Source organism: Nakamurella leprariae, from assembly GCF_016918035.1.
Lineage (GTDB): Bacteria > Actinomycetota > Actinomycetes > Mycobacteriales > Nakamurellaceae > Nakamurella > Nakamurella leprariae.
The window spans coordinates 171,273-228,943 of sequence record NZ_JAERWK010000015.1 but is presented as its reverse complement, the minus strand read 5'-3'; the positions used below and the strand labels follow the sequence as shown (position 1 = coordinate 228,943).

Genomic DNA, 57,671 nt, shown 5'->3' with positions numbered 1-57,671 from the left:
TCCCGGCGGGCCCGCCGGCGGTCCGGCCGGCCGGGCCGGTTGCTGGGCCGGTTGCTGGTCCTCCGGCGCCGGCGGGCGTCCCTGACGGGGCTGGGACGGACCTTCGGGACGATCCGGCCGTTCGGCGGCGGGTCGCTCCGGAGCCCCGCGGCGATCCGCGGCATCCGCATCCCGCGCCGGGGCCGCCGGCCGCTCCGGGGCCGCGGAGGGGCGTCCGGCCGGCGGATCGAGCGAGGACAACGTGGGCGGGGCGGGCAGGCCCAGGTCCGGCGCGGCGGTACGGGCGGCCGGCCGACGGGCCGGCCCGGACGGCCCCCGATCGGGGGTCCCGGGACCAGCCTGTGCCTGGTGGTGGTCGGTCGGAGCGCCGCCGCCGGGCCGGCTGCCATCCTCGTCCCGCCCGCCGGTGTCCGACCGAGGCGCACGGTCGTCGCCGCGTCGCGGGGCGTCCGGGTCGGCGGTCCGCGCGGCGACCGTCGGCTCGACCGCGGGCCGGACCGGCCGCACCCCGGTGCTGGGCGCCGCGGCCGTGCCGACCTGGGCGGCTCCCGGTCCGGCCGGGTCGCCGACGATGGCCATCCGCCGTTCCATCCGCTCCAGGCGCTGCAGGACGGCGACGTCGGCAGCGGACACCTCGGGCAGCAGCATCCGGGCGCACATCAGCTCCAGCGCCAGCCGCGGCGCGGTCGTCCCGCGCATCTCCGCCAGCCCGGTGTGCAGCACCTCGGCCATCCGGCTGAGCGTGGCCGGGCCGAGCCGATCGGCCTGGGCCGCCATCGCGTCCGCCTCGTGACCGGAGGCGGCGACGATGCCGCGGGCCACGGCGTCCGGCACCGCCTGCACCACCATCAGGTCGCGGAACCGCTGCAGCAGGTCGGCGGCGAACCGGCGCGGATCGTGCCCGGCCTCGGCCAGCCGGTCGACGGCCCCGAACACCGAGGCGCCGTCCTGGGCGGCCAGCGCGTCGACCATCTCGTCGAGCAGCGCTGCGTCGGTCACGCCCAGCAGCGCGACGGCCGCGGGGTAGGTCACGCCGTCCGCACCGGCCCCGGCCAGCAGCTGGTCCAGCACCGAGAGGGTGTCCCGCGCGGAGCCGCCTCCGGCCTGCAGCACCAGCGGAAACACCGCCGGCTCGACCTGCACACCCTCCTGGGCGCACAGCCGCTCCAGCAGCGACCGCAGCACGGCCGGCGGAATGAGCCGGAACGGGTAGTGGTGGGTCCGGGACCGGATGGTCGGCAGCACCTTCTCCGGCTCGGTGGTGGCGAACACGAAGACCAGGTGCTCGGGCGGTTCCTCGACGATCTTGAGCAGCGCGTTGAAGCCCTGGGTGGTGACCATGTGGGCCTCGTCGATGATGAACACCCGGTACCGCGACGAGGACGGCATGTAGAACGCGCGGTCCCGCAGCTCCCGGGTGTCGTCGACGCCACCGTGGCTGGCCGCGTCGAGCTCGACGACGTCCAGCGAGCCCGGCCCCTCCGGCGCCAGGGCGACGCAGGAGGCGCACACGCCGCAGGGGTCGGGGGTGGGGCCCTGCTCGCAATTCAGCGACCGGGCCAGGATGCGGGCGCTGGAGGTCTTGCCGCAGCCGCGCGGCCCGGAGAACAGGTACGCGTGGTTGACCCGGCCCGCGGCCAGCGCGGTCCGCAACGGATCGGTGACGTGCTCCTGCCCGACGACCTCGGCGAACGACGCCGGACGGTACTTGCGGTACAGAGCCAGGGACACGGGCAGCAGCGTACGTGCCGGCACCGACAGGACGCCCGGGCCGCCGGACGCGCGCGGTGGCGGCCGCCGGCACGCCCGCCGACCCGGTACGCTGGTCCCCGGACCCCCGCGGCGTCCATCTCATCAACCCCCCCAGGGCCGGAAGGCAGCAAGGGTCCGTGAGCTCTGACGGGTGCGGGGGTCCCCTTCTGTCTTCCAGGTCGATCGGGCTCCTGGCCGGGGTCGGTCGGCTTCCGTCCGGGGCCGCTCGCGAGCGGTCGGCGGAGCCCCGTCGGCCCGCTACACTCTGCCGCGGAGGATTCGCCTAGAGGCCTATGGCGCACGCTTGGAAAGCGTGTTGGGTTCACGCCCTCACGGGTTCAAATCCCGTATCCTCCGCCAGCTGGAGAGCACAGGCTCCCGGATCGCGTGCCACCGCACGCGGCCGGGAGCCTGTGTCGTACCCGGGCGGCGACCGTGTCCGTCCCCGCGTGGCCCGCCGTCCGGTCGGCATGGTCGGTGTGCTCGGTGTGCGGCTGGCACTCGCGCCGTCTTGTGTGCCAGTTCGGTCGACGCAGATGATCGTCGGGGTCCGGCCGTCCGATCCGGGAGGGTGACCGAAGTGCACGATGCCTGCTCCGTCGAGATCTCCGCGTTCGAGTCCGCCGGGTCGCTGCGCGGCTTCCTGGTGTCCGGTCGCTGGCCGGACACCACCATCGAGTGGACCAAGGTGCTGACCCTGGCCGTCCGGATGGCCAGCGTCCCGGGCCTGCTGCCCACCACCACGGTGTTCCGGGTGCGCGAGGAGCTGCCCGACGATCCCGCCCCCGGCACGGTCGGCCTGGTGCTGGCCGAGGGCCCGCTGACCGGCGCCGGGGCGCTGGAACCGGGGATGTTCGCCGACCCGCAGCCGCCCGGCCTGCTGGTGCTGCACCCACCGTCGGAGACCCGGCCCAGCCTGCCCGAGTGCGAGGGCGTCGCCTCCGGGTGCGTGCTGCTGCCCGGGCTGCCCCACCTCGGACTGGACCACCGAGCGGCCTGGGTCCAGGCCCACCACAGCGGCACCGTGACGAGCCTGGTCACCCGGTCCGGCGTCGACCCGAACGCCGATCCGGACACCGCCGTGCTGGCCATGCTGCTGGCCGCCTGACCCGGCTCGCACCGGCATCGGCCTCGGCGTGCGGCATGCTCGCAGCATGGCCGACGACGACGTCCCATTCCCGGAGCGGCCGGTCGGGGCGCACTCCGACCGGCCGGAGACCTACGTCCGCAACGAGACCGAGGCCGTCCGGCTGGACCGCAACTACAACGAGTTGCTGCAGGAACTGCGGGTGGCGCAGACCGGGGTGCAGATCCTGTTCGCGTTCCTGCTGACGCTGCCGTTCCAGGCCCGGTTCAGCGAGCTGGACCCGTTCCAGCGCACCACCTACCTACTGACGCTGTTGACCGCGGCCACCTCGGTCGTCTTCTTCATCGCCCCGGTCACCGCCCACCGGCGCATGTTCCGCCGGAACATCAAGGACGAGCTGGTCAAGCTGACCGCCCGGGCCGCGTCGATCGGCCTGTGCACGCTGGCGCTCAGCATCCTGGGCGCGGCGCTGCTCATCATCGACCTGGTGGTGGGGCGCAGCTGGGCGATCGGGCTGGTCAGCGCCGGGCTGGTGGCCATCGTCACGGTCTGGGTGCTGTGGCCGAACGAGGTGACGCGTCGGGCCCGGTGAACGGTTCGGTGAGCGGCCCGGACGGCACCGGATCAGCGGCGCACTCCTGCGACACCAGGTGCAGGCCGCGGCCGGCCGCCTTGGCCCGGTACAGCGCGTCGTCGGCCGCGGCCAGCAGCTCGGCCACGCCGCAGCGCCCGTCCCACTGACTGATCCCGGCGGAGAACGACTGGCCGCCGGGAGTGACCTGTTGCATCGCCCGCAGGACGGCCTGCACCCGCTCGGCGCCGAACCCCGGGGCGACCAGGGTGAATTCTTCGCCGCCGTACCGGGCGAGCATCGGCGACCAGCGGCGATCGCCGGGCACTTCCGCCGTCCGCAGCACGTCGGACCACGCGGTCGCGCAGCCGCGGAGCAACTGGTCCCCGGCGCCGTGCCCGAAGGTGTCGTTGTACTGCTTGAACCGGTCCAGATCGATCATGGCGACGGTCAGCGTCGCGCGCGCGTCGGCATCCTCGTCGGTCCCGTCCGGATCGGACCAGTCGGCGAGCATCCGGTGCAGCGAACGATCCAGCGTGCGGCGGTTGACCAGGCCGGTCAGGCCGTCCCGGCGGGCCTCCTGCCGCGACCGGTCCCGTTCGTCTTCGATGGCCCGGATGAGCACGACGAGTCGCATCAGCACGATGGCGACCAGCAGCACGGCGGCGATGGCCAGCGGCACGGTGCGATCGGCGCCGGCGATCAGGTGGGACAGCACGGCAGCGACCGGGACCGTGATGCAGGCGGCCGCCATCACCACCACGGCGTGCCGGGTCAGGTGGATCGGCCGCGGGCGCTGCGGCGCGGTGACCGTCGGCGCCGACGGATCGACGACGGCGGCCGCTGCGAGCGCGTAGCCCAGGAACCACAGCCCGTCGATCGCCGCCGGTCCCGTCCATGACCACCCGTCCAGCAGGACCACCCCGTCCTGCAGGGTGTCGGCGACCAGCGTCACCGCCAGCGACAGCATGATCAGCACCAGCGCAGGACTGCGCCGGTCCGGCCCCCGTAGCACCGTGCAGGCCAGCGCCAGCAGGGCGAGGTCGACGACCACGTACCCGGCGGCCACGATCTGCTCGGCCGGCTGGTCGAACTGGCTCCAGGGCGGGGTCACGGTCAGCAGCAGCAGCGCGCTGCCGGCGGCCACCGTGATCAGCGCGGAGTCCAGCAGCGCCGGCACGTCCCGCTCCCGGCCGCGCCGGTGCACGAGCAGCGCCAGCCCGATCCCGGTGAGCAGCGACGCCGCGAAGAACATCCCGTCGAGCCAGAGGGCGGTGCCGGTGGTGCGGTCCGGCGGCGCGGTGACCGCGGACGCCACCGTGCCGGACAGGTTGACCAGCAGTGCACTCAGCAGCAGCGCCCAGACGGGATCCCGCCAGATCGGCGGCCGGCCCGTCCGGTGGGCTCGTCGGCGACCACTCACCGCGATGATGGCGACCACGGCGATCGCGCCGGTCACCAGGATGCCGGACCGGACCGGGGTGCTGATCGGGACGAGCGCCAGGACCAGCGCGACGACCAGTCCGATCGCGAGCAGCACCCGACCGGGGCGGGCACCGACCGTCGTCATCTGCCCCCGCACCCGTGGTCGCCGTCGGCGCCCTCGCGGCGCGTCTCTTCACTCATTGTGATCATCGTTGTTCGGGACGACAAGGCCCTCACCCCGGAGTCACCCGCACTCCACTCGCTGCGACCAGCCGCCGAACGCTCGCACTGACGCCCGGGCACTGGACTCGGGCGGGTAAGGTGACCCTAAGAATCTGGAGGATGCATGCGTCTGTTGCCCGACCGTTCCGCCGGCCGCCGCGAGCGACCGGCCCGACCGGCCCGACCGGCCGTGGTGCTGCGCCGCGAGCGGATCACCCCGTCGATGGTCCGCGTGGTACTGGGCGGACCAGGGCTGGCCGACTTCCCCGGCGCGGAGCACGCCGACGCCTACGTCAAGCTGGTCATCCCCAGACCCGGGGTCGAGCTGCCGCGGCCGCTGGACCTGCAGGAGTTCCGGCGCACCCGGCCGACCGAGGACCTGCCCACCGTCCGGACATACACGATCCGGGCCTGGGACGCCGGTCGGCAGGAGCTGACGATCGACTTCGTGGTCCACGGCACCGACGGGATCGCCGGACCCTGGGCGGCGGCCGCCGAACCCGGCGACGAGGTGTTCCTGCAGGGGCCCGGCGGCGGGTACCAGCCCGACGCCGCGGCCGGGTGGCACCTGCTGGCCGGTGACGACAGCGCCCTGCCGGCCATCGCGGTCGCGCTGGAGCGGATGCCCGCCGACGCGGTCGGCCGGGCCGTGGTGGAGGTCCCGGATGCGGCGACCGAGTACCCGCTGCGCGCGCTGCCCGGCCTGCCCGTGCAATGGGTGCACCGCGGTGACGCACCGGCCGGCAGCCGGCTGACCGCGGCCGTGCTCGACGTGCCCTTCCCGCCGAACACCGACGTCCAGGCCTTCGTGCACGGCGAGGCGGGCTTCGTGAAGGAGGTCCGCCGCTGGCTGCGCGTCGAGCAGCGCGTCGATCCGGCCCGGTTGTCGATCTCCGGGTACTGGCGGATCGGCGACGCCGACGAGGCGTGGCGGGCCGGCAAGGCGGCCTGGAACGCCGAGGCCGAGGAGGTCGAGCGGCAGGCCGGCGTGGCCTGAGCGCTCGTTTCCCGGCCGGGGCAGCCGGGTACCGGTCGGAGCGTCGAAGCGCAGGACGACCGAGACTCCAGGAGCTGATCGCATGCGAGCACTCACCTACCAGGGCCGACGCGACGTCCAGGTGATCGATGTGCCGGACCCTGAGCTGCAGCACGCCACCGACGCCATCATCAAGGTGACCTCGACCGCCATCTGCGGTTCGGACCTGCACCTGTACGAGGTGCTCGGCCCGTACCTGGACGCCGGCGACGTGCTCGGGCACGAGCCGATGGGCATCGTGCAGGAGGTCGGCCCGGAGGTGACTGACCTCAAGCCCGGGGACCGGGTCGTGATCCCGTTCAACATCTCCTGCGGCCACTGCTGGATGTGCTCCCAGGGTCTGCAGACCCAGTGTGAGACCACCCAGGTCCGCGAGTACGGCAAGGGCGCGGCGCTGTTCGGCTACACCAAGCTGTACGGCCAGGTGCCCGGCGGCCAGGCCGAGTACCTGCGGGTGCCGCAGGCCCAGTACGGCCCGATCGTGGTGCCGTCCGACGGCCCGGACGAGCGGTACCTGTTCCTGTCCGACATCCTGCCCACCGCCTGGCAGGGCGTGGACTACGCGGCCGTGCCCGAGGGCGGCACGCTGGCCGTGCTCGGGCTGGGCCCGGTCGGGCAGTTCGCCGCCCGCATCGGCAAGCACCTGGGCCACCGGGTCATCGCGGTCGAGCCGCAGCCCGAGCGGCGGGCCCTGGCCGCCAAGTACGGCGTGGAGGTCATCGACCCGGAGGCCGTGGGCGACGGTGTGACGGGAGTCGGCGACGCCCTGCGGGACATGACCGGCGGCCGCGGACCGGACTCGGTGGTGGACGCCGTCGGGATGGAGGCGCACGGCGGCATCGGCGCAAGGGCAGCCCAGGCTGCTCAAACAGTGGCCGGGTTCCTGCCGGACACTGTCGGACAGAAGCTCATGGAGACCGTGGGCGTCGACCGGCTCAGCGCCCTGCACACCGCCATCGACGCGGTCCGCCGGGGCGGCACGGTGTCGCTCTCCGGTGTGTACGGCGGCTCGGCCGACCCGATGCCGATGATGGACATGTTCGACAAGCAGATCCAGTTCCGGATGGGCCAGTGCAACGTCAAGCGCTGGATCGACACGCTCATGCCGCTGGTGCAGGAGTCCGCCGATCCGCTGGGCGTGCTCGACCTCACCACGCACAGCGTGCCGCTGGAGCAGGCGCCGGAGCTGTACCGCACCTTCCAGAAGAAGGAGGACGGCTGCATCAAGGTCGTCCTCAAGCCCTGACACTCGGTCCTCTGCACCACGTCTCGCGCCGCCCGGGTCCGCCGCGACCCGGGCGGCGTGGGCCTCAGCCGGCCAGGATCCGGTCCACGATGTGACCGACCGGGTCCCCGGCGACCGACAGCACCACGGTGTGCCGGGCGCCCGGTTCGCCGTCCGTGGCGGCGACGGTGCGGCCCCGTTCCTCGCCCTCGGTGACCACCGTGACCTGGGTCGTCAGCACCCGGTCCGCGTCGGCTCCCCCGACCGCGAGCGCGGCGGCCAGCGGGTCGTGCACCGGCGTGCGCCACGTCCCGGTGGTCTCCCGGTAGAACCCGAAGTAGCACTCCAGCATCCGGCCCAGCGCCGCGGCGACCGGGCGGTCGGCGGTGAGCAGCCGCTGCCGCGTCTCCTCCTCCAAGTGCTGGGTCATGGTCACGTCCAGCCCGACTACGGTGATGTCCCAGTCCGCGGCGAAGACCTCGGCGGCCGCGGCCGCGTCATTGCCGATGTTGGCCTCGGCGTACGGGGTGATGTTGCCGCCCACCGTCACCGCGCCGCCCATAATGGTGATGCGCGGGACCAGCCGGGCGAGTTCCGGTTCCGCCCGCAGGGCGGCGGCCACGTTGGTGAGCGGGCCGATGGCCAGCAGGTGCAGCCGGCCGGGATGACGGCGGGCCTGGTCGACGAGCAGCTCCGGCCCGGTCGCGGGATGCACCGGCGCGGTCGAGTCGGTCAGCTGCACCTCACCGATGCCGTTGCGGCCGTGCACCTGCGGCGCCCCGCCGTCGAACCGGCCGCCCTGCGGATGCTCCGCGCCGACCGCCACCGGGACGTCCGGCCGGCCGGCCAGGGCGAGCAGGGCGAGGGTGTTGCGCGCGGCCTGGCGGGCGTCGGTGTTGCCGCTGACGGTCGACACGCCCACCAGCTCGACCTCGGGTGAGGCCAGCAGGTAGGCGATGGCCACGCTGTCGTCGATGCCGGTGTCGCAGTCCAGGAACAGCGGCACCGGACCGTCGACCCCGGCCGGCTCAGCGGCACGGTCGGGCTGCGCGGCCCAGTCCGCCCAGGGGATGTCGCGCGGCACGAACACCGGGGCCCGGAACGGCCAGTCGCGAGCCACCCAGGCCGGGACGAACTCGTCCAGCGCGGCCTCGACGTCGGTGCCCACCAGAGCGTCGACCACCCACCACGAGATCTCGGCGTCCACCGCCGCTTTCCGGCTGGGGTCCAGGTAGACGCAGCCCAGTAACGCGGTCTCACCCTCGTCGAACAGCGCGTAGTTGAACGACAGGTGCGCGGCGATCTCCTCCTCGTGGTGCCGGAGGTCCTCCTCGTCCTGCTCCCGGGTCATGGTGGCCGGCGGCCAGCCCCACGCCGGTCCGTAGATCGAGAACAGTCGCGGCTGCGAGCCCAGCACCGCGGGCAGGTCGAGGTCGACGTCGGACGCACGGATGGGCCGCAGGTGGTGCCCGGTCGGCAGGTCGACCCGCTCCGGGTGGACGAAGTCGTCGGGCAGCCAAGCCATGTCGGGATCCTCCGGTCGATCGGAACGATGCAGAAGGGTCAGTCGCGGGTGGTCGTGTCGGGCACCGGCCACAGCTGCCAGAAGTGGTGCACTGGGCCGTGTCCCAGCCGCCCCTGGTCATCGGGCGAGCCGATCCGCAGGTCGTCCGCGGCCCGCAGCGCCGCGGTCAGGTACTCCTTCGCCCGGTCGATCGCGGCGGGCCAGTCCGGCGACGTCGGGCGCAGCGCGGCCATGGCCGAGGACAGGGTGCAGCCGGTGCCGTGCGTGTTGCGGGTGCCCAGACGAGGCGCCGAGAAGCGGTGCAGGTCCCCGCCGCGCTCGGCGAACACGTCGGTGGCGGTGTCGCCGGTGAGGTGGCCGCCCTTGAGCAGCACCCCCCGCGCGCCGAGGTCGAGCAGCGCGTCGACCTGCTGCACCGCCTGCTCGACACTCTCCGCCGGCTCGGTGCCCAGCAACGCCGCCGCCTCCAGCGCGTTCGGCGTGATCACATCGGCCAGCGCGAGCAGCCGGCCGCGGACGACCTGCTCGGCGGACGACGCCAGCAACCGGTCCCCCGAGGTGGCCACCATGACGGGGTCCAGCACCACGTGCGGCGGTCGCTGGTCGACGAGGAAATCGGCCACCGCGTCGGCGATCCCGGCGTCGGCGATCATGCCGATCTTCACGGCGTCCAGGGCGATGTCCTCGACCAGGGTGGCCAGTTGCTCGGCCACGAAGGCCGGCGGTACCGCGTGCACCCCGGTCACCCCGCGGGTGTTCTGCGCGGTCAGCGCGGTGAGCACCGCACAGCCGTACGCGCCGAGCGCACCGAACGTCTTGAGGTCGGCCTGGATCCCGGCGCCGCCACCGGGATCCGATCCGGCGATGGTCAGCACCACGGGAGGGTGCCCGGCCGGCCGACCGCCCGGCCTCACCGAGCGGACCCCGTCGCGTCGGGAACGGCCGCGGCCCACCCCCGGCTCAGCGCCCGGGCGGCCGCCGTCGGGTCGGGTCGGCCGCAGATGGCCGAGATGACCGCCGCGCCCACGGCTCCCGCCGCCCGGACGGCGGCCAGGTCGTCGCCCTTGATGCCGCCGATGGCGACGCACGGCACCGGGCTGCGCCGGCAGATCGCGGCCAGACCGTCGAAGCCGACCGCCGGTGCCGCGTCGGTCTTGGACGGGGTGTCCCGGACCGGCCCCACCCCGAGCAGATCGACGGTGCCGGCCGGCAGCCCCAGCGCCTCGGTCAGCTCCCGCTCGTCGGAGATCGACAGCCCGATGTGCACGTCCGGGCCGAACAACGCCCGAGCGGTCACCGGGTCCAGGTCCCGCTGACCGAGATGCACCCCGTCGGCGCCGACAGCCAGGGCCACGTCGACCCGGTCGTTGATGATCAGCGGGACGCCGGTCCCGGCCAGCGCCTCGCGCACGGCGGTGGCCAGGGCCACCAGTTCGCGGGTGGTGGCGTGCGGGTCGCGCACCTGCACCGCGTCCACCCCGCCGTCGGCGGCCTGCCGGGCGGTCTCCACCACTCCGGCCGGGCCGCCGCACTGGCCGGTGTCGGTCACCAGGTAGATGCCCCGAACCTCCGGTCGCGCCCCGGTCGCACCCGACCGGCGGGCACCGGCCGCGCTCACGCGGCGGACCCGGACGGCACCGGCCGGCGCAGCACCTGGGCGATCTCGTCCGCGGGGGTCAGGGTCAGCGCGTCCAGGAACCGCACCGCGAAGGTGCCGGTGCCGACCTCCCCATCGGTCGAGCCGTCCCCGGCGGCCGTCTCGCCGGCCAGACAGACCATCGCGGTCGCGGCGATGGCCGCGGTCAGCGGATCGGTGACCGCGGCGAGCGCGCCCATGACCGAGCCGAGCGCGCAGCCGACTCCGGTCACCCGGGTCAGCAGCGGGTGTCCGGCGGTGACCCGGACGGTGCGGGTGCCGTCCGTGATGAGGTCGACGGTGCCGCTCATCGCCACCACCGAACCGAGGGAGCGGGCCACGTTCTCGGCGACCTCGGCGACCTCGTCGGGGCTGGCGGTCGAGTCGACGCCGCGCCCGCCGGTGCCACCGGCCAGCGCGCCGATCTCGGATGCGTTGCCGCGGATGATGGCCGGGCCCTGACGGGCGAACTCGGCGGCCAGCCCGGTGCGCAGCGGCAGGGCCCCGATGGCGACCGGATCCAGCACCCACGGCACCGTCGGTGACGCGGCGTTCACCGCGGCGATGGCCGCCCGCATGCCGGCCGCCTGCGCCCGGGTGACGGTGCCCAGGTTGACCAGCAGCGCGCCGGCCACCCCGGCCAGCACCTCGGCGTCCTCCGGGTCGTCGACCATGGCCGGCGCCGCCCCGGCGGCCAGCAGCACGTTGGCGGTGAAGTTGGCGACCACCCGGTTGGTGATGCAGTGCACCAGGGGCGAGGACGACCGCATGGCGTCGATGGCCGTGGCGACCGCGGTCGCCACGCTCTCGACACCGGGGTCGGTGCTGGTCACGGTCTCGTCGGCAGAGGGCTGCGAAGTCACGCGCACCACCGTAGACCCGACATGCGGACACCCGGATGTTCACCCTGAGCGGACCCGGCGCAGGGCTGGGAACAACCGCGGACCTCATCGCATTGAGCCAGTCACGCTCAACCTGCGCACGCTTGCTGACGACGAAGGATTCCTCATGAGTGATCTGCCGTCCCGGTCCGCCGGGTCCGATCCCACTGGCACCCCAGCAGTGCGGGCGCTGCCCGTGCTGAGCCTGTCCGACACCGTGGTGCTCCCCGGCATGGTGGTGCCCATCCAGCTCGACGACGCCGCCACTGCGGCCCTGGACGCCGCCCGCGCGGCCGCCGATCAGGCCGACGGGACGGCTGACGGAGCGGCCAAGCCGACCGTGCTGCTGACGCCGCGCTTGGGCGACCGCTACGCGACCTTCGGCGTCATCGCAACCGTCGAGCAGCAGGGCCGCACCCCGGCCGGGGAACCCGCGGCGGTGCTGCGCGCCGGCGACCGGGCCCGCATCGGCACCGGGGTCAGTGGCCCCGGTGCCGCCCTGTGGGTGCAGGCCGAACCGGTGCCCACCCCGCCGGTGACCGACCGGGCCCGCGAGCTGGCCGCCGACTACAAGGCGCTGGTCGTGGCCACCCTGCAGAAGCGGGACGCCTGGCAGGTCATCGACACGGTCGAACGCATCAACGACCCCGGCACGCTGGCCGACATGGCCGGTTGGGCGCCGTACCTGGACGCCGAGCAGAAGCGCTCGCTGCTGGAGACGACCGATCCCGCCGACCGGCTGGAGACGCTGATCGAGTGGACCCGGCACCACCTGGCCGAGCTGGAGGTCTCCGAGAAGATCTCGGCCGACGTCCGGGAGGGCATGGAGCGCAAGCAGCGCGAGTTCCTGCTGCGCCAGCAGCTCGACGCCATCCGCAAGGAGCTCGGTGAGATCTCCGACGACGAGCCCGACGGCGTCACCGGGTCCCCGGAGCACTACCGGCACCGCATCGAGCAGGCCGGGCTGCCCGAGAAGGTGCTCCAGGCGGCGACCAAGGAGGTCGACCGGCTGGAGCGCACCAACGAGCAGAGCCCGGAGGGCGGCTGGATCCGCACCTGGCTGGACACGGTCCTGGAGCTGCCCTGGTCCACCCGGACCGACGATCTCGCGGACATCCCGGCGGCCCGGGCCGTGCTGGACGCCGACCACCACGGGCTGGGCGACGTCAAGGACCGGATCGTGGAGTACCTGGCCGTCCGCAACCGGCGGGCCGGCCGCGGACTGCACCTCGTCGGTGGGCGCGGGTCGGGCGCGGTGCTGCTGCTCGCCGGCCCGCCCGGCGTCGGCAAGACCTCGCTCGGTGAGAGCGTGGCCCGGGCCCTGGACCGGAAGTTCGTCCGGGTCGCCCTGGGCGGGGTACGGGACGAGGCGGAGATCCGCGGGCACCGGCGCACCTACGTCGGTGCGCTGCCGGGCCGCATCGCACGGGCCATCGGTGAGGCCGGGTCGATGAACCCGGTCGTGCTGCTCGACGAGATCGACAAGGTGGGCAGCGACTACCGCGGCGATCCCGCGGCCGCGCTGCTCGAGGTGCTCGACCCGGCGCAGAACCACACCTTCCGGGACCACTACCTGGATCTCGACCTGGACCTGTCCGACGTACTGTTCGTGGCCACCGCGAACGTGGTGGAGAACATCCCGGCCGCCCTGCTCGACCGGCTCGAGCTGATCACCATGGACGGCTACACCGAGGACGACAAGGTCGCCATCGCCCGCACCCACTTGCTGCCCCGGCAGTTGGAGCGCGCGGCGCTGGCCGCCGACGAGGTGCAGGTGACCGACGCGGCGGTGCTGCGGATGGCCGCCGACCACACCCGGGAGGCGGGCGTGCGGCAGCTGGAACGGCTGCTGGCCAAGATCCTGCGCAAGGTGGCCACCCGGCTGGAGACCCAGGACCGAGCCGACCTGCCGGTGGTGGTCGACGAGGCCGACCTGCGTGCGCTGATCGGCCGACCCCGGTTCCTGCCGGAGACCGCCGAGCGGACCGCGGTGCCGGGCGTGGCGACCGGACTGGCCGTCACCGGTCTGGGCGGTGACGTGCTGTTCATCGAGGCCAACACCGCCCCGGCGACCGGGGAGACCGGTGGTGGCGGTGGTGGTGGTGGTCTGACCCTGACCGGGCAGCTGGGCGACGTGATGAAGGAGTCGGCGCAGATCGCGCTGTCCTACGTGCGCGCCCACGCCGACGAGCTGGGGCTGGACGCGACCGCGGTGGACCGGCTGTCCCGCCGGGTGCACCTGCACGTGCCGGCCGGCGCCGTACCCAAGGACGGTCCGTCCGCGGGCGTCACGATGGTGACCGCGCTGACCTCGCTGGCCACCGGCCGGGCGGTGCGCTCGGACGTGGCCATGACCGGCGAGGTCACCCTCAACGGTCGCGTACTGCCCATCGGCGGGGTCAAGCAGAAGCTGCTCGCCGCCCAGCGGGCCGGGGTGACCACCGTGTTCATCCCGCAGCGCAACGAGCCGGACCTGGACGACGTTCCGGTCGAGGTGCTCGAGGCGCTGACCGTGCACCCGGTGGCCGACGTCCGCGACATCCTGGCGCTGGCGCTGGAACCGGCGGTCCCGAGCGGGAACGACGCCCACAGCACCGCCGCCTGATCCACCGCCGCCTGATCCACCGCCGCCTGATCCACCGCCGCCTGATCCACCGCCGCCTGATCCACCGCCGCCTGATCCACCGCCGCCTGATCCACCGCCGCCTGATCCGCAGACACCGACGCGGCGGTGGGCCCACCCCCGTGGGCCCCACCGCCGCGTCCTGAGTGTTCGCGACCTGATCGCCGGATCGGTGATCAGCGACCGTCGATCAGGGGACGTCGATCAGTAGAAGCTGACGTGGATGTGGTCGTAGTGGCATCCCGTCACGTTGGCCGGGTTCGGGCAGCCGTAGACCGACGACTGGTAGTCCGTCCAGGCCTTGGGGGCGTACGCGCCCCAGAACCGACCCTGCCAGATCAGGTAGTACACGCCCAGCTTCGCCTGGTTGGCGACGAACCAGTTGGCCGCCCGCCAGCCCGCGGCGCGCCCCTCGGACGTCTTGTAGGCGAAGAACAGGTCGCAGCCCTTGCCCAGCGGGTGGTCCGAGGTCGGGTTCCAGGCGTGCTCGTCCCAGCAGGTCGAGTTGGCCAGGTTGATCACCCCCGCGGCCGCCGCGGCCCGGATCCCGACGTCGGTCCGGGCGGTGATCTTGGCCCGGCTGTCGTTGATGTTGCGGGTGAAGTCGGTCAGCGACGCCGTCTCCTTGTCCCACGTCCGGTCGGTGACCAGGTTGCTCGGGACCACCTCGGGCGTCCCCGGCCCCGGCGCGACCAGCCCGGTCGGCAACTTGGCGTCGCTCCCCGGCCCCGAGGTACCGGCCGCGGCCGTCCCGGCGACGCCGGTCAGGCTCACGACGGCCAGCAGCACCGCCGTGATCGTCGTCCGGATCAGCCGCGCCGGGCCCCTGCCGAACGGGGCGTGCGCGCCACGGGGCCGGACGCCCCGCCCTCGGTGATGGCCCTGCATGGTGATGACCTGCCCCCTGGATCGTCCGGCCGTACTGATCGACATGCTGATCGAGTTGCTGATCCCGGCGCCCACCCGCCGGGCTCCTGCTGTCGGTGCTGTCACCCCTGTCCTGCCCACATCCCGCCCGTTCAGCGCCGCACGTCGCGGCAGCCGATGAGCGTGTTGTTGTTCGGGACCTTGCCGATGCCGAACACGCAGACGTTGTTGTTCCCGGCGGACAGCGGAACGGTGATCGAGAAGCCGTGTCGCCCGGAGATCCCGAAGACCGCGTTCACGTCGGCCCGGGCCTGATCGGCGCGGAACCCGTAGCCGCTGCCGTTGACGTACACGTGCGTCTCGATCGAGTCGCCCGACGCCATCGGATCGAACGTCCAGCCGCTGACCACGGCATTGTTGCCACTGCGGGTCACGGCGTCGATCGCGCCACGCGGCGGAACGACGCCCTGCACGGTCCGGCAACCGATCAGCGTGTTGTTGCCCGCGGACCGGCCGATGCCGAACACGCAGACCTCGTTGGGCCCCATCGACAGCGGCACCCGGACCGAGAAGCCGTGCCGACCCGAGATCCCGAACACCGCGTTCACATCGTTCCGGGCCTGGTCGGCCCGGAAGCCGTAGCCCTTGCCGTTGACGTACACGTGGGTCTCGATCGAGTCACCGGAAGCCGACGGATCGAACGTCCATCCGGACAGCGACGCCGTCAGCCCGTCCACCGCGGCCCCGTCCCAGGACCCGCGGGGCGGCACCACCGGCGCGACACCCTGCAGGGTCCGGCAGCCGATCAGGAGGTTGTTGCCCGCGGACCGCCCGATGGCGAACACGCAGACCTCGTTGGCCCCACCCGACAGCGGCACCGACACCGAGAAGCCGTGCCGGCCCGGGATCCCGAAGACCGCGTTGACGTCGGCCCGCGCCTGATCGGCCCGGAACGCGTACCCCTTGCCGTTGACGTAGACGTGCGTCTCGATCGACTCGCCCGAGGCCGACGGATCGAAGGCCCACCCGCTCAGCGAGGCTCGCTGGCCGTCGACCGCCGCCCCGTCCCAGGACCCGCGGGGCGGGACCACGGCGACGACGTCCCGGCAGGACAGCAGCGTGTTGTTGTCCCGCACCGTGCCGATCGCGTAGACGCACACCGTGTTCTTGCCGGCCGTCAGCGTGACGTCGACCGAGTACCCGTGGCGACCGGTGATGCCGAAGACGGCGTTGACATCGCTGCGGTCCCGGTCCGTCGGCACCGCCTGCGCGCGGCCGTTGACGTAGACGTGCACGTCGATCGAGCGGTCCGCGACGTCCGGGTCGTACGCCCATCCGGACACCGTCGCCGACAGTTCGGAGACGGCCACCGCGTCGACCGAGCCGCGCGGCGGGGTCGGGAGCGCGGGCGGCGGCGGCGCCACCGTGCTCGTCCCCAGCCCGAGGATGCTCGCGCACGTCCAGGGCGACCAGCCGCGCTGCTGCCAGAGCTTGAGCGCCAGCGCGTCCTGCGTGGCCCGGCTGGCCTGGTGCGGGTACCCGGTGCCGCCCACGCTGCGCCAGGTGGACAGGTCGAACTGGTAGGCGCCGTAGTAGCCGTTGCCGGTGTTGATCGTGTAGTTGTCGCCGGACTCGCACTGCCGCAGCCGTTGCCACTCCGACGCGGTCGGATCCGCCGACGCCGTGCCGCCGCCCACGACCAGGGCGCCCACGGCCAGTACCACCGTCGTGACCAGGGTGAGGACCCGCCGCACCGGGCCCGGCCGTCGCGGCCGGCCCGATCGGCGGTTGGAGCTCGTTCGCCGGCCGCCTGCTGGGGCGGGGTGTCGTGTTGCGACGCGCACAGCTGTTCGCTCCCGGTTCGAGGGGTGGATGGAACGACGGCGACGACACTCGACAGCGCATGCTCATCACAGCGCGTCGACCTCTCGTCACTATGCGTTCCTCACCCAGGACAACATCGTCAGCGCGGCAAGGCGAAACAGTTCACCCGGCTGCGTCAGGTCGGACACGGAATTCCCCCCGTACGGAGGAGAATCGAAATGTACCGCTACCGAGCGTGAGAACTACAAATCACACACCTGCAATTCACCCGCCCATGGAACGGGCCACCCGACCGGGTATTTGACAGTGATTGTGCTGAATGTCCGGTTCGCCACCGCTCGCCGATCACGCCCCGGACACGGGTCGCACACGCCCTCATCACGGCACGTGGATGCACCTGGGACATCGTCGAGGACGCCGGCGCCGACGGCTCAGGCATCGGTGACCAGCGGTGACGGCCACGCGCGGTTCCGAACGGGGCACGAATCACACCCGGAAATGCCGGCCCGAATTACTCAGCGCATCCACAGGAATCTTTGGAGCGCGAATGCGATTGGTGTGGGCCCGACGGCCGGACCGGAGCCCGCGACGGCCGCGGACATCGCCTTCACAGGTCGAAGAAACTCATCAGGGTGATGACGGCCCCGGCGCCGACCGCCACAGCCGCGACCACGGCGAGCACCAGCGTCCCGGTGGAGACGCCGCTCGCCGGCGGCAGGTGCACCGGGTCCAGCCGCGCCCGCGTCGGGCGTTCCGGGTCGTACCAGACCTGCACCAGCGAGCCGGGTCCGGGCGTGGCGACCCCGCCGACCCGGGACGGGAAGGTGATCTCGGTCCCGGGCGCCATGGCGGGGCGGGGACCCGCCGGGTCCTGATCGCCGCGGCCGCGGACCGTGAAGGTGACCACCGGCTGGCGCACCACGACGCCGGCGCGGCCCGGCCCGTGCCGGATCTCGTCCACCACCACTGCGTCGGTGCGCACCCAGCCGGCCGGGATGGTGGTGTTGCGCCGGTAGTTCCAGTCCCGACGAACCCCGAGCATCGCGCTGCCACCGATCGCTGCCACCAGCAGCAGTGGCACCGCCACCACGAGCACCGCGATGAGGTCCGGCACCCGATCATTGTCCCCCGGTCCCGCCGGTCGGCACCCGTTCCGTCGGCGTCCGCCGTCCCGGGCTGGGTGTCGGCGTCCGCCGGTCCCGGGCCGGTGTCGGTGTCCGTTGTTAGCGTGGCGCCGCCTCGCCCGGACGACGACCGGCGAGGGCCCGGATCCGCGAGGGGCGCCGGGCCGGCGGTGATGGGCACCGCCGGGAACGGCCGGGAAGGACACACATGCTCGAGGCAGACGGTTCCCTCCTGCTGGAGGCCGTCGACCTCACCCGCCTGCGGGCGTGCGAGTACTCGGTGCGGCGGCGCGTCGACGTCCTGCTCGGCCGGGCGTCGGCCACCTCGCCGTGCGGTCCGGTCGATCCGCTGGCCGCGGCCCGCGACCCGTTCGACGAGCAGACCGAACACCGGGTGCTCGCGCTGATCGCGGACGGCGCCGGTCCGACCGGCCGGCCGCTCCGGGTGCTGGACCTGCACGGACCAGCCCACGCCGGGCAACCGGGTGGACCGAGCGACCGTTCGAGCGACAGTCCGGGCAGCGGTTCCAGCACCAACCCGGACGTGGTCCGCGGGGCCGAGCTGCGCTCCGGCCGCTGGTCGGCCCGCGCCGACCTGCTGCTGCCGGAGCCGGCCGACCCCACCACCTTCGCCGTCGTGCAGGTGCGCGGCACCGCCCGCCGGGCCGACGCCACCACCGCGCTGCTGCAGGGTGCGCTGTTCGCCGGGCTGGCCGACGAGCTCGCCGACGCCGGCACCGCGCCGTGGTGGGCCGGTGGCCGCCGGCCCGGGCCGCGGCTGCACCTGGTCGAGCCCACGTCGGCGGTGCGGGTGCACGACCGGGCGGTGTTCACCGCACTGGTCCGCCACCAGCAGCAGCGGCTCATCGCCGTGGTCGACGACCAGCGGGCGTCCGCCCCGGTCTCCTGGACCGATGCTGACGTCCCGCGCTGTTTGTGGTGCAACGACTGTCGCCGCGCCGAGACCGAACACCGCGACGTCCAGCTGGTGGCCGGGATGCGGTCCACCGTGCGGACGGCGCTGCTGACCGCCGGACACCGGACCGTCGACGAACTCGCCGCGTCCGACGGACCGGTGCCGGACGTCCCTCCGGCCACCCTGGACCCGCTGCGCGCGCAGGCCCGGTTGCAGCTCACCGCGGGCATCCCGCCCCGTCCGGACGCACCGCTGCGGTACGAGATCGCCGATCCGACCGCGCTGGACGCGCTGCCCGGAGCGGACCGCGGGGACCTGTTCTTCGACTTCGAGTCCGACCCGATGTACGTCGAGGACGGGTGGCCGGACCAGGGCCTGGACTACCTGTTCGGCCTGCTCGGGCACGACCTGCCGGTCCCGGCGGACCACGACGGGTCCGACGACAGCGATGACAACAGCGATGACGACAGGGACGGCGGCGCCGCGCATCTCGCGCTCTGGTCGCGGGACCGGGCCGAGGAACGGGCCGCGCTGCAGTCCTTCCTCGACCTGGTCGACGAGCGCCGGCGCCGGTGGCCCGGACTGCACATCTACCACTACGCCAGCTACGAGACGGACACCCTGCGCCGGTTGACCCGTCGGCACCGGCTGGGCGAGGACCGACTGGCCGCGCTGCTGCGGGACGGGGTGTTCGTCGACCTGTACCGGACGGTCCGTCGCGCGCTGCGGATCTCCGAGTCGTCCTACTCGCTCAAGCGGCTGGAGCCGCTCCATCTGGGACCCGCGACCCGTTCCGGGCCGGTGACCACGGCGGCCGGCTCGGTGCTGCGGTTCCACCAGCAGCGGGCGGCGCGGGCAGCCGGGGACGCCGCCGCGGCCGACGGGATGCTGGCCGAGCTGGGGACCTACAACGCCGACGACTGCCGCTCCACCCGCGCGCTGCGCGACTGGCTGCTGGCCCGCCGGGGGGCGCAGCCGGACCCCGCTCCCCGGGAGCTGCCCGGCGACCGGACCGAGCCCCGCCCGGTCGATCCCGAGCCGGACCGGGCGGTCGCCGCCCTCGACCGGTTCGCCGGCACCGGCCCGCCGCTGCGACGCAGCGCGGACCAGGAGGCGGCGCTGGTGCTCGCCGACCTGGCCCGGCCGCGGTCGCCCCGGGCGCTGCGCGGCGCTCCCGCCACCGCCTGGGTGGCAGGCCCGGACCCGGCTCCGGGCGCCGGCACGCTGCTGGACGCGGCCCTCGTCGGTGTGGACGCCGACTGGGCCCGCCCGGCGGGCGGCGGGCCGGTGCGACGGTTGCTGCGCTGGCGCCTGCCGGGGCGCTCCGGGACGGACACGCCCGACGCCACCGGAACCAGCAGCGACGGCAGCAACGACGGCAGCAACGACGGCGGCCCTGACACCGGCACGACCGGCCGCCACCCCGGTCCGGTCGTGCACTGCCTGTACGACCCACCCCGGCCGGTCCCCGGCGGGACGCCGGCACCACTCGGCCGGGTCCTGGACGGCGGCGACGGCGATGCGCTCGTCCTGGTCGTGGCCGAGACGCTGCCCAGCGGGGTCGACCCGTACGAGGACCTCCCGGACCGGCTGGCCGTGGGGCGGGCGCCCCGTTCCCCGGCGATGACCGCGGTGCGCGCGCTGGCCACCACGGTGGCCGACGCCCTGCCCGACCTGCCCGCATCGGCGGCGACCGCGCTGCTGCGGCGAGCCGGATCGGTGGCTCCCGGATTGGATCCGGAGCGGGTGCTCGATCGGCTGACCGGATCCGACCGGTCCTTCCTGGCCGTGCCGACCAGGCCGTCCCTGCCGAACCTGCCGACCGTCGCGTCGCTGGTGGCGGTGCTGCGCGCCGCCGTCGAACGGTCCTGGCGGGTCGGGGTGAGCTGGGACGGGCCCCGGCGGCGGGAGCTGGCCGACGGGCTGGCCGAGGCCGGGCTGGCCGTGACGCTCAATCCGGCGCAGGTCCCGGTGGCGGGGCTGACGGCCGGGCTGGTGGTCGCCGACTCCCGGTGCCTCACCGATCCCGGCCGGGCACCCGGCGAGTGCTTCGACCTGCTGGTGGTGGTCGACGCGGACCGGTTGCCGCTGGGCGACGCGGTGGCCGCCGCCCGGACCACCCGGCGACTGCTGCTGCTCGGGGATCCCTCCCGCGCCCTGGCCGGTCCGGCGCCCGCGCGACCACACCCGGCGGACCGCTCGGTGATGTCCTGGGTGCTGCGGCCCCACCCGCCGACCGACGTGCACGCCCTGCTGGCGCCGCCCGGGCCGCCGCCGCGAGCGGTGGTCGCTGCGCCGCTCGCCCGGCCGCCGGGCCTGACGGTCGTGGCCCGCTCGGTCCGCCACGACGGCTGCGGCGCAGTCTCGGAGCCGGAGGCCGCGGCGGTGGTGGCGGAGGTGGCGGCGCTGCTGGACCCGGCCGGACCGGCGCCGGTGCCGGACGTGCTGGTGGCCACGCCGTTCCACCAGCAGGCGACGCTGCTGCGGCGGCGGCTGGCCGATGCCGGCCGATCCGGGGTCGAGGTGGTCACCACCGACCGGCTGACCGACCGCCAGGCCGGGACCGTGGTGCTGTCGCTGGCTGCGTCCCGCTTCTCGATGACGCCCCGCGGAGCGGCCGTGCTGTGCTCGCCCGGCCGGTGGTCGTCGGCCCTGGACGCCGCCCGCCGGTCCCTGGTCGTCGTCCACGGTTCCCTGCTGTTCGACGAGTGCCCTGACGATCCCCGGACGGCCGCCGAGGTGGGCGCCGTCCTGCACCTGCTCGGACCGGACCTGCCCGACTCCGCCGGGTGACCGCGGAGCCGCGAGTGCGCGGCGATCAGGCCGGTTCCCGGTCCTGCGTGCGCCCGTCGGCGACCGGCTCCCCGACCCCGTCGGGCCGTGCGTCGGCGGCGACCGCACCACCGGTGGCCGCGGCGGCGTTCCCCCGGTCGTCGGCCGGCCGCGGGGTCCCGTCCCGGCCGGCCAGCCCGCGCAGGTATGCGGCCATCCCGCCGTCGGTCCGCCCGTCCAGGCGGGTGCTGGTGTGCACCGGCGCGGCCGCGACGGCGGCCACCCGAGCGCCCGTCGCAGCCACCGCCCGGGCCAGCAGCACGTCCTCGTGCACGGCCACGTCGGCGAAACCGCCCGCTTCCAGGTAGGTGTCACCCCGGATGCCCAGGTTGGCGCCGAACACGTGCTCGTGGCCGTCGACCAGTCGGTGCCGCTGCTGCCACAGCTGGTGGGCCCGCCGGGACAGCACCCCGGTCGAGCCGGGCGGGCCGCCGGGGTCCGGCCGGCTCGGTCCGCCCAGCGTCACCGCACCGAGCACCAGCTCGGCACCCGTCTCGGCCTGCTGCAGGTGCACCTCCAACCAGTCGGCCGGCACCCAGGAATCGGCGTCCGTGCTGATCAGCCACACCCGCTCGGGCGGGACACCGGTCGCCGCCGCGGTGGTCAGCACGTGCGCCGCCCCGGCCGCGCGGGCCGCACCGACCCGGCCGACCTCGGTGCGCACCAACTCGACGTGCGGCCGGGCCAGCGCCACCTGGTCGGTGCCGTCGGAGCACCGGTCGGCCACCACCACGATCCGGACGGCCAGGCCCGGACGGGTGGCCGCCACCGCCCGCCGGGCCCGGTCGACTGCGGCCAGGCATCCGGGCAGCGCGACCTCTTCGTCCCGCGCCGGGATGACCACCGCCACCATCCCGATCGGGATCGCGATCGTGGCCGCGACCGGAGGTTCGGCGCGGCCGCCCGGGCGCGGGTCGCGCGGTGGCCCGACGGTCGTCACCGGTCGAGTTCCGGGCCGACGGTGCCGCCGGCCGCCGCCGGCCGCACGAAGACCTCGAGCCGGAAGTCGGCCTCGAGGTGCCGCACCAGCGGCTGCAGACCGCTGGTGGCACGCAGGATCTCGTGGACCCGGTCACCGTCGAGCGGGTAGTCGGCCACCGGGTGCCGCCAGTGGCAGGCGACGAGCACGCCGTCCGGGTCGAGCGCGCCGGCGGCCCGGCCGGCCAACTCGGTGAGCTGCGCCTCGGTGCAGTAGTAGCCGATCTCCGACAGCACGATCAGGTCGAACCGCCCGTACGGCCAGTCGTGCGGCAGCCGGCGGCGTTCGATCCGCACACCGGGCAGGTCGGCGGTCCGGGTCCGCGCGGCGGCCAGCGGCGTCTCGGAGATGTCCGCGGCCAGCACCGTGTCGCACCGCAGGCCCAGCTCCCGGGTCAGCACCCCGATCGAGCAGCCCGGCTCGAACGCGGCCCGGAACCGGGGGCGGGGCAGCGCGGCGAGCAACACCGCCCGCTTGCGCTGCTCGTACCATCGCTCGGTGAAGCCCCACGGGTCCGCGTCGGCGGCGTACATCGCATCGAAGTAGTCGGCACCGAGGCCGGTACCGCCGACCGGGTCGGCCGGGACGCGGTCACCGGCACCCGACGCCGGCTGGGTACCAGCGCCGTCACCGGGGTCGGCAGCGTCGACGATGAACAGCTCCCGGTCCCCGGTGAAGTGCTCGCGGAACCCGGGTGGGACGACGGGCTCGTCGCCGGGAGCGGGTGACAGGGGCAGCACCTGACTGCGGTACTCGTCCAGGGCGCGGCGCTTCGCCGCCCGGGCCGCCTCCGGCAGCGGCACGGCGACGAGCTGCGTCTCGGGGAACGGCGCGGCCGCCGGGTCGCCCCAGTGCCAGGCCCAGATCGGATACTCGAGCAGGCGGCACCCGGTCCGGTGGGCGACCTCGGCGGCGGCCAGGCCGACGGCCCGGTGATCCGGGTGTCCGTCCTCCCGCCACGGCGCCACCAACCAGACGCCGCCGCCCCGTGGGCCGACCCGGCGCTCGACGGCCCCGGTGATCACCGCGACCAGGTCGGCCAGTCCCCCGTCGGGCAGGTGCAGCACGGCCAGGGCGGCGGTCGGCGCGAGCTCGCCCACCGCGGCGCGTGCCTCGGCCACCCGCAGCGCGGCCAACCGGTCCGGGGTGAGCGTCGGCGAACCGGGATGGGAGCCCTCCCCGGCGGTGGCGATGAGCACGGTGACCTCGACCCCGCGGGCCGCGGCCGCGGCGATCAGTCCACCGGCGCCGAGGGTCTCGTCGTCGGGGTGCGCGGCCACCACGACCAGGCGCTCGAGGTCGGTGTCGTCCGGCACCGCGGGCCACCGCCGGCCGGCGGCCGCGGCGGCGTCCACCCCGCTGCCCAGCCAGGACGACCACGCGGCCGGGGCGGTGCCCGGGTCCAGGTGGGAGAACGACGGTGCTGCGGCCCCGACCGGCGGCCCGGTGGTCGCCCCGGTCGCCGGGCCGTCGTCCTGTCGCACCGTCACGCGCGCTCCTCCGTTCCACCCGGCTCGCCGTCGGGTCCGGCCTCCCGCAGCACCGCGTCGCCGAGCGCGGCCAGGTCCCGCTCGGCGTGCTGCTGCCGGACGTAGACGCCGAGATCGGCGACCCGTCGCGAGTAGTGCTCGTCCTGGGTCAGTGGTCGCGGGCCGAGATCGTGGCCACACCGCCGGACCACGTCCTCGACGACGGCCGCGACCACGGCTCGCACCCGCAGGGCGAGCGCGGCGCCGGCATCCCCGGCGGCGCCGCCCGCGTCGACCGTGGCGGCCGCGTCGGACAGCACCGCCCGGGCCGCGTGCAGCCCCGCGTCCACTCCACCGAGGTGCATGCGGGCCACCTGGTCGAGGGAGCGACCGCCGGCGAGCCGACGACGGTCGGTGAGCGCCCCAGCCAGGCCGACCGCCCCGCCGTACCAGCAGGCCGCCACCCCGATGCCGCCCCAGGCGAAGCCCGGTCGCCGCAGGTACCAGCCGGCGGGTCCGATCGGCATCGCCGCGGCGCCGGTGAACTCCAACGGCCCGGACGGCACCTCGGCGAGCCCGCGGGAGACCCAGCCCTGGGGCAGCACCTCGACCGTGCCGGACGACCGACCGTTCGTCAGCGACACCGCGAACAGCCGCCGGCCGGCCGGGGTGTGCGCGGTGACCAGCGCCGCGTCGACCCGGTCGCCCAGCGAGCACCACGGTTTCACCCCGTCCAGTCGCCACCGCCCGTCGTCGGCCGGACTCGCGGTCAGCCGGACCCCGGCGCCCTCGGCGGCGAACACCCCCCAGGTGGCGTCGCTGGGCTCGGGTAGCGGCATCCCGCCACCGACCGGCCCGGACCCGGACCCGGACCCGGACCCGGACCCGGACCCGGACCCGGACCCGGACCCGGACTCGGACTCGGACTCGGACTCGGACTCGGACTCGGCCAGGATGGCCAGTGCGTCCAGGTGCGCCTCGACCACCCGGGCCACGGTCAGGTCGGCCGCCGCCAGCGCCGCCAGCACCGACCAGCGCAGGCCGGTGGCGCCGGTCCCGGGAGCCGGCAGGGTCGGTCCCAGTTCGACGGCCAGCTCCAGCCCGAGTGGCACCCGGCCCGTGCCCGCGTCGAGGTCCGTGTGGACGCGGGCGATCAGCTCGGGCACCCGCGCCCGGGACGGTCCGGGCCGCTGGTCCAGGTCGAGCGCGCGCAGCCGGCCGCCGGCCGGGAGCGGTGCTGCGTCCACGGTGTCGTCCCCTCCTGCGGGGTCCCGGCCGCCGGCGGGCGTGCGCCGGGGACCCGATCGGCGGTTGGCGTCGACCCGACGATCTGATCATCTGGCCGATCGGGGGTTCCCGCTCCGGCGGTGGTCAAGCACCTCCGGGGGCGGCAATCGGAGGACCGAGGGTGGAACGAGAGCATTCAACTACATCGGGTGACCGGGGTCTGACGAAGCGTGACCCTTCGGGGGACGCGCCCGCAGGCGCCGTGTGCCAGAGTCAGCAGGACCGTGCTCGGCCGTCCGAACCGAGTGCACCGGGCACGGAGCGGCGCCCCGTCACCACCGGTGCGGGGGATCCGTCGCAGGACGTCGGAGCAGGGGGACTCGCCCCACGGGGGAAGGGGTCGCACATGACCACGCAGATCCGGGCCTTGGTCGTGGACGACGATCCGGACGTCCTGGACTACCTGGGCGTCGTGCTGAACCAGCGCGGATCGATGCGCGTCACCACCGCGATGGACGCGCGCACCGCTCTGGAGCACTTCCGCCGGCAGGAGTTCGACGTCGTCCTGGCCGACATCGAACTGCCGGACATGAACGGCCTGGAACTGGCCGCCATCATCCGCGAGCACATCCCGCGCCAGCCCGTCCTGGTCATGACCGCCCACGCGTCCGTGGACTACGCGATGACCGCGATGCGGCACCAGGTGGACGAGTTCCTGTTCAAGCCGATCCGCCCCGCCCAGCTCATCGCGTCCGTCACCGAGGCGGCCATGAACGGCCGACGGCGGCGGGCCACCACCAGCGGGCAGGTCGTGCTGGCCATCGGCGCACACCCCGACGACATCGAGATCGGTATCGGCGGGCTGCTCGCCGCGCACCGCGCGGCCGGCGACGCGGTGGTGCTGCTCACCGCCTCGCACGGCCCGCGGGACCGGGCCGACGAGGCCACCCGCCGCGCCCTGGCCTCGGCCGAACTGCTCGGCGCCCGGCTGTACCTCAACGACCTGCCCGACACCGCGGTCAGCCCCGCCGACCCCACCGTGGCGGTGATCGGCAAGGTGGTCGAGGAGGTGTCGCCCACCATCGTCTACACGCACTCGCTGCACGACCGGCACCAGGACCACCGCGCCGTGCACCACGCCACGCTGAACGCGGCGTCGGACATCCGGACCATCGCCTGCTACCAGAGCCCCTCGGCCACCGTGGACTTCCGGCCCACCCGGTTCATCTCGGTGGACGGCTTCACCGACACGAAGCTGGCCCTGCTGGCCTGCTACGCGGATCCGGTCAGCCCGGGCCTGGCGGCCGGGGCGAGCACCGGCATCGTGCCGCCGCCGCCGGAGTACCTGGATCCCGAGTACGTGCTGACCACGGCGCGGTACTGGGCCCGGTTCGGCGACGGCCGGACCTGCGAGCCGCTCGAGGTGCTGCGCGACCAGACGGGGCTGCTGGGTACCACCGGACCGGTGCACGAGACCTTCACCCCCGAGGACCGTCACGACCCGCAGTGGGTGGCGTGATCTCCTTCCCCGCCCCGAAGTCCCTGATCAACACCGGCACCGACACCGACATCGGCACCGGGACCGGCACCGGCACCGGCATCAGCCCCGGCGCCCCGACGAGCACGGAGGGAGCACCGCTGGACGTGAGCACCTCCCTGCCGTCGTCGTCCGGGGACCCGTCCGGCACGGTCGTGGTGGCCGACGACGACCCGGACATCCGCGCCCTGGTCGTGATGGCCGTGCGCCGCGCGGGTGGCACGGTGAGCGCCGCGGTCGAGGACGGTCAGGCGGCGCTGAACGAGATCCGGTCCGCCCCGCCGGCCCTGGCCATCCTCGACGTCACCATGCCGAAACTCACCGGGCTGCAGGTGTGCCAGGCGCTGCGGGCCGACCCGCAGACTGCGGGGGTGCCCGTGATGCTGCTGACCGCCGCCGCCCACCCGGAAGCCCTCGAGGCCGGCCGGGCGGTGGGCGCCGACGAGTACGCCACCAAGCCGTTCAGCCCCCGCGCGCTGGCCGACGAGATCCGCCGGATGCTGGCCCGGGTCGGTCGGGACGGCCGGTCGTGAGCAGCCGGGTGGCCGGCCTGGGTGGTGCTCCCCCGACCGGCGCGGACTCCCGCTGGACCCGCACCGTCCACCCCGTCCACTGGATCCGGCAGATGGCCCAGGACCCGACCTCGGTGGCCGGCCGCCAGGTCATGCTGTTCGCGGTCTACGCGGTCTCGCAGCTGATGTTCCTGGTCCCCGGGGTGACCGCCGACGACCTCATCACCGTCCTGGTGGCCGGCGCGCTGATGGTGCTGACCACGGCGGCCGCCCTGCTGGTGGACTGGGAGGCCAGGTCGCCCCGGGCCGCCATCGTCATCCCGGTGGCCAGCATGGTCGCGGTCGGCCTGCTGCGCACCGGCACCGGCGGGGCCACCTCGTTGTTCTCCATCCTGCTGCTGCTCGCCGCGGTGTCCCTCGGCGCGGAGCCGGGCCGGGCACCGGTGGTCATCGGGGTCCCGCTGCTGGTCGTCATCTACTTGCTGCCCGCCGCATCGGATCCCGGCGCCCTGGCCAACGGCCAATGGGTCCGGGTCATCTTCACGCCACTGGCCGTCGGGCTGGCCATCCTGCTGGTGAACGAGTGGACCAGCCGGTTGCGGGCCCGGCTGCGCATCGTCGAGCACCTGCAGCAACGGCAGGCCGAGCTCCTCACCCGGGCCCAGGAGCGGTCGGCCGCCGCCCAGGAGGCCACCGAGCGACTGCGCACCTCCCAGGAGCGGCTGCGCGAGTCGGACGACCAGATGCGCAGCATCATCGATGCGGTCACCGAGCAGTCGATCATCGGGACCGACCTGACCGGCCGGATCGACGTGTTCAACGCCGGCGCCGAGAAGCTGCTCGGCTACACGGCCGCGGAGATGCTCGGCCGGGGCTACATCACCGACCTGCACATCCGTGAGGAGCTGCGCCAGGCCCGTATCGACGAGCAGGCCAAGCCTCCTGCGGAGGAAGCATCCGCCCGCATGGACCGCGGACTCCCGGCCGACCTCGAGACACTGGTGGCCAACGCCCGGCGCGGTGAAGCGCTGGTCCGGGAGTGGCGCAAGATCCGCGCCGACGGCAGCACCGTCCCTGTGTTGGTCGCGGCGACCCCACGGTACGGACCGGAGCACCGGATCGAAGGCTTCCTGTTCGTGGCCACCGACATGACCCACGCGCACGAACAGGCCGCGCTCAAGGACCAGTTCGTCAACCTCATCTCGCACGAACTGCGCACGCCGCTGAGCTCGATCGTCGGCTACCTCGAACTGATCGGCGATGATCCGGACGCGCCGCTGTCGGCCACCCAGCAACGGCACCTGGCCACCGTGGAACGCAACGCCGATCGGCTGCTGCGCCTGGTGGGTGACCTGCTGTTCGCCGCCCAGGTGCAATCCGGTCGCTTCCACCTGGACCGGCGGACCGTCGAGATCGGCGCCGTGGTGCGGGCCGCGCTGGACACCGCGGCGCCCGGTGCGGCGGCCAAGTCGCTCGAGCTGACCAGTTCGTGCGATCCGTGCGTCATCCGGCTCACCGCGGATCCGGTGCGGCTCGGCCAGGCCGTCGACAACCTGCTGTCCAACGCGGTGAAGTTCAGCCGGGTCGGCGGACAGGTGCTGGTCCGGGTCACCGTCGAGACGCCGCGGCGGGAACTGCCGAGGGTCCGCGTCTCGATCACCGACGCCGGCGTGGGCATCCCGGCCGACGAGCTGCCCAACCTGTTCTCGCACTTCTTCCGGTCCTCGACGGCGACCCGCAAGGCCATCCCCGGGGTCGGTCTGGGGCTGAGCATCACCAAGGCCATCGCCATCGCGCACGGCGGTGACGTCGAGGTGTCCAGCGTCGCGGGCGAGGGCACCACCTTCAGCGTGTGGCTGCCGGCCGAGGACCTGGCGACGGAGGACGTGCTCCCGGAGCCGGTCGATCCCGACGCCGAGACTGCGGTGGACCGTCCCGCCCGGGCCTGATCCCGTTACGCTGACCGCCGTGTCGCAGGAGTCGCCCACCGCCCTTGCTCCGGACTCCGCGCCGGCGGGCGCCGCGCCCATCGATCTGCCCACCGGCCCGCCCGCGGGTGCCGGGTTCCAGCCGGACGTCCTGGGCGAGGGCTACGAGTCGCTGACCGTGCCGCTCGGCGAGGACGACGAGGGACCGGTCGTGGTCACCGTGGTGCGGCGCCGGGCCGGGTCGACCGGGGAGTCGGCCGCTGGGCCGACTGCCGCGCCGAATCGCGATGGCCGGCGGGCTGTGCTGTACGTGCACGGGCTGAACGACTACTTCTTCCAGACCGAGCTGGCCGAGCAGCTCACCGCCCGGACCGACCGACCCACCGACTTCTACGCCGTCGACCTGCGCAAGTGCGGCCGGTCCTGGCGCCCCGGTCAGACACCGCACTGGACCGAGGATCTGGGCGTCTACGCCGAGGACCTGGACGCGGCGCTCGCGGTGATCCAGGCCGACGGCCACGACCGGGTCACCGTGCTGGCGCACTCCACCGGGGCGCTGTCGAGCGCGCTGTGGCTGGCGGGACGCAGGAGTCGCGCGAGCGAGGAACGAGCGAGCGCGGGCTCCGACCATGCGGCACCCGAGCGGACCGGCCGTGGTGCGGCCCCGGTGACCTCGCTGGTGCTCAACTCCCCGCTGCTCGAGCTGAACGCCCACTGGGCGGTGCGCGCCGGGGCCGCCCCGTCGGTCACCGCGCTGGCCCGGGTGCGGCCACGGGCGGTGCTGCCGGTCGGGGTGTCGGAGTTGTACGGCCGCAGCCTGCACACCCAGTTCGACGGCGAGTGGACCTACGACCTGACCATGAAGACGCTGGCCGGGTTGCCCGTCCGCGCCGGCTGGCTGGCCGCGGTGCTGGCCGGGCTGCGGCAGGCTCACCGCGGGCTCGAGCTGCCGGTGCCGATCCTGGTCATGTGCTCCAGCCGCACCGTGGTGCCCAAGGTGCGGGGGCAGGAGCTGTTCACCGGGGACGCCGTGCTGAACGCCGAGGCCATCGCCCGCCGGGCCACCGCGCTCGGGCCGCGCGTCACCTGCCTGCGCATCGCCGACGGCATGCACGACCTGGTGCTGTCCCGCCCGCCGGTGCGCGCCGCCGTCTACGGCGAGCTGCACCGCTGGCTCGACGCCTACGGCGACGGCTGACCGGAGGGGTCGCCGGAGCGAGGCACGAGCGGACGGCGAGCTCCGACCATCAACCCGGCCGCCGGGTCGCTCAGCCGACCACGGTCACGGTGGCCCGGGCGATGGCCAGCTCCTCGTTCGTCGGCACCACCATGACGGTGACCGGGGTGTCCGGCGGCGAGATGATCCGCGCGTCGCGGCTGCGGACGGCGTTGCGGTCCGCATCCACCACGATGCCGAGCCCCTCCAGACCGGCCAGCACCTGGGCCCGCACCGCTGGGGCGTTCTCCCCCACCCCGGCGGTGAAGGTGATGACGTCGACCCGCCCGAGCACGGCCAGGTAGGCCCCGATGTACTTGCGCACCCGGTGGCAGAACACGTCGAAGGCCAGCCGGGCCGCGGCCGCCCGGTCGGCATCCGGCCCGTCCATCATCGCCTGCAGGTCGCGGAAGTCGTTGGTGCCGGCCAGACCCAGCAGCCCGGACCGGCGGTTGAGCAGCGTGTCGAGCCCAGCCGGGTCGAGACCGCCCGGCCCGGCCAGGTGCAGCAGCACGCCCGGGTCGAGGTCGCCGCTGCGGGTGCCCATCACCAGGCCCTCGAGCGGCGTCATCCCCATGGACGTCTCCACCGCGACCCCGCCGCGCACGGCCGAGGCGGAGGCACCGTTGCCCAGGTGCAGCACGATCTGGTCCAGGTCCGCGAGCGGCCGGCCCAGCACGGTGGCCACCTGTCCACTCACGTACTGGTGGGACGTGCCGTGGAAGCCGTACCGGCGGACGGCGTGCCGGGCGGCCAGGTCGGCGTCGATCGCGTAGGTCGCGGCCGCGGCCGGCAGCGTCCGGAAGAAGGCCGTGTCGAACACGGCGACCTGCGGGATGCCGGGGAACGCCCGGGCCGCCTGCTCGATGCCGGTGAGGTTGGCCGGGTTGTGCAGCGGCGCGAGTCCGGACACCGCGCGGATCTGGCGCAGCACGGCGTCGTCGATCAGCACCGGGTCGGCGAACACGTCGCCGCCGTGCACCACCCGGTGCCCGATCCCGACCAGCCGCTCACCGCGCAGCGGCCGGCCGGAGTCGACGAACAGCTGCCGCATCACCTCGAGCGCGGCCGCGTGGTCCGGGATCGGCCCGGAGAAGGTGGTGTCGTTGCCGGCGAACGAGTGTCGGGCGCGACCGGCGGCGCCGGGCTCCCCGATGCGTTCCACCACCCCGGACGCGACGGCCACACCGGCGTCCGGATCGACCAGCTGGTACTTCATCGACGACGAGCCGGAGTTGACGACCAGCACGGGTCGGTCCGTCATCGGTCCTCCGCCCCGGCCGGGACCGCCTGCATCGCATCAGGTGTCGATCGTGGTCCGGCCTGGGCCTGGACGGCGGTGATGGCCACGGTGTTCACGATGTCCGCGACGAGGGCACCGCGGGACAGGTCGTTCACCGGCCGGTTCAGCCCTTGCAGCACCGGTCCGATGGCCAGCGCCCCGGCGCTGCGCTGCACCGCCTTGTAGGTGTTGTTGCCGGTGTTGAGGTCCGGGAAGATCAGCACCGTGGCGCGTCCGGCCACCGGCGAGTCCGGCAGCTTGGCCGCCGCGACGGTCGGATCGACGGCGGCGTCGTACTGGATCGGCCCCTCCACCAGCAGGTCGGGCCGGCGGGCGCGGACGAGTTCGGTCGCCTGCCGCACCTTGTCGACATCCGCGCCCGCGCCGGACGTCCCGGTCGAGTAGGACAGCATGGCGATCCGCGGGTCGATGCCGAACTGGGCCGCGGTGTCCGCCGAGGAGATGGCGATCTCGGCCAGCTGCCCGGCGTCCGGGTCGGGGTTCACCGCGCAGTCGCCGTAGGCGAGTACCCGGTCGGCCAGGCACATCAGGAACACGCTGGAGACGATGGTGGTGCCCGGCGTGGTCCGGATGATCTCGAACGCCGGGCGGATGGTGTGCGCGGTGGTGTGCGCCGCGCCGGAGACCATGGCGTCGGCCAGCCCCAGGTGCACCATCATCGTGCCGAAGTACGAGACGTCCTGGACGACGTCGCGGGCCCGGCCCGGGGTCACGCCTTTGTGGGCGCGCAGCCGGACGTACTCGGCGGCGAACCGGTCGACCAGCGCCTCGTCGTGCGGGGACAGGATCCGGACCCCGCCGAGGTCCAGGCCCAGTCCGGCGGCCCTGCCGAGCACCGCCGCCGGGTCCCCGAGCAGGGTCAGGTCGGCGACGCCGAGCCGGGACAGCGTGGCCGCCGCCCGCAGGATCCGCTCGTCCTCGCCCTCGGGCAGCACCACGTGGCGACGGTCGCCGCGGGCCCGCTCCAGCAGCTGGTGCTGGAACATGACCGGCGTGGTGATCTCCGGCTGGGCGACGTCCAGTGCGTCGAGCAGCCCGGTGCCGTCGACCGTCTCGGCGAAGACCCGCAGTGCGGTCTCGATCTTGGCCCGGGACGTCGCGGTCATCCGGCCGCGCACCCCGGACAGTGCGGACGCCGTCTCGAAGGTGCCCTGGTCGGAGACGATGAACGGCAGGTCGACCGGCACCCCGTCGAGCAACTGGGCCACCGGCTCGGGCGGCCGGTAGCCGCCCGTGAGCACCACCGCGGACAGCCGCGGGAAGGTGCCCGACTGGTGGGCCATGACCAGGCCGGGCAGCAGGTCGGAGCGGTCACCGGGAGCGATGACGGTGACGTCGTCGTGCAGCCGGGTCAGCACGTTGGGCAGGCTCATGGCCGCGACCACGAAGCCGAGCGACTCCCGCTCCAGTCCCTGCTCGTCACCGCGGACCAGGGTGCCGCCGCAGGCCTCCCGCAACTGCTCCACCGTCGGCGCGACCAGCAACGGCACCTCAGGGACCACCCCGGCCAGCGGCACGGGACCGTCCGCGAGCACCCGCCGGACCGGTTCGGAGTCCTCCGGCCGGACCCGCATGGCGATGACCGCGGTCGGGTGCACCTGGGCCGACGCCAGTTCCTGCTGGGCCAGCTCGACGGCCACCTTCGTCTGCCGCGGCGTCCGGTCGACGCCCGGCACCACCAGCACCACCGGCGCGCCCAGGTTCACCGCCACCCGCGCGTTCGCGGCCAGCTCACTGCCGGTGGCGATGTCGGTCCAGTCGCTGCCCTGGACGACGACGAAGTCGTAACGGGCGGCGACCCGGTGGAAGCGCTCGACGATCTCGGCCAGCGCGGCGCTCTCGTCGGCGTGCCACTGCTGGTAAGTGACGCCCAGGGCGTCGTCGTAGGGCTGGTCGACGGCCGGGTGCGCGAGCAGCATCTCCAGCACGGTGTCCCGGGCGTCCGGGGCCGAGTCGGCGTCGGCCGACTCCGGGGCCGCGCTGACCGGCCGGAACACCCCCACCCGTCCCACCCGCCGGGACAGCAGGTCGACCAGCCCCAACGCCACCATCGACTTGCCGGCACTGCCCTCGGACGACGTGATGTAGACGCTGCGCGACATGGCCGCAGGGTAGCCAGCGCGGGTGCCCGGACAGCCGCACCAGGGCGAACAGCCGGCGACCGGCGGGCGACCCGGGACGGGCGGCCGCGCCGTGACCCGTCCCCCGATCGGTCATCGATCTCCTCCGATGCTGCCGGTGGCGGCCCTCGATGTGTGATCCTGGAGCCGGCGTCCGGGGCCGGACCACCGACCCGCGGAGGTGCGGGCAGCGGGCGCCGCCGCCTGGAGGGGGTGTGCGGCCGCGATGTCGGACCTGACCGTGCCGTCCGCCGCCGCCTCGCCCGTCGAGCCGGAGCCCGACGCCCGGCCCGACCCGGGGAGCGAGCACCCGGCCGGCGTCAGGAAGGTGGCCGACCGGTTCCGCTGGCTGTTCCGCTCCCGGCTGCTGGTCGCCGTGGTGCTGGCCGTCGCGGTGGTGCTGGTGCTGCACGACAGCCTGCCGTCACCCACCGAGGTGTGGTCGGCGGTCACCCGGGCCAACTGGTGGTGGGTCGCCGCGGCCGCACTGTCCCAGATCTGCTCGGTGATCATGATGGCGTTCCAGCAGCGCCGGCTGCTGCAGGCGTTCGGGGTGCCCGCCACCTTCGGCCGGATCAACGCGATCACCTGGTCGGGCAACGCCCTGTCGATGAGTCTGCCGGCGGGCGGCGCGGTCAGCGCGGGCTACACGTTCCAGCAGTTCCGCCGCACCGGGGCGTCCACGCCGATCGCGGCCAGCGTGCTGGTGCTGTCCGGCGTCATGTCGACCATCGGTCTGGTGCTGCTCTACCTGGCCGGGATCGGGGTGTCGGCGTTCCGGCCGCTGTGGGAGTTCGGCGAGGACCACCCGGTGGTGGCCCTGCTGGTGGCGGTCGGCATCATCGCCGCGGTCGAACTCGGCATCCGCTGGGTGTCCCGGCGACTACCGCAGCACGAGGCGTCCACCCGGGCCACGCCCCGGCTGGACCGCTGGCAGGACCGGCACGCCAAGCTCGGCGCCGGCGCCAGGCACGCGCTGGACACTTTGCGCCAGGCCCGGGTGGTCCGACTGCAGGACTGGAACATCGTGCTGCAGACCTCGTTGGCCAACTGGGCGCTCGACCTGGCCTGTCTGTACCTGAGCGCCCTGGCCGTGGGCGTCGACGTGCATCCGGCGGCGTTGGCCGCGCTGTACCTCGGCGTCCAGGTGGTGCGGCAGATCCCGCTCACCCCGGGCGGCATCGGCGTCGTCGAGGCCGCCCTGCTGGCCGGGCTGATCAGCATCGGGGCCGCACAGGGACCCGCCGCGGCGGCCGTGGTCATCTACCGGCTGCTGTCGGCCTGGCTGCTCATCCCCATCGGCTACCTGGTGCTCGGCTGGATGCGCCGTCGCGTCCCCGGGTCGCAGACGCCGATCGACGAGCCGGCGGCCGATGACGACGCCACTGCCGACCACCCCGCCTCCGACCACCCCGCCTCCGACCTCCCCGTCTCCGACCTCCCCGTCTCCGAGCACGCCACTCCGGACCGCACCGCGCCCGATCGACCCGGGCGCTGACCGCCACGCCGGAGCGGACCTTCGCCGCCCGTTGGCCGGATGGACGCCTGCGCGCCCTAAGGTGCGCCCCCATGAGCGCAGCATCGACGGGCGGCCCGTCCTCCTCCGGGTCCGACCTGCCCCCGCCGCCGGCCTCGGACGGCACGTCGATCCCGATCCGCCAGATCCTGTCCTGGGGGCTGTGGGACTGGGGGTCGGCCGCGTTCAACGCGGTCATCGTCACCTTCGTCTTCTCCGTGTACCTCACCGACGAGGTCGGCGCGGAGCTGCCCGGGTCGATCAGCGCGAACACCTGGCTGGGCTGGGCCCTCGGCCTGGCCGGCTTCGTCATCGCGGTGCTGGCTCCGGTGACCGGGCAACGGGCCGACGCGGGCGGACGGCGCCGGGCGTCGCTGGGCGTGTGGACGTCGCTCACCGTCGCCGCCATGGTCGGCCTCTTCTTCGTCGAGAACGACTACCACTTCCTGTGGCTCGGTCTGCTGCTGATGGGCCTGGGCTCGATCTTCTTCGAGTTCGCCGAGGTCTCCTACAACGCGATGCTGCGGCAGATCTCGACGCCGCCGACCATCGGCCGGGTCTCCGCGTTCGGCTGGGCCATGGGCTACGTCGGCGGCATCGTGCTGCTGCTCATCTGCTACTTCGGCTTCATCTCGCCGGACGTCGGGCTGTTCGGGGTGACCTTCGAGGACGCCGGCCTCAGCATCCGCGTCGTGGCGCTGGTCGCCGCGGCCTGGTTCGCGCTCTTCGCCATCCCGGTGCTGCTCACCGTCCCGGAGATCCCGCCCGGTCCCAAGGCCGACCGCGTCGGCTTCTTCGCGTCCTACCGAGTGCTGTTCCGGGACCTGGGCGCGTTGTACCGGCGGGACCGGCACACGGTGTTCTTCCTGGGCGCCAGTGCACTGTTCCGGGACGGGCTGGCCGCGGTGTTCACCTTCGGCGCCGTGCTGGCCGTCACCGTCTACGGGATCAGCAGTGACGACGTCATCCTGTTCGGCATCGCGGCCAACGTCGTCTCGGCGATCGGCGCCCTGGTCGCCGGCGTCTTCGACGACCGGCTGGGTCCGAAGCGGGTCATCGTCGCCTCGCTGACCGGCATGATCGCTACCGCCGTCGTGCTGCTGTTCGTCTCCGGACCCGGCATGTTCTGGATCTTCGGGCTCATCCTGTGCCTGTTCGTCGGGCCGGCCCAGTCGGCGTCCCGGACCTTCCTGGCCCGGCTCGCGCCAGCCGGACACGAGGGCCAGTTGTTCGGCCTCTACGCCACCACCGGGCGGGCGGTGTCCTTCCTGGCCCCCGCCCTGTTCGGGTTGTTCAGCCTGATCGGCGGCGACCGGCTGGGTATCGTCGGCATCATCCTGGTGCTGCTGGCCGGGCTGCTGGCGCTGCTCCCGGTGCGCCCGCCGGCGCCGCCGGCCGCGCACGTCCCGGCCTGACCGCGGAACCGCCACGTCCGGCGGTCACGGCGTACGGTCGCCCGAGGTGGCCGACCCGTCCGGGGGGGCCCGGAGGCGAGGAGGCGCGCGATGCGTCGCAGTTCGGCCGACGAGTCGACGCGTGACCCGGCCGCTGCGGAACCTGCCGTGGGCGGCGCTGACGCGCCCGTCGATCCCGACACCCCGGAAACCCGCGGATCCCGCGCGGCCGTGCTGCCCGCAGCCGCTCCCGGTACGGCCCGCAACGCCCTGGACCGGCGGCGCATCCTGGGCGCCGCGGTCGAACTCATCGATCAGGACGGACTGCGGCAGCTGACCATGCGGCGGCTCGGGGCTCACCTGGGTGTCGAGGCGATGGCGCTCTACCACTGGGTGCCGGGGCGCGAGAGCCTGTTGGACGGGGTGGTGGAGACCGTCGTCGACGAGCTCTACGGCGATCCCGACGTCCACCTCAGCTCGCCGGACTGGCAGGAGTACCTGCAACGACTGGGCCACGGGGTGCGGCGGATCGCGCTGGCCCACCCCAAGGTGTTCCCGCTGATCGCCACCCGGCCACCCGCCGCGCCGTGGGTGCACCCGCCGCTGCGCAGCCTGCGCTGGATGGAGTCGTTCCTCACCGAGCTGCAGCGCTGCGGGTTCAGCGACGCCCACGCAGTCGCCGCGTACCGGGCGTTCTCCAGCTTCCTGCTCGGCCATCTGCTGCTGGAGGTGTCCACCCACGGCGCCGACATCGGGCCCATCGAACAGGAGGATCCGGGCCGTCCGGACCCCACCGACCTTGCCGAGTATCCGCGGCTGTCCGCCTTGCAGGCGGAGCTGTCCCAGGACCGGTCGGCCGAGGAGTTCGAGGAGGCGCTCGAGGTGCTGCTCGACCGGTTGGAACGGCTGCTCGACCACCCGCCGCACCGGTGAACGGACCGCGCGGCGCGGGCGCGAGCCACTGGCCGGTCCGCCAGGATCCTCGCGCTCCTGGCTGTTTGACAGGAATCTTGGTGGGCAGCCGCGTCGAACGGGTGGCGCGGTCGCAGACCTGCTCGTAAGGTTTACGACGTAAGGCCGGCTGGGTCCGCGGCGACCGACCGTTCCGGACATCACCGGCCGAACACCGCCACCACGAAGCCGACGGCGGCCGTCCGACGACGCCCGCCGTACGCCTCGCTGGCGGCACCGCGCGCTGCGCCGGGTGGACTCGCCCGGCCACACCTGGCCCTGCTGAACAGGTTTGGCTTCCCGCCGGACCGGAAACCGGCAGGACACGAATACTGCGGTCGGACCGCAGTCGTCACCTCGGAGCACCACCGTGACCCGCCGCGGCTCCCCTCGGACACCGCCGGCACCGACACACGAAGGAGATCATCCATGGTGAACGTTGACCAGACCGCCCACCTGCTCGACAACGGCGTGGTCGTCGGCCAGGACGGTGAGCGCCTCGGCAAGGTCAGCGAGGTCTACCTCGACGACCAGACCGGCGTCCCCAGCTGGGTGACCGTCAAGACCGGTTGGTTCGGCGCGAAGGAGTCGTTCGTGCCCCTGGACCGTGCCCAGGTCGACGGCGACGACATCCGGGTGCCGTACGACAAGGAGACCGTCCGCTCGGCTCCGCACTTCGAAGCGGGCGAACCGCTGTCGCCGGACAACGAGGAGCAGCTGTACTCGTACTACGGCCTGGGCACCGCCGGGACCACCACCGACACCTCCGTCGAGGCGCCCGGCACCACCACCCGGACCGCCGACGCCGACCGTGATCTCGCGGTCGCCGGCACGGCTGACCGGACCGGAGGCGACGACGTGCTCACCCGGTCCGAGGAACACCTGAACGTCGGGACCCAGCGGGTCGAGACCGGGCGGGCGCGGCTGCGCAAGTACGTGGTGACCGAGAACCAGACCGTGACGGTGCCGGTGCAGCGCGAGGAGGTCCGGGTCGAACGCGAGCCGATCGGGCCGGAGGCCGCCACCGGTGGGGCCGAGATCGGTGAGGCCACTGCGGAAGTCACGCTCTCCGAGGAGCGCGTGGTGGTCCACAAGGAGACCGTCCCGGTCGAGCAGGTCCGGCTGACCACCGACACCGTCACCGAACAGCAGCAGGTGACCGAGGCCGTCCGCAAGGAGGAGATCGAGGTCGACACCGATCCCACGACGGACCGGACTGCCCGCTGAGGGTCGAGCCCCTGACCTGGTCACACCAGGAGTCCGCCCCCACGAACAGCGAGGAGATGCGCGATGACGATGGGCGACACGATCAAGCACGCCGGTGAGGAAGCCGTCGGCAAGGCCAAGGAGGCCGCCGGCCGGGCGACCGACGACCCGGAGCTGCAGGCGGAGGGCCGAGGCGACCAGGCCTCGGCGGACGTCAAGCAGACCGGCGACAAGCTCAAGGACGCAGCGCACGACATCACCGGCCGCTGAACCGTTCCCGGGTCGATCGCCGCACCGATCCGGGAGTGGGCGGCCCGCGTCACCTTGCCGCCGGGCGACCCCGGCGGCAAGGTGTCGCGCTCCTCGGAGACCGATCTCCCCGACCGCTCCGGTGCCGCCGACCGGCACCGTGCTCGACGTGCAGGAGGCAACCGTGAACATCGACAAGAACCAGATCCTGGAGTTCCTGCGCGGGCAGGACAAGCAGCGGGAGGCCGACCAGGCCGCGCAGGAACTGCCCGACCAGGTCGACACCGACCGGGACGCCGGGCTGCTCAGCAAGTTCGGCATCGACATCCCGGCGCTGCTGGCGAAGTTCGGACTGGGCGACAAGCTGGGTGGCATCGCCGACAAGCTGCCCGGCGGCCTCGGCAAGCTGCTCTGACCGCCGGTCCCGACCGGCCTGCCGGCCTCGCGGACGCGGCCACCAGCTCCGCTGCCGGATCCCCGGACCTGCCCACCCACTCGATCGTCCGACGACAGCCGTCGGGAGAGCAGAGGTCACTGTGACAGACCCACGAAGCAACCCCGTTCCCGATCCGCTGCTGGATCCGGTCGAGCCACCGCCGGCCGGCGGTCCCGTCGCCGCGCGGTCCCGCTCCGGCGGGCCGAGCGGCGCCGGGAGCACGGCGGGATCCACCAAGGACGTCGCCGCCGACCAGGCCAAGCAGGTCGCCGGCTCGGCCAAGGAGTCCGGCCAGCAGGTCGCGGCCTCGGCCAAGGAGTCCGGCCAGCAGGTGGCGGCCGTCGCCAAGGAGCAGGTCTCCGCGGTGACCGCCGAGGCCGGTCAGCAGCTCCAGCAGCTGTGGTCGCAGTCCCGCGCCGAACTGACCGACCAGGCCGGAGCCCAGCAGCAGCGCGTCGCCTCGGGGCTGCACTCCCTGGCCGGGCAGCTGTCGTCGATGGCCGAGAAGTCCGACGAGGCAGGAGTGGCCACCGACCTCGCGCACCAGGCGGCCGACCGGGTCCGTGCGGTGGCCGGCTTCCTGGAGAGCCGGGATCCGGGTGGATTGCTCGAGGAGGTCAGGTCCTTCGCCCGGCAGCGACCCGGCGCCTTCCTGGCCATCGCCGCCGGCGCCGGCCTGCTCGCCGGCCGGTTCCTGCGCGGAGCGACCGCCTCGGATGACTCCGCCGACTCGTCCGATCGGTCCGACGGTGCACCCGTCGCGCAGTCGGATCGCGCCCAGACACCCGCCGCGAACGCCCACGGGATCGCCGGACTCAACGTGGCCCGGACCGGAGCGCTGCCCACCGTCTCGCCCAGCGAGCCCCCGCCGCTGGCGCCGCAGCCCGGCCCGCTGGCCGCCGAGGCGCAGGACATCCCGCCGGTGCCGGAGTCCGCGGTCGGCCTGCCCACCGGCCCACGGCCGCCCCGGGAGCCGGGGACGGGCACCCGATGAGCAGTCCCGTCGAGCAGCACGGGCTGCCGCCGACCGGCCGTGAGCCGTCCCTCGGCGAACTGCTGTCCGAGATCACCACCGACATCTCCACCCTCATGCGGCAGGAGGTGGCGCTGGCCAAGGCCGAGGTCCAGCAGTCCGCGGCCCGGGCCGGCAAGGGCGTGGGGATGTTCGGCGGCGCTGCGTTCGCCGGCTACATGGTGCTGCTGTTCCTGACCATCGCGCTGTGGTGGCTCATCGGCGGGGCCACCGGCCTGGGCTGGTCGGCCCTCATCGTCGCCGTGATCTGGGCCGTCATCGGCGCGGTCCTGTACTCGGTCGGCCGCAAGGAGCTCAAACAGGTCCGCGGGTTGCCCCGGACGGCGGCCACCGTGAAGCGCATTCCCGACGCCCTCAAAGGAGACGAAGCCTGATGGCCGACGACCCCGACCAGATCCGTCGCGAGATCGAGCGCACCCGAGGCGATCTCAGCCACAACGTGAACGCCCTGTCCGACCGGGTCAATCCGGCCAGCATCGCCCAGCGGCAGAAGAACAGGGTGGTGAGCACCGTGGTGGGCGTCAAGGACAAGGTGATGGGCCAGGCCGCCGATCTGGCCGACTCCAGTCGGTCGACGGCGTCCTCGGTGAGCGACTCGATCAGCGACACCGCCTCCGGGACCCAGTCGGCGGTGCGCCGGCAGACCCGGGGCAACCCGCTGGCCGCCGGGCTCATCGCGTTCGGCGCGGGCGCGCTGCTGGCCTCGCTGCTGCCGGCCAGCCAGCGGGAGCGCCAGGCCGTGCAGGCGGTGAAGGAACAGGCGCAGCCGCTGGTCTCGCAGTTGGGTGATCAGGCCAAGGAGGTCGCCGAGCACCTCAAGGAGCCTGCGCAGCAGGCGGTGGAGTCGGTGAAGTCGACGGCCACCGAGGCGGCGCAGACCGTCAAGGAGGAGGGCGCCGCGCAGGCGCAGAGCGTCAAGGACGATGCCCAGCACGCCGCCCAGGACGTCAAGCAGGACGCCCAGGACGCGGCGGGGACGACGAAGGACGCTGCCCAGCAGCAGCGGTCCTGACCGACCTCCCGCGCCGCGCGTCGGTCGCGATCCGTACTCGGGGCGCCCACCATCACGGTGGGCGCCCCGAGTCGTGTGCCGATCAGCGTCAGCGCACGGTCAGCGGACGGCCAGTGTGAACGGGTGCACGGCGGCCGCGCCGGCCCGGCGCAGCACCCGGGCCGCGACGGTGAGGGTCCAGCCGGTGTCCGTCCAGTCGTCGACCAGCAGCAGTCGCTGCTCGGCGAGTGCCGCTGCTCCTTCGGGAGTCTCGAGCCGGAACCGGTCGGCGACCTGGCGCAGCCGCTGGGCCGAGTTGGTGCCCCGGTCCGGGTCGGCCGGGGGCACGTCCGGATCGGGCACCAGCCGGGCCAGCACCGGCACCCCCAGCACCTTGGCCAGGCCGGTGCCCAGGTGCTCGATGAGCTGTGGCCGGCGGAGCGACGAGATGATCGCCACGCCGTCCAGCCGGGGCAGATGTCCCGGGTCGTCGGTGTCGAGCGCAGCCCACGCGTCCAGCACCTGCACGGCGGCGTGCCGGAGCGGCACCGCCACCGGGCCGTCCGGGGCCTCCGGCGCGAACGCCTCGCGCAACGCCTGCCCCCAGCCCAGACCGTCCAGCCGACCGACGGCGCGCCCGGCGGCCGCCTTCTCCCCCGCCGGCAGTCGACCGGACCAGGGCAGACCGAGCGCGGCCATCCCGGACGGCCACTGCCCCCGCGCGGCGATCGGCACGCCGGGCACGGCCAGCCCGGTCCGGGCCCGGCCGATGAGCTCGTCCGACACCGTCGTGGCCAGGGTCAGACCACCGCAGGTGTCGCAGCGGCCGCACCGCCAGCCATCTCCCCCGCCACCGTCCGGCAGGTCCACGTCGTCGAGCTGCCGGCGCAGGAACGCCATCCGGCACTCGTCGGTGCGCTGGTAGTCGAGCATGGCCTGCTGCTCGGCGTCACGGGTCGCGGCGACCCGGGCGTAGCGGTCGGCGTCGTACTCCCACGGCTGCCCGGTGGCGGTCCAGCCCCCGGTGACCCGGCGGACGGCGCCGTCCACGTCCAGCACCTTGAGCATCATCTCCAGCCGGGACCGGCGCAGGTCGACCAGCGGTTCCAGCGCCGGCACCGACAGCGGCCGCTCCGCCTCGTCCAGCGCCTGCAGGGTGCGGCGCACCCGGCTCTGCTCCGGGAAGGCCAGCGACCCGAAGTAGCGCCAGATGTCCTGGTCCTCGGTCCCGGGCAGCAGCACCGCCTCGGCCTCGGCCACCCCACGCCCGGCTCGGCCGACCTGCTGGTAATAGCTGATCGGGGACGCCGGCGCGCCCAGGTGGTACACGAACCGCAGGTTCGGTTTGTCGAACCCCATGCCCAACGCGGACGTGGCCACCACCGCGCGCAGCCGGTCGGCCAGCAGGTCGTCCTCGATGGTGGCCCGCTCGGTCGGATCGGTCCGGCCGGAGTACGCCGCCACGGCCAGACCCTGGCGACGCAGGTGATCGGCCACCTGCTCGGCCACGGCGATGGTCAGACAGTAGATGATCCCGGAGCCGTCCAGCTGCCGCAGCCGCTCGGTCAGCCAGCCCAGCCGGCTGGCGTGGTCCGGCAGCGACACCACCCCCAGGTGCAGCGACCCGCGGTCGAGCGAACCACGCAGCACCACCACCTCGTCGTCCAGACCCAGTGCGAGATCGGCCGTGCCGACCCGGTCGCCGTGCAGCTGCTCGGCCACGTCGCGCACCACCCGCGCGTTGGCGGTGGCCGTGGTGGCCAGCACCGGGATGCCGGCGGGCAGCTCACCGAGCAGCGTGCGGATCCGCCGGTAGTCGGGCCGGAAGTCGTGACCCCAGTCGGAGATGCAGTGCGCCTCGTCGATGACGACCAGTCCGGCGCTGGCGGCCAGCCGGCCGAGCACCTCGTCCCGGAACCCGGGATGGTTGAGCCGCTCCGGCGAGACCAGCAGCACGTCCACCGCGCCGTCGTGGATGTCCCGGTGGACCTGCTCCCACTCGTGCGCGTTGGCCGAGTTGATCGTCACCGCGCGGATCCCGGCTCGCTGCGCCGCGGCGATCTGGTTGCGCATCAACGCCAGCAGCGGCGAGATGATGACCGTCGGGCCGGCCCCCTGCTCACGCAGCAGCGCGGTGGCCACGAAGTACACCGCCGACTTGCCCCACCCCGTGCGCTGCACGACCAGGGCCCGGCGGCGGTCCTCCACCAGCGCCCGCACCGCGGTGAGCTGATCGGCCCGCAGCTCCGCCGTCGGCGAGCCGACCAGGGCGCGCAGCCGTTCGGTGGCCCGCTGTTCCAGGCCGGCGTCGACGGGCACGGTGGTGGCATCCATGGGACGCAGGCTACGAGCGACCCCCGACAGGCATGACGTCCGCGCGCCGCACCGGACCGCCGGTGGCGGCCAGCCGCTCGAGCAGATCGGCGCCGAGCCGGCCGGCGTCCAGCCCGTCGTGCTCGGCTTCGATGTGCCCGGCCGTCCGGCGGTACCCCGGGCTGGTCCAGCACTCGCCGGACGGCCGTGGCCGACTGAACCCGGGCGGCGGGATGCCGGATCCGGGTGATCTGCGCCCTGATCACGCAGCCGCGGCTCATCCGCGCCGCTGACCCACATCCGCGCCGCCGATCCCCGGCGCACCTGCGCAGCAAGGGCGCAGACCCGGCGCATCCCATCCAGCCGCGCCCTGAACACGCAGCCGCACCCTGATCACGCAGCCGCGGCGCAGCCCCGACCGCGCACGGCATCCGTCCTGTCCGGGTCCCCCTCTAGGCTGGATCAGTGGGGTGGTGGGAACGCAACATCGTGGAGCCGGGCAAGTTGCCCCTCCTGCTGTGCCTGGCCGCCTTCATCGCGACGTTCCTGGTCACCCGCCTGATCACCCGGTCGATCCGGGCCGGACGGGGTCCGTTCAGGGACAACGTCACCAGCTCCGGCACCCACGTCCACCACGCGGTCCCGGGGATCCTGCTGCTGGTCGCCGGTGCGCTGCTGGCCATCTCCACCCCACAGCGCCCGTGGGTGCACATCGCGGCGGTGGCCATCGGCGTCGGGATGTCGCTGGTGCTGGACGAGTTCGCGCTGATCCTGCACCTGCAGGACGTGTACTGGTCGTCCGAGGGACGACTGTCGGTGGAGGTCATCGGCTTCACCGCCGCCGTGATGGGCTTCGGTCTGGTCGGCCTGTCGCCCAACGGCGTCGACCAGCTGTCGGCCGGTGAACTGGGCGTCCGGTTGTCGCTGACCACCGTGGTCGTCGTGCACGCGCTGCTGGCCCTCATCACCGTGCTCAAGGGCAAGTACCGCACCGCCCTGCTCAGCTGCTTCGTCCCGTTCATCGCGTGGGTGGCCGCGTTCCGGCTGGCCCGGCCCGGATCCTGGTGGGCTCGGCGCTGGTACGGCAAGCGCAGGCGGGCCAGGGCCGCCGTCCGCACCCGGGCCTGGGACGCCCGGTGGGATCCGCGCTGGGACCGGGTCTCCGACCTGATCGCCGGCCGACCCACCGCCGCCCGCACGGCGGTGGCGGGGACGGCCGGGGCCGCCGCCGGGCCGACGGCCCCCGGGACCAGCCCCGGAACCACGCCCGAGACGGCCCCCGACACCGCCCGGGAGAACGCCGATCCGGCCGAGCCCCGATGACGACGGCCGCGCCGGAGCTGGCCCGGCGGGCCCGGGAACTGCGCCGGCTGACCGTGGCCGATCCAGTCCGCCACCTGCCGGAGGTGCGGGACCTGCTGGCGGCGGCCCGCCAGGCGGGTGACACCGAGGCCGAGGTGCTGGCCCTGCACACCATCGGTTCGGCGCTGCTCACCACGCTGGACGCGGCCGCGGCCAAGACCACTCTCGACCGCGCGGTGCGGGTGGCCCGCCGGTCGTCCCGGGTCGACGACCTGGGCGCCGCGCTGGTCAGCCGGGCCGGCGCCCAGATGGCCCTGGGCCGTTCCACGGCCGCCTTCCGCGACCTGGCCGAGGCCGCCGCGCTGCCGGTGCCCGCGTCCGGACCGACCGGCACGGCCGATCCCGGCGACCCGGAGGATCCGCCGGTGGCCCGGCTGGCTGCCTTCCAGCACGGCGTGCTGGCCCAGAACCTCGGGCGGTTGTCCGAGGCGGCCGGTCACTACCGCACCGTGCTGGCCGCCCCCGACATCGGCTCGGTGCTCACCGCCAAGGCGGGCAACAACCTCGGTCTCATCGAGATCCAGCTCGGCCGCCCGGCCGCCGCGTTCGGAGCGCTGGAACTGGCCCGGCGGGCGGCCGAGGGTTCCCCGGTGCTCGCGGCCAACGTGGCCAGCAGCCGGGCCTGGGTGTCGCTGCACGCCGGCCGCATCCTGGACGGGCTCGAGCAGTTCGAGCAGGCCGAGGAGCTGTTCGCCGTAGCCGGGTCCAGCTCGGCCGAGCACGCCATCGAGTACGCCGACGCCCTGCTCGACCTGCGCCTGGTCAGCGAGGCCGCCGAGGTGGCCGAACGGGTCACCGCCGAGTTCCAGCAGCGGGGCGCCGGGCTGATGGCGGCCGAGGGCATCCTGCGGCTCGCGACGGCCCGACTGCTGCAGGACCGGGCGGCGGAGGCCCGGCGCTGGGCGCACCAGGCCCACCAGATGTTCCGCGAGCAGCGCCGACCACTGTGGGCCGCACGGGCGACGGTGCTGCAGGCCGAGGCCTCGCTCGGGCCCGTCGGCACCGAGGCACCTGCCCGGACGGACGAGCCACCCGCCCCGCACACGCGGGCGGCGCCCCGACCCGACCTCGCCGCAGCGGCCGGGTCGCCACTGCACCCGGAGGCGCCGGAACCTCCGCCCATGCCCGACCCGGTGACCCCGGCCCAGGTGAGCCGGGCCGCCGCCACCGTCGACCAGCTCGGTCCGGTGGCCGCGGCGGTGCACGCCCACCTGGTGGCCGGGCGGACCGCGCTGGCCGCCGGATCCCCGGCGCCGGCGGTCACCCACCTGACGCGGGCGGTCCGGCTGGCCGAGGGCGGCCCGGTGCTGCTGCGCCTGCACGGCGCGCTGGCCGGCGCCCTGGCCGCGCGCACCCGCGGCGACCGGGACGAGGTGCTGCGGCACTGCCGGGCCGGGCTGTCCGACCTGGCCCGGCACCGGGACGCCTTCGGGTCGCTGGAGATGCGGGTCCGCGCCGGCGACCACGGGGGTGACCTGGGTCGGCTCGGGCTCGAGGAACTACTCCGGGGCGGGACGGCAGCCCAGGTGTTCGCCTGGACCGAGCGGACCCGGGCGGCGTCGCTCACCGCGGTCGCCCCGGTGCCGGACGGCGGCCTCGGCGACGAGCTGGCCGAACTGCGGGCGGTCGGCGCCGAGCTGGAGCGCGGGGACGGCGACCCCGTCGACCTGCTGGCCCGACAGGCCGCGCTGGAACGGCGCATCGGACGGATCACCCGCCGCCGCGCCGGGTCCGGGCCGGCCGACGAGGCCGCGGACGGTCAGGTGGCCGGCTCGGCGGACAGCAGTGCGTTCGCCGGCGTCTCCCCCACCCGGCTGCGCCGACTGCTGGCCGGCCGCGCCCTGGTCAGCTATGCGGCGCTGGCCGACCGGCTGGTGGCGGTGACCGTCGGCCCGCGGGGCGTGGCGGTGGTCGACCTGGGCCAGCCGGCACCCGTCCTGGAGGCGGTCGAGCGGCTGATGTTCGCGGTCCGACGGCTGTCCCGGCCGGGACCGGTGGGCGCGGCCAGGCGCGCGGCCCGGGCCGCGGCGGGACGCGCGGTGGCCGATCTGGCCGCCCGGTTGATCGATCCGCTGGCCCTCGACCCGGTTACCGAACTGGTGGTGGTGCCCAGCGCGATCCTGCACCGGGTGCCGTGGTCGGCGCTGCGCAGCGGCCCGGTCGCGGTCGCGCCGTCCGCCGCGGTGTGGGCGACCGGCATCGCGGAACGGTCCGATGGGCACGGGAACGGTCGTGCGGCCACCGCCCTGGTCGCCGGTCCCGGCCTGCAGGGCGCGCGCACCGAGGTGCTGGCCCTGCAACGCGTCTACCCGAACGCGGACGCACTGCTGCCCCCGGACAGCACCGTGGCCGCGACTCAGCAGCTGCTGGGTCAGGTCGAGCTGGCCCACCTGGCCTGCCACAGCCGGCTGCGGGCCGACAACCCCATGTTCAGCTCGCTGCAGCTCACCGACGGCGCCCTCACCCTGCACGAGCTCGACCTGGCCGCGGCCGCACCGCGGCGGATGGTGCTGGCCGCGTGCAACTCGGCCGCGGGCATCGGGTTCGGCGCCGACGACGTGCTCGGCTTCGTCAGCGCCCTGCTGGCCCGCGGCACCCGCGGTGTGCTGGCCAGCGTGGTGGCCGTGCCCGACGCGGCGTCGGCGCTGATCATGCCGGTGCTGCACGCGGCGCTGGCCGACGGCGGGACCATGGCCTCCGCCCTGGCCACCGCCCGCTCGGTGCTGGACCCCGACGACCCCGCCCACTTCGTCACCTGGTGCGCGTTCAACGCCTACGGCGCCGCCTGACGCGCCGTCTGCACCGGTCCGGCAGCGCCGTGTATCACCGTCCGTCCTCCCTGATCCGGCTGGTGCGCGGACACCGCACTACGATCCGGCACGCCAGCGACGATGGGATCGTCGGCGGACCGCGCACCGCAGAGCCACCACGGTTGACCCGATGCCCGGAGAGGACGGCGCCCGCCCATGTCCAACGGAGAACCGCCGGCGCAGCAGCCGGCCGATGACCGGGGTGCCGCCGGCACCGTCTTCGGCACCGATTTCGCCACGACCGCCTACCCGCCGGCCGACGACCGCGACCACGCCGGGGTCGCTGCCCAGGTGGGCAGCCTCGGCGCGTCCCGCACCGGGTCGGACGACCTCCGGCGCGCCCTGCGCGGTCTGCAGGAACGGCGCTCGCGACCGCAGGAGGGGCTGGCCGCCCGGCCGGTGCTGCAGTTCAGCCTGCTGCCCGACCAGGACTCGCTCACCCTGGTGGTCGACGAGCTGCTGATGATGGCCGCCGACCTGGACGGCTCGACCGCCGCGTTCCGGCGCGGCCCGGCCCGGGACGTGCTGGCCCAGGCCGACTTCCACGACCCGGTGCCGGTCGACGAGCTCGACCGGCGGCTGGTGCGGCTGGTGCCCCGCTCGGCGTCCGTGCAGACGCTGCGGGACGTCGCCGCCCGGCTGCGCGAGCTGGGCTACCCCTGCGGGCTGAACCACGTCGCCCCGCTGAACCCGATCATCAAGGGCACCGGCGGCCCGGAGAACACCGCCCGCACCCTGTCCTTCCCGCCGCCGTGGACGCCGCAGCTGCTGGCCGCGCCGAGCCCGGTGACCGTGGCCGTCATCGACACCGGCATCACCGCGGCGGACCGGTCGGACGGCTGGCTGGCCGGGGTGGCCGACGCGGCCGGCCCGTCCGGCATCGACCCGCTGGACGTCTACTCCTGGGACGACACCCCAGGCCCTGACGGCTACCTCGATTACGGCGCCGGCCACGGCACCTTCGTCGCCGGGATCGTCCAGCAGGTGGCGCCGAAGGTGACCGTGCGCAGCTACCGCGCGGTGGACAGCGACGGCATCGGTTCCGAGGTCGACGTGGCCAAGGCCATGCTGGCGGCGGCCCGGGACGGGGCGACCGTGATCAACCTGTCGCTGGGTTCGGAGACCGACGCCGACCAGCCGCCCCTGGCCATCCGGGTGGCGCTGGACCTGCTGGCCGAACAGTTCCCGGACGTGCTGTGCGTGGCCGCCGCCGGCAACAGCGGTACCGAGCGGCCGGCCTGGCCGGCGGCGTTCCGCGAGGTGGTGTCGGTGGCCGCGCTGCGCGCCGACCTGCAGCCGGCGGCCTGGTCGAACCGCGGATCGTGGGTGGACTGCTCGACCATCGGCGAGGGCGTGTTCTCCACCTACGTCCGCGGCGTGGAGTACGAGGGCTTCGACCCGCCCGGCCCGGGGTCCGACGGGCCGGACACCTTCCCGGAGGCGGGCCCGGACGCCCCCGAGGAGCCGTGGGCGCTGTGGAGCGGGACGTCCTTCGCCGCGCCGCAGATCGCGGGGGCCATCGCCCGGATCAGCCAGGAGCGGGGCATCCCGCCGCGAGAGGCCTGTCGCCGGATGCTCGGCCTCGGCGTCCCGGTGCCCGGCTACGGCACAGCGCTGCACCTGCTGCCCGGATCCTGAGAACCCCGGCTCATCGCCCGACCCATCGCCCGACCCATCGCCGGGTATCAGCCGACCAGGCGGTCGCTCCGAGGAGAAGTCGGGACGGACCAGCAGCGGACGCGTCACCGGTCGTGACGCAGAATGGACCGGGTTCCGTGGGGCACCGGTCGCAACGGTCGACCCCGTGACCCGCGACGAGGAGGTGGACACCCGTGGAACGACGCCCGGTCGACTCCGGTGATCCCGGCATCCCGGATGCCGACGCTGCACTCCTGGCCGAACTGGCCGCCGCGGTCCACAGCGCGGACGCGGTCCCCGATCAGTTCCGACGGGCTGCCGTCGGCGCGTACGCCTGGCGGACGGTGGACGAGGAACTCGCCCTGCTGGGCCTGGCGTTCGACTCCGCCGACACGGCCGACGACCTGGGCCGGTCCTCGGCGGAGCTGGCCGGCGCGGTCCGCGCCGGTGGCGACCTGGACGAGCCCCGCGCGCTGAGCTTCCAGATCGAGGACAGCGGCCTGGAACTGGAGATCACCGACACCGTCGTCCGGGGACAGCTGCTCCCGCCGGCCGGCGGCGAGGTGGAGCTGCTCCGCGCCGACGGCAGCAGCACCACGGCCGTGGCCGACGCCGACGGCGAGTTCTCGCTGCCGCGGCCGGAGGGCACCGGGCCGGTCCGGTTCCGCTGCCGCCCGACGGGCGGCCGGCCCACGCTCACCCCGTGGACCACCCTCTGAGCGCACCGCGGATCGATCCGCACCACGGGTCCGCCGGCGGCGCGGGCCGGTTCGCCCCCAGCCCGTCGGGCGACCTGCACCTGGGCAACCTGCGGACCGCCCTGCTGGCCTGGCTCTTCGCCCGCTCCACCGGGCGGCGGTTCCTGATCCGGGTGGAGGACTTGGACCGGGTGCGTCCCGGCGCCGAGGCGCGGCAGCTCGCCGACCTGGCCGCGCTCGGGCTCGACGCCGACCCGCCGGTGGTCCGCCAGTCCGACCGGCTGCCCGGCTACCGGACGGCGCTCGACCGACTCCGGGACGCGGGTCTGGTCTACGGGTGTTTCTGCACCCGCCGGGAGATCCGCGAGGCCGCGTCCGCGCCCCAGGTCACCGCGGCGGGCGCGCCGTCTGTCGGGACGGAGCCCGGCCTCGCTCGTCCCTCGCTCGACCGACTCCTGCCGGCCGCGGAAATGGCCTACCCCGGCACCTGCCGTGCGCTCACCTCGGAGCAGATCGCCGCGCATCGGGCGTCGGGGCGGGTCGCCGCCTGGCGACTGCGGGCCGGGGACGGCCGGGAACCGTTGCGGTGGACCGTCACCGACGACCTGCTCGGCGAGTTCACCGGTCTGGTGGACGATGTCGTGCTGCAGCGCAACGACGGCGTCCCCGCCTACAACCTGGCCGTGGTGGTGGACGACGCCGACCAGGGCATCGACCAGGTGGTCCGCGGTGACGACCTGCTGACCTCGGCGCCCCGGCAGGCCCACCTGGCCCACCTGCTCGGCCTGCCGCCGGTCCGCTACGCCCACGTGCCGCTGGCACTGACCCCGGACGGCGCCCGCCTGGCCAAGCGCGACGGCGCCGTCACCCTGGCCGACCTGGTGCCCGCCGGGTGGACGCCGCCGGCCGTGCTGACCCTGCTGGCCGCCTCCCTCGGGCTGGCCGAGCCGGGCGAACCGGTGACACCCGCCGGTCTGCTGACCCGCTTCGATCCCTCCCGGTTGCCCCACGGACCATGGCGCATCGATCCCGCCACGCTGTCGGATCCCGCTGCGCCGCACCGGATCCGCTCGTAGTCAGTACCGCATGCCCAAGACGTCCCGCACGGTGCTCAGGGTGTCGTCGGCGATCTCGTTGGCCCGGGCGTTCCCGGCGGCGAGCACGTCGCGGAGATGGTCCGGCGCGGCGGCGTGCGTTGCGAACACAGCCCGGCCAGGGTGAGCAGGTTGGCCACCGCGGGCCGACCGACCGGGTCGAACGTGATGTCCGGATCGAGTCGGTGCGGGCACAGCGGATGAGCACGGCCGTCTCGTCGGCCGTGGCCTGCAGGTCGATGGCGTTGCCGCGGCTCCTGCTCATCTTCCGGCCGTCCAGCCCGTGCAGCACCAGCGCCTCGCCGACCAGTGCCTGCGGCTCGCGGAAGATCTCCCGGCCACCGGCGTACCGCTGGTTGAACCGCCGCGCGATGGTCCGGGCCTGCTCCAGGTGCGGCAGCTGGTCACGCCCGACCGGCACGACATCAGCGTGACAGAACAGGATGTCGACTGCCTGGTGCACCGGGTAGGTGAACAGCAGGCCGCTCGTGGGATGGGCACCGGTCGCCGCCCGCGCCTCGGCCTTGACCGTGGGATTGCGCTCCACCGGGACGGACCACGTCCGGCTGGGCCGAGCGGGTCTGACTACCGTGACCCGATGGCTGCAGCACACGCCGTCCCCGGCCACCCCGGCTTCGGGGGGCCGTCGGGCAGCTTCCTGCTCGTCCCGGGCGCCGGTGGCGCCGGCTGGATCTGGCACCGGGTGGTCGACGCGCTGCACGCCCGCGGGCACGCCGCGGTGGCCGTCGACCTGCCCGCCGACGACGAGCGGGCCGGCCTGGCCGAGTACGCCCAGGTCTGCGAGGACGCCGCCCGGACCGCGCTCCCGGCGGATCGCCCGCTGGTCGTCGCCGCGCTGTCCATGGGCGGTTTCACCGCGCCCCTGCTCGTCGGGCGGCTGCCCGTCCGGGCGCTGGTGCTGGTCAACGCGATGGTCCCGCTGCCCGGCGAGACCGGCGGTGCGTGGTGGCGGACGACCGGCCAGGCCCAGGCCCGGCTGGAGCAGGCGGAGCTGGACGGCCGGGACGTCAGCGGCGAGTTCGACGAGCGGGCCGAGTTCTTCCACGACGTGCCGGACGAGCTCACCGAGCAGGCGTTCACCATGGACGCCCGCCCGCAGTCCGATCGGCCGTTCGCCGACCCGTGGCCGCTGTCCACCTGGCCGGCTGTGACCACCGTGGTGTTGGCCGGGGACCGGGACCGCCTGTTCCCCGCCTCGTTCCAGGTCCGGGTGGCGCGGGAGCGGCTGGGCCTGGACGCCGAGATCGTTCCCGGCGGGCACCTGGCGCCGCTCGGTCACCCGACCGGCATCACCGACCGACTGGAGCGGCTGCTGCAGACCGGACGGTGACGCCGGCCGCGCGATTGGGTGCAGCGTCGCGGACTTGGTTGGATGCCGGGGTGACCGCCCCGCCCCCGTCCGCCGGACGGGCCCTGCCGACCGACCACTCCGACCAGCGTCACCCGGGGGTCGCGTTCGCGCGGACCGGTTCCGGCGCCTACGCGGTGCTGTGCGCGCTGTTCTGCGGCCTGCTGATCATCAGCAACATCGCCGCCACCAAGGGCATCGCCTTCGGCCCGATCATCACCGACGGCGGCGCGTTCGTCTTCCCGCTCACCTACGTGATCGGTGACGTGATCAGCGAGGTCTTCGGCCTGCGGGCCATGCGCCGCACCATCGCGCTCGGCTTCGTGATGGCCCTGCTCGCCTCGCTGACCTTCTGGCTCGTGCAGATCTCCCCGGCCGTCGAGGGCTACGAGAACCAGGCCGCGTTCGAGGCCGTGCTCGGCGTGGTGCCGATCATCCTGCTGGCCAGCATGGCCGGCTACCTGCTCGGACAGTTCCTGAACGCGGTGGTGCTGGTCAAGATCAAGCAGCGCACCAGGGAACAGCACCTGTGGGCCCGGCTGATCGGCTCCACCGTGGTCGGCGAGTTCGGCGACACCCTGGTCTTCTGCGCGATCGCCGCGAGCTTCATCGGCATCGAGACGTTCGGCCAGTTCCTGAACTACCTGGTCGTCGGGTTCCTCTACAAGACCCTGCTCGAGGTGGTGCTGCTGCCGATCACCTACCGGGTCATCGCGGTCGTCAAGCGCCGTGAACCGTCCTACGCGCAGGCCCTGGCCGACGGCGGGGCCCGGCCCACGAGGGCCGGGTGACCGGAACGCCGTCCGCCGCCGAACGGCTGCGCCGGGCCCGCCGCGGGCCGGTGCCGCTGCTGCTGCTGTTCGGCGTGCTGCTGCTCGCCCTGGTCATGCGCTCGACGTTCGTCGGCGTCTCCTCGGTCACCCAGGACATCCGCGCCGACCTCGGGGTGAGCAGCACCGTGGCCGGGCTGCTCACCAGCCTGCCGGTGCTGTGCTTCGGCGCGCTGGCCCCGCTGGCCGGGCGGCTCATCGCCCGCCGCGGGTTGGAGGCCGCGGTCCTCATCGCCGTGGTGGTGATGCTGGTCGGCCTGGTGCTGCGGTCGGTCGCCGGGATCGGCGTGGCCGTCGCCGCGACCGTGCTGATCGGCGCGGCCATCACCATCGGCAACGTCTCCACCCCAGTGGTCATCAGCCGGGACTTCCGCAGCCGCGCCCCGACGCTGACCGCCGTGCAGGCAGCGACCATGAACTTCGGCGCCACGGTGAGCGTGCTGATCAGCCCGCCGGTGGCCGCCACGGCCGGCTGGCGCTGGGCGCTGGCCATGTGGATCGTCCCTGCGGTCGCGGCCGGTGTGGTCTGGTGGGTGCTGCGCCGCCGCCGGCGTCCCGCGCCGAGCCGGGTGTGGTCCGCCGACGACGTGCCCACCGACGTGCCGGAGACCGCGACCCGCCCGGCCGCCGGCAGCACCCCCGTGCCGGCCGCCCCGCGTCGCCCGGTCTGGCGCCGGCCCACCACCTGGCTGCTCACCGCCGCGTTCGGCGGGCAGGCGCTGGCCTACTACGGGCTGACCGCCTGGCTGCCGTCGCTACTGGAGGACGAACTCGGCCTGACCCGCAGCGGGGCCGGCGCGGCCGCCTCGATCCTGCAGGTGATGGGTGGCATCGGGGCGCTGTGCATGCCGGTGCTGGTCCGCCGGGCCGGGCCGCTGCCCACCATGGTGCTGCTCGGCGCGCTCTGGCTGACCGTCCCGCTCGGCCTGCTGCTGGCCCCGCAGGGCTGGATCGCCTGGTCAGTGCTGGGCGGGCTGGCCCAGGGCGGCACGTTCACGGTGATCTTCACCGTGGTGGTGCTGCGCTCCCGCGACCCGGCCGAGACGACCCGGCTGTCGTCGATCGTGCAGACCATCGGCTACCTCATCGCCGCGGCCGGCCCGACCGTGCTGGGCCGGCTGCACGACGCCACCACCACGTGGACGGCACCCCTGCTGGTGGTGCTGGTGTCGCTGTCCGTGTTGGCCGTCTGCGGCACGCTGGCGTGCGTGGGGATGCCGCGCAGTCAGGGCCGCAGTCAGGGCCGCAGTCAGGGCCGCAGTCAGGCCCGGGATCAGGATCGGCGCGCGTAGTACCGGCCGAGCACCTCGGTGCGCAGCTCGTCGAAGCGGCCCACCTCGATGGACGCCCGGATGTCGTCGACCATCCGCACCACGAACCGCTCGTTGTGGATCGTCGCCAGCATCGGCCCGAGCATCTCCTTGGCCTTGAACAGGTGGTGCAGGTACGCCCGGGAGTAGTGCGCGCAGGTGTAGCAGTCGCACTCGGCGTCGAGCGGCCCCAGGTCCCGCCGGTTGGCCGTCTTCACCAGGTTGTACCGGCCGTCGCGGGAGTAGATGGACGCGGTCCGGGCCACCCGGGAGGGCGAGACGCAGTCGAACGTGTCGGCGCCGGCCTCGACGGCGGTGAACAGGTCGTCCGGTTCACTGATACCGAGCAGGTGCCGCGGCATCGACTCGGGGATCTCCTCGCAGCACCAGCCGACGATGGTGCCCAGGTTGGCCTTCTCCAGGGCGCCCCCGATGCCGAAGCCGTCGAAGCCCAGCGGCAGCAGGTCACGGACGGCCTGCCGGCGCAGATCCTCGTACTGCGCGCCCTGGATGACACCGAACAGCTGCTGCACCGGGCGGTGGGTGCGTTGCTCGGTGAGCTCGGCGTGGGCGACGACGCACCGCTGCGCCCACGCCTGGGTCCGGGCCACCGAGCGTTCCTGGTAGTCGCGGGTGTTCAGCAACGTGGTCAGCTCGTCGAACGCGAAGATGATGTCGGCCCCGAGCTGGTGCTGGATGGTCATCGAGACCTCCGGCGTGAACCGGTGCCGGGAGCCGTCCAGATGGCTCTTGAAGGTGACGCCGTCGTCGTCGACCCGGGCCAGCCGGTCCTTGCCGGCGGCCACCACGTCGTCGGCCTGCTTGCCGGTGACGTCCATGGCCAGCACCTTCTTGAACCCGGCGCCGAGTGAGAGCACCTGGAAGCCGCCGCTGTCGGTGAACGTGGGCCCGGGCCAGTGCATGAAGGCGCCCAACCCGCCAGCGGAGTCGATCAGGTCCGCGCCGGGCTGCAGGTACAGGTGGTAGGCGTTGGCCAGCACCGCTTGGGCGCCCAGGTCGGCCACCGTCTCGGGCAGCATCGCCTTGACCGTGGCCTTGGTGCCGACCGGGATGAACGCCGGCGTGCGGATCACTCCGTGCGGGGTGACCAGCGTCCCGGTCCGGCCCAGACGGTCCCCGTCCAGCCGGGTGCCGACGGTGAACCCGGTCGTCGGAGTGGGCTGGGCGTCCTGGGCATGGTCCGGGGCGGGCGTGTCCATCGAGCTGATCCAACCAGCTCCGGCCCGGGTACTCGCGCCGCCCGTCAACCGCTCCTCTGACGCACCGCACTCAGACCACCACGGACGGTGACGCACACTGGGTCGGTGATCATCCCGGCCGCTGGCGCGGCCCGTCGGCCGGCGCTGGTCCTGCTGCTGTGCTGCTCGAGCGTGCTGCTGGTGCTGCTGGACGTGACGGTGGTGACCGTGGCACTGCCGTCCATCGGCACCGACCTGGCCGCCGACGTCTCCGACCTGCAGTGGACGGTCGACGCGTACACGCTGGTGGTCGCGGCGCTGCTGCTGGCGGCCGGGGCGACGGCCGACCGCATCGGTCGCCGGCGGGTGTTCCGCACTGGGCTGGTGGTGTTCGCGCTGGGCTCGCTGCTGTGCAGCCTGGCCTGGGACGTCGGGTCGCTGCTGGCGTTCCGGATGGTCCAGGCGGTCGGCGGGTCGATGCTGGTCCCGGTCGCGCTGTCGATCGTGACGACGACCTTCCCGGAGCCGCGCGAACGGGCTCGCGCGTTGGGCCTGTGGGGCGCCACGTTCGGCGTCTCGCTCGCGCTGGGCCCACCGGTCGGCGGTCTGCTCACCCACGCCGTCGACTGGCGGGCGGTCTTCTGGGTGAACGTGCCGATCGCGCTGCTGGTGGCGGTGGTGGCCGGAGGAGTCGCCGGAGCGAGGAACGAGCGGAGAGCGGGCTCCGACCATGGGCGCCACCCGATCGTGCCCGAGTCCCGCGCACCCCGGCCGCGCCGCATCGACGTCCCGGGTCAACTGCTGCTGGCGGTCGGGGTGGCCGGCCTGGTCGCCGCGCTCATCGAGGGACCGGACCTGGGGTGGTCATCACCCGTCACCCTGGCGCTGCTGGGCGTCGCGGTCCTGGCCCTGGCCTCGCTCGTGCCCGTCGAGCTGCACCGGCGCGAGCCGGTGCTCGATCCGCGGTTCTTCCGCAGCGTGCCGTTCAGCAGCGCGATCGTCGCGGCGGTGGGTGCCTTCGCGGCGTTCGGCGCGTTCCTGCTGGTGGGTTCGTTGCTGCTGCAGGCCGCGCGCGGGCTGACTCCGGCCCAGGCCGGGCTGTGCCTGCTGCCGACCGCAGCGACGGTGTGCCTGGGCGCACCGCTGTCGGGACGACTGCTCGCACAGGGACGCGGCACCCGGTCGCCGTTGCTGCTGGCCGGGACGAGCACCGCGGCGGGCGGCCTGCTGCTCTGGTGGTGCTCCGGTCCGGACGTGCCGCTGTGGCCGCTGCTGGTCGCGTTCGCGCTGGTCGGCCTGGGTTTCGGCATGGTCAACGCGCCGATCACCACCACCGCGGTGTCGGGCATGCCGGCCGCACAGGCCGGCGCCGCCGCCGGGCTGGCCGCGACCGGTCGACAGGTGGGCACCGCGCTGGGCGTCGCCGTGGCCGGCT

At 74.2% G+C, this 57,671-nt stretch carries 44 protein-coding genes, 1 tRNA gene, 1 other RNA gene and 2 pseudogenes (2 of these 48 cut by a window edge); 30 read left to right on the top strand and 18 right to left on the bottom strand.

The features are described from left to right. Positions 1-1,731, bottom strand: partial view of a DNA polymerase III subunit gamma and tau gene (locus JL106_RS12315; RefSeq protein ID WP_205261008.1) — the 5' portion only. Its footprint begins 519 nt before the window's first position; only the first 1,731 of its 2,250 coding nucleotides appear in the window; it begins with the start codon at positions 1,729-1,731; the stop codon falls past the left edge of the window. A 97-nt stretch (positions 1,732-1,828) separates the two neighbouring features. On the opposite strand from JL106_RS12315, the gene ffs reads away from it, so the two are divergent. From ffs to JL106_RS12295, 4 genes are all read left to right on the top strand, one after another. Continuing rightward, positions 1,829-1,921, top strand: an RNA gene (gene ffs, locus JL106_RS12310) — signal recognition particle sRNA small type. 103 nt (positions 1,922-2,024) lie between these two features. Next, a tRNA-Ser gene (locus tag JL106_RS12305) sits at positions 2,025-2,112 on the top strand. A gap of 220 nt (positions 2,113-2,332) precedes the next feature. Then, positions 2,333-2,860 carry a peptidase gene (locus JL106_RS12300; RefSeq protein WP_205261029.1) on the top strand — a complete coding sequence of 176 codons (528 nt, stop codon included), beginning with the start codon at positions 2,333-2,335 and terminating at the stop codon, positions 2,858-2,860. Between the two features lie 46 nt (positions 2,861-2,906). After that, positions 2,907-3,431: a DUF6328 family protein gene (locus JL106_RS12295; RefSeq protein WP_205261007.1), complete on the top strand. Its 525-nt coding sequence runs from the start codon at positions 2,907-2,909 to the stop codon at positions 3,429-3,431. Here the strand turns inward: JL106_RS12295 and JL106_RS12290 are convergent. Beyond that, positions 3,382-4,980 carry a GGDEF domain-containing protein gene (locus JL106_RS12290; RefSeq protein WP_205261006.1) on the bottom strand — a complete coding sequence of 533 codons (1,599 nt, stop codon included), beginning with the start codon at positions 4,978-4,980 and terminating at the stop codon, positions 3,382-3,384. The genes JL106_RS12295 and JL106_RS12290 overlap by 50 nt on opposite strands. 201 nt (positions 4,981-5,181) lie before the next feature. Here JL106_RS12290 and JL106_RS12285 point away from each other — a divergent pair, with 201 nt between their 5' ends. After that, positions 5,182-6,054, top strand: coding sequence for a siderophore-interacting protein (locus JL106_RS12285; RefSeq protein WP_205261005.1), 873 nt, complete (start codon positions 5,182-5,184; stop codon positions 6,052-6,054). 82 nt (positions 6,055-6,136) lie between these two features. Continuing rightward, positions 6,137-7,339, top strand: a complete 1,203-nt coding sequence (locus tag JL106_RS12280; RefSeq protein WP_205261004.1) for a zinc-dependent alcohol dehydrogenase — start codon at positions 6,137-6,139, stop codon at positions 7,337-7,339. A 64-nt stretch (positions 7,340-7,403) separates the two neighbouring features. On the opposite strand, the gene JL106_RS22540 is transcribed toward JL106_RS12280, so the two are convergent. The 5 genes and pseudogenes from JL106_RS22540 to thiM form a co-directional block, all read right to left on the bottom strand. Beyond that, a complete protein-coding gene (locus tag JL106_RS22540; protein WP_407940157.1) occupies positions 7,404-8,324 on the bottom strand; it encodes a nucleoside hydrolase in 921 nt (306 codons plus the stop codon). 33 nt (positions 8,325-8,357) lie between these two features. Continuing rightward, positions 8,358-8,843: pseudogene (locus JL106_RS22535) on the bottom strand (N-acetyltransferase); the annotation flags it as partial. Between the two features lie 38 nt (positions 8,844-8,881). After that, a complete protein-coding gene (gene thiD / locus JL106_RS12270) occupies positions 8,882-9,721 on the bottom strand; it encodes a bifunctional hydroxymethylpyrimidine kinase/phosphomethylpyrimidine kinase (RefSeq protein ID WP_205261002.1) in 840 nt (279 codons plus the stop codon). A gap of 32 nt (positions 9,722-9,753) precedes the next feature. Beyond that, on the bottom strand, positions 9,754-10,461 hold the full coding sequence (gene thiE, locus JL106_RS12265) for a thiamine phosphate synthase (RefSeq protein ID WP_328842207.1): 708 nt from the start codon (positions 10,459-10,461) through the stop codon (positions 9,754-9,756). Further along, positions 10,458-11,312: a hydroxyethylthiazole kinase gene (thiM, locus tag JL106_RS12260; protein WP_407940156.1), complete on the bottom strand. Its 855-nt coding sequence runs from the start codon at positions 11,310-11,312 to the stop codon at positions 10,458-10,460. Before thiM ends, thiE begins: the two co-directional genes overlap by 4 nt. Positions 11,313-11,487: 175 nt before the next feature. On the opposite strand from thiM, the gene lon reads away from it, so the two are divergent. Further along, positions 11,488-13,965 (top strand): endopeptidase La, encoded by a 2,478-nt coding sequence (lon, locus tag JL106_RS12255; protein WP_205261001.1) that lies wholly within the window; start codon positions 11,488-11,490, stop codon positions 13,963-13,965. A 222-nt stretch (positions 13,966-14,187) separates the two neighbouring features. Here the strand turns inward: lon and JL106_RS12250 are convergent, their stop codons facing one another. The 3 genes from JL106_RS12250 to JL106_RS12240 all read right to left on the bottom strand — a co-directional run bounded on the left by JL106_RS12250 (position 14,188) and on the right by JL106_RS12240 (position 17,788). Further along, entirely contained in the window at positions 14,188-14,772 is a 585-nt protein-coding gene (locus JL106_RS12250) for a hypothetical protein (protein ID WP_205261000.1), read from the bottom strand. A gap of 230 nt (positions 14,773-15,002) precedes the next feature. Further along, positions 15,003-16,574, bottom strand: a complete 1,572-nt coding sequence (locus JL106_RS12245) for a transglycosylase family protein (protein WP_328842203.1) — start codon at positions 16,572-16,574, stop codon at positions 15,003-15,005. A gap of 707 nt (positions 16,575-17,281) precedes the next feature. Further along, positions 17,282-17,788: a DUF3592 domain-containing protein gene (locus tag JL106_RS12240; RefSeq protein ID WP_205260999.1), complete on the bottom strand. Its 507-nt coding sequence runs from the start codon at positions 17,786-17,788 to the stop codon at positions 17,282-17,284. Between the two features lie 218 nt (positions 17,789-18,006). Between JL106_RS12240 and JL106_RS12235 the strand changes: the two genes are divergently transcribed. After that, positions 18,007-21,507: a TM0106 family RecB-like putative nuclease gene (locus JL106_RS12235; protein WP_205260998.1), complete on the top strand. Its 3,501-nt coding sequence runs from the start codon at positions 18,007-18,009 to the stop codon at positions 21,505-21,507. Between the two features lie 25 nt (positions 21,508-21,532). On the opposite strand, the gene JL106_RS12230 is transcribed toward JL106_RS12235, so the two are convergent. The 3 genes from JL106_RS12230 to JL106_RS22060 are packed head-to-tail and all read right to left on the bottom strand — an operon-like array spanning position 21,533 to position 25,241. Continuing rightward, entirely contained in the window at positions 21,533-22,486 is a 954-nt protein-coding gene (locus JL106_RS12230; RefSeq protein ID WP_205260997.1) for a glycosyltransferase, read from the bottom strand. Beyond that, positions 22,483-24,015 carry a PIG-L family deacetylase gene (locus tag JL106_RS22065; RefSeq protein ID WP_205260996.1) on the bottom strand — a complete coding sequence of 511 codons (1,533 nt, stop codon included), beginning with the start codon at positions 24,013-24,015 and terminating at the stop codon, positions 22,483-22,485. The genes JL106_RS12230 and JL106_RS22065 overlap by 4 nt, the downstream gene beginning before the upstream one ends. Then, a complete protein-coding gene (locus tag JL106_RS22060) occupies positions 24,012-25,241 on the bottom strand; it encodes an acyl-CoA dehydrogenase family protein (RefSeq protein WP_205260995.1) in 1,230 nt (409 codons plus the stop codon). The genes JL106_RS22065 and JL106_RS22060 overlap by 4 nt, the downstream gene beginning before the upstream one ends. A gap of 386 nt (positions 25,242-25,627) precedes the next feature. On the opposite strand from JL106_RS22060, the gene JL106_RS12215 reads away from it, so the two are divergent. Genes JL106_RS12215 through JL106_RS12200 form a run of 4 tightly spaced genes read left to right on the top strand, consistent with a single transcriptional unit; the run spans position 25,628 to position 30,396 of the window. After that, entirely contained in the window at positions 25,628-26,740 is a 1,113-nt protein-coding gene (locus JL106_RS12215) for a response regulator (RefSeq protein WP_205260994.1), read from the top strand. Next, positions 26,737-27,291, top strand: coding sequence for a response regulator transcription factor (locus JL106_RS21010; RefSeq protein WP_205260993.1), 555 nt, complete (start codon positions 26,737-26,739; stop codon positions 27,289-27,291). The genes JL106_RS12215 and JL106_RS21010 overlap by 4 nt, the downstream gene beginning before the upstream one ends. Then, positions 27,288-29,219 (top strand): sensor histidine kinase, encoded by a 1,932-nt coding sequence (locus tag JL106_RS21005; protein WP_205260992.1) that lies wholly within the window; start codon positions 27,288-27,290, stop codon positions 29,217-29,219. The genes JL106_RS21010 and JL106_RS21005 overlap by 4 nt, the downstream gene beginning before the upstream one ends. Positions 29,220-29,238: 19 nt before the next feature. After that, entirely contained in the window at positions 29,239-30,396 is a 1,158-nt protein-coding gene (locus JL106_RS12200) for an alpha/beta hydrolase (RefSeq protein ID WP_205260991.1), read from the top strand. A 70-nt stretch (positions 30,397-30,466) separates the two neighbouring features. Here the strand turns inward: JL106_RS12200 and JL106_RS12195 are convergent, their stop codons facing one another. Next, on the bottom strand, positions 30,467-31,678 hold the full coding sequence (locus tag JL106_RS12195; protein ID WP_205260990.1) for an acetate kinase: 1,212 nt from the start codon (positions 31,676-31,678) through the stop codon (positions 30,467-30,469). Next, positions 31,675-33,819 carry a phosphate acetyltransferase gene (gene pta, locus JL106_RS12190; protein ID WP_205260989.1) on the bottom strand — a complete coding sequence of 715 codons (2,145 nt, stop codon included), beginning with the start codon at positions 33,817-33,819 and terminating at the stop codon, positions 31,675-31,677. The genes JL106_RS12195 and pta overlap by 4 nt, the downstream gene beginning before the upstream one ends. 244 nt (positions 33,820-34,063) lie before the next feature. Between pta and JL106_RS12185 the strand changes: the two genes are divergently transcribed. The 9 genes from JL106_RS12185 (at position 34,064) to JL106_RS12145 (ending at position 41,634) form a co-directional block, all read left to right on the top strand. Then, positions 34,064-35,335 (top strand): lysylphosphatidylglycerol synthase transmembrane domain-containing protein, encoded by a 1,272-nt coding sequence (locus JL106_RS12185; RefSeq protein ID WP_205260988.1) that lies wholly within the window; start codon positions 34,064-34,066, stop codon positions 35,333-35,335. Positions 35,336-35,406: 71 nt separating this feature from the next. Next, the gene (locus JL106_RS12180; RefSeq protein ID WP_205260987.1) at positions 35,407-36,768 is read left to right on the top strand and encodes an MFS transporter; all 1,362 of its coding nucleotides are present in this window, start codon (positions 35,407-35,409) and stop codon (positions 36,766-36,768) included. 90 nt (positions 36,769-36,858) lie between these two features. Next, positions 36,859-37,680, top strand: coding sequence for a TetR/AcrR family transcriptional regulator (locus JL106_RS12175; protein WP_205260986.1), 822 nt, complete (start codon positions 36,859-36,861; stop codon positions 37,678-37,680). A 447-nt stretch (positions 37,681-38,127) separates the two neighbouring features. After that, positions 38,128-38,925, top strand: coding sequence for a DUF2382 domain-containing protein (locus JL106_RS12170; RefSeq protein ID WP_205260985.1), 798 nt, complete (start codon positions 38,128-38,130; stop codon positions 38,923-38,925). 63 nt (positions 38,926-38,988) lie between these two features. Next, a complete protein-coding gene (locus JL106_RS12165) occupies positions 38,989-39,174 on the top strand; it encodes a CsbD family protein (protein ID WP_205260984.1) in 186 nt (61 codons plus the stop codon). Positions 39,175-39,322: 148 nt separating this feature from the next. Beyond that, positions 39,323-39,568 (top strand): hypothetical protein, encoded by a 246-nt coding sequence (locus JL106_RS12160; RefSeq protein WP_205260983.1) that lies wholly within the window; start codon positions 39,323-39,325, stop codon positions 39,566-39,568. 121 nt (positions 39,569-39,689) lie between these two features. Further along, complete coding sequence (locus JL106_RS12155) at positions 39,690-40,583, top strand: hypothetical protein (protein WP_205260982.1); 894 nt, start codon at positions 39,690-39,692, stop codon at positions 40,581-40,583. After that, positions 40,580-40,996: a phage holin family protein gene (locus JL106_RS12150; RefSeq protein ID WP_205260981.1), complete on the top strand. Its 417-nt coding sequence runs from the start codon at positions 40,580-40,582 to the stop codon at positions 40,994-40,996. The genes JL106_RS12155 and JL106_RS12150 overlap by 4 nt, the downstream gene beginning before the upstream one ends. Then, positions 40,996-41,634 carry a DUF3618 domain-containing protein gene (locus JL106_RS12145; protein ID WP_205260980.1) on the top strand — a complete coding sequence of 213 codons (639 nt, stop codon included), beginning with the start codon at positions 40,996-40,998 and terminating at the stop codon, positions 41,632-41,634. The genes JL106_RS12150 and JL106_RS12145 overlap by 1 nt, the downstream gene beginning before the upstream one ends. Positions 41,635-41,733: 99 nt before the next feature. Here JL106_RS12145 and JL106_RS12140 read toward each other — a convergent pair whose 3' ends face one another. Continuing rightward, positions 41,734-43,947: a RecQ family ATP-dependent DNA helicase gene (locus JL106_RS12140; RefSeq protein ID WP_205260979.1), complete on the bottom strand. Its 2,214-nt coding sequence runs from the start codon at positions 43,945-43,947 to the stop codon at positions 41,734-41,736. A 444-nt stretch (positions 43,948-44,391) separates the two neighbouring features. Between JL106_RS12140 and JL106_RS12135 the strand changes: the two genes are divergently transcribed. The 5 genes from JL106_RS12135 (at position 44,392) to gluQRS (ending at position 51,510) form a co-directional block, all read left to right on the top strand. Further along, complete coding sequence (locus JL106_RS12135) at positions 44,392-45,249, top strand: hypothetical protein (protein WP_205260978.1); 858 nt, start codon at positions 44,392-44,394, stop codon at positions 45,247-45,249. After that, entirely contained in the window at positions 45,246-48,077 is a 2,832-nt protein-coding gene (locus tag JL106_RS12130) for a CHAT domain-containing protein (RefSeq protein ID WP_205260977.1), read from the top strand. The genes JL106_RS12135 and JL106_RS12130 overlap by 4 nt, the downstream gene beginning before the upstream one ends. Positions 48,078-48,254: 177 nt before the next feature. Continuing rightward, the gene (locus JL106_RS12125; RefSeq protein WP_205260976.1) at positions 48,255-49,736 is read left to right on the top strand and encodes a S8 family peptidase; all 1,482 of its coding nucleotides are present in this window, start codon (positions 48,255-48,257) and stop codon (positions 49,734-49,736) included. Between the two features lie 194 nt (positions 49,737-49,930). Continuing rightward, positions 49,931-50,455, top strand: coding sequence for a hypothetical protein (locus JL106_RS12120; protein WP_205260975.1), 525 nt, complete (start codon positions 49,931-49,933; stop codon positions 50,453-50,455). After that, the gene (gene gluQRS / locus JL106_RS12115) at positions 50,440-51,510 is read left to right on the top strand and encodes a tRNA glutamyl-Q(34) synthetase GluQRS (protein WP_328842190.1); all 1,071 of its coding nucleotides are present in this window, start codon (positions 50,440-50,442) and stop codon (positions 51,508-51,510) included. Before JL106_RS12120 ends, gluQRS begins: the two co-directional genes overlap by 16 nt. On the opposite strand, the pseudogene JL106_RS22530 reads toward gluQRS, so the two are convergent. Then, positions 51,511-52,075, bottom strand: a pseudogene (locus tag JL106_RS22530) (tryptophan--tRNA ligase); the annotation flags it as partial. 51 nt (positions 52,076-52,126) lie between these two features. On the opposite strand from JL106_RS22530, the gene JL106_RS20995 reads away from it, so the two are divergent. Genes JL106_RS20995 through JL106_RS12100 form a run of 3 tightly spaced genes read left to right on the top strand, consistent with a single transcriptional unit; the run spans position 52,127 to position 55,019 of the window. Then, positions 52,127-52,879 (top strand): alpha/beta fold hydrolase, encoded by a 753-nt coding sequence (locus tag JL106_RS20995; protein WP_236007504.1) that lies wholly within the window; start codon positions 52,127-52,129, stop codon positions 52,877-52,879. Between the two features lie 50 nt (positions 52,880-52,929). Beyond that, entirely contained in the window at positions 52,930-53,688 is a 759-nt protein-coding gene (locus JL106_RS12105; protein WP_328842188.1) for a queuosine precursor transporter, read from the top strand. Beyond that, a complete protein-coding gene (locus JL106_RS12100) occupies positions 53,685-55,019 on the top strand; it encodes an MFS transporter (RefSeq protein WP_205260974.1) in 1,335 nt (444 codons plus the stop codon). Before JL106_RS12105 ends, JL106_RS12100 begins: the two co-directional genes overlap by 4 nt. Here the strand turns inward: JL106_RS12100 and tgt are convergent. Beyond that, positions 55,001-56,257 carry a tRNA guanosine(34) transglycosylase Tgt gene (tgt, locus tag JL106_RS12095; RefSeq protein ID WP_205260973.1) on the bottom strand — a complete coding sequence of 419 codons (1,257 nt, stop codon included), beginning with the start codon at positions 56,255-56,257 and terminating at the stop codon, positions 55,001-55,003. The two genes, JL106_RS12100 and tgt, sit on opposite strands and share 19 nt — an antisense overlap. A gap of 105 nt (positions 56,258-56,362) precedes the next feature. Here tgt and JL106_RS12090 point away from each other — a divergent pair, with 105 nt between their 5' ends. Continuing rightward, positions 56,363-57,671 carry the 5' portion of an MFS transporter gene (locus JL106_RS12090; RefSeq protein ID WP_328842186.1) on the top strand. Its footprint extends 206 nt past the window's final position, so only the first 1,309 of its 1,515 coding nucleotides appear in the window; its start codon is at positions 56,363-56,365; its stop codon lies off the right edge, out of view.

Bases quoted from the DNA above. Each gene is read 5' to 3' on its own strand.
- tgt (WP_205260973.1), bottom strand. From the start codon at position 56,257: ATGGACACGCCCGCCCCGGACCATGCCCAGGACGCCCAGCCCACTCCG.
- JL106_RS12130 (WP_205260977.1), top strand. From the start codon at position 45,246: ATGACGACGGCCGCGCCGGAGCTGGCCCGGCGGGCCCGGGAACTGCGC.
- JL106_RS12235 (WP_205260998.1), top strand. From the start codon at position 18,007: ATGCTCGAGGCAGACGGTTCCCTCCTGCTGGAGGCCGTCGACCTCACC.
- JL106_RS12165 (WP_205260984.1), top strand. From the start codon at position 38,989: ATGACGATGGGCGACACGATCAAGCACGCCGGTGAGGAAGCCGTCGGC.
- JL106_RS12215 (WP_205260994.1), top strand. From the start codon at position 25,628: ATGACCACGCAGATCCGGGCCTTGGTCGTGGACGACGATCCGGACGTC.
- JL106_RS12285 (WP_205261005.1), top strand. From the start codon at position 5,182: ATGCGTCTGTTGCCCGACCGTTCCGCCGGCCGCCGCGAGCGACCGGCC.
- lon (WP_205261001.1), top strand. From the start codon at position 11,488: ATGAGTGATCTGCCGTCCCGGTCCGCCGGGTCCGATCCCACTGGCACC.
- JL106_RS12290 (WP_205261006.1), bottom strand. From the start codon at position 4,980: ATGACGACGGTCGGTGCCCGCCCCGGTCGGGTGCTGCTCGCGATCGGA.
- pta (WP_205260989.1), bottom strand. From the start codon at position 33,819: ATGTCGCGCAGCGTCTACATCACGTCGTCCGAGGGCAGTGCCGGCAAG.
- JL106_RS12195 (WP_205260990.1), bottom strand. From the start codon at position 31,678: ATGACGGACCGACCCGTGCTGGTCGTCAACTCCGGCTCGTCGTCGATG.
- JL106_RS12145 (WP_205260980.1), top strand. From the start codon at position 40,996: ATGGCCGACGACCCCGACCAGATCCGTCGCGAGATCGAGCGCACCCGA.
- JL106_RS12295 (WP_205261007.1), top strand. From the start codon at position 2,907: ATGGCCGACGACGACGTCCCATTCCCGGAGCGGCCGGTCGGGGCGCAC.
- JL106_RS12150 (WP_205260981.1), top strand. From the start codon at position 40,580: ATGAGCAGTCCCGTCGAGCAGCACGGGCTGCCGCCGACCGGCCGTGAG.
- JL106_RS12280 (WP_205261004.1), top strand. From the start codon at position 6,137: ATGCGAGCACTCACCTACCAGGGCCGACGCGACGTCCAGGTGATCGAT.
- JL106_RS12175 (WP_205260986.1), top strand. From the start codon at position 36,859: ATGCGTCGCAGTTCGGCCGACGAGTCGACGCGTGACCCGGCCGCTGCG.
- JL106_RS12180 (WP_205260987.1), top strand. From the start codon at position 35,407: ATGAGCGCAGCATCGACGGGCGGCCCGTCCTCCTCCGGGTCCGACCTG.
- JL106_RS12140 (WP_205260979.1), bottom strand. From the start codon at position 43,947: ATGGATGCCACCACCGTGCCCGTCGACGCCGGCCTGGAACAGCGGGCC.
- JL106_RS12170 (WP_205260985.1), top strand. From the start codon at position 38,128: ATGGTGAACGTTGACCAGACCGCCCACCTGCTCGACAACGGCGTGGTC.
- JL106_RS12125 (WP_205260976.1), top strand. From the start codon at position 48,255: ATGTCCAACGGAGAACCGCCGGCGCAGCAGCCGGCCGATGACCGGGGT.
- JL106_RS20995 (WP_236007504.1), top strand. From the start codon at position 52,127: ATGGCTGCAGCACACGCCGTCCCCGGCCACCCCGGCTTCGGGGGGCCG.
- JL106_RS12185 (WP_205260988.1), top strand. From the start codon at position 34,064: ATGTCGGACCTGACCGTGCCGTCCGCCGCCGCCTCGCCCGTCGAGCCG.